The 57406-nt window shown below is 70.3% G+C and carries 50 protein-coding genes and 2 pseudogenes (2 of these 52 only partly in view); 30 read left to right on the top strand and 22 right to left on the bottom strand.

Going from position 1 to position 57406, the window contains the following annotated elements; translation table 11 throughout:
* The 8 genes from nuoH to recQ all read left to right on the top strand — a co-directional run.
* Window positions 1–943 carry the 3' portion of an NADH-quinone oxidoreductase subunit NuoH gene (gene nuoH, locus ACFV8T_RS07100; RefSeq protein WP_385325339.1) on the top strand. 461 nt of this gene lie to the left of the window's left edge, so 943 of the gene's 1404 nt are visible here — the last part of the coding sequence; the start codon falls outside the window, past its left edge; its stop codon occupies window positions 941–943.
* The gene (nuoI, locus tag ACFV8T_RS07095; protein ID WP_385325338.1) at window positions 936–1583 is read left to right on the top strand and encodes an NADH-quinone oxidoreductase subunit NuoI; all 648 of its coding nucleotides are present in this window, start codon (window positions 936–938) and stop codon (window positions 1581–1583) included. The genes nuoH and nuoI overlap by 8 nt, the downstream gene beginning before the upstream one ends.
* On the top strand, window positions 1580–2407 hold the full coding sequence (locus ACFV8T_RS07090; RefSeq protein WP_266415641.1) for an NADH-quinone oxidoreductase subunit J: 828 nt from the start codon (window positions 1580–1582) through the stop codon (window positions 2405–2407). Before nuoI ends, ACFV8T_RS07090 begins: the two co-directional genes overlap by 4 nt.
* A complete protein-coding gene (gene nuoK / locus ACFV8T_RS07085; protein WP_093543641.1) occupies window positions 2404–2703 on the top strand; it encodes an NADH-quinone oxidoreductase subunit NuoK in 300 nt (99 codons plus the stop codon). Before ACFV8T_RS07090 ends, nuoK (ACFV8T_RS07085) begins: the two co-directional genes overlap by 4 nt.
* Before the next feature lie 14 nt (window positions 2704–2717).
* Entirely contained in the window at window positions 2718–4613 is a 1896-nt protein-coding gene (gene nuoL / locus ACFV8T_RS07080; RefSeq protein WP_385325337.1) for an NADH-quinone oxidoreductase subunit L, read from the top strand.
* A 5-nt stretch (window positions 4614–4618) separates the two neighbouring features.
* The gene (locus ACFV8T_RS07075) at window positions 4619–6214 is read left to right on the top strand and encodes an NADH-quinone oxidoreductase subunit M (RefSeq protein WP_385325336.1); all 1596 of its coding nucleotides are present in this window, start codon (window positions 4619–4621) and stop codon (window positions 6212–6214) included.
* Window positions 6211–7875 carry an NADH-quinone oxidoreductase subunit NuoN gene (gene nuoN / locus ACFV8T_RS07070; protein ID WP_385325334.1) on the top strand — a complete coding sequence of 555 codons (1665 nt, stop codon included), beginning with the start codon at window positions 6211–6213 and terminating at the stop codon, window positions 7873–7875. Before ACFV8T_RS07075 ends, nuoN begins: the two co-directional genes overlap by 4 nt.
* A 138-nt stretch (window positions 7876–8013) precedes the next feature.
* Window positions 8014–10008 (top strand): DNA helicase RecQ, encoded by a 1995-nt coding sequence (gene recQ / locus ACFV8T_RS07065; RefSeq protein WP_385325332.1) that lies wholly within the window; start codon window positions 8014–8016, stop codon window positions 10006–10008.
* Window positions 10009–10035: 27 nt separating this feature from the next.
* Here the strand turns inward: recQ and ACFV8T_RS07060 are convergent, their stop codons facing one another.
* From ACFV8T_RS07060 to ACFV8T_RS07040, 5 genes are all read right to left on the bottom strand, one after another.
* Window positions 10036–10644, bottom strand: coding sequence for a Uma2 family endonuclease (locus tag ACFV8T_RS07060; protein ID WP_385325563.1), 609 nt, complete (start codon window positions 10642–10644; stop codon window positions 10036–10038).
* 140 nt (window positions 10645–10784) lie between these two features.
* Entirely contained in the window at window positions 10785–11468 is a 684-nt protein-coding gene (locus tag ACFV8T_RS07055) for a GPP34 family phosphoprotein (protein WP_385325330.1), read from the bottom strand.
* Window positions 11465–12694 (bottom strand): fumarylacetoacetase, encoded by a 1230-nt coding sequence (gene fahA / locus ACFV8T_RS07050; RefSeq protein WP_385325328.1) that lies wholly within the window; start codon window positions 12692–12694, stop codon window positions 11465–11467. Before fahA ends, ACFV8T_RS07055 begins: the two co-directional genes overlap by 4 nt.
* Window positions 12695–12834: 140 nt before the next feature.
* Window positions 12835–14829, bottom strand: a complete 1995-nt coding sequence (locus tag ACFV8T_RS07045; RefSeq protein ID WP_385325326.1) for a CocE/NonD family hydrolase — start codon at window positions 14827–14829, stop codon at window positions 12835–12837.
* A 9-nt stretch (window positions 14830–14838) separates the two neighbouring features.
* Complete coding sequence (locus tag ACFV8T_RS07040; protein ID WP_385325324.1) at window positions 14839–16338, bottom strand: peptide MFS transporter; 1500 nt, start codon at window positions 16336–16338, stop codon at window positions 14839–14841.
* A 156-nt stretch (window positions 16339–16494) separates the two neighbouring features.
* Between ACFV8T_RS07040 and ACFV8T_RS07035 the strand changes: the two genes are divergently transcribed.
* The 6 genes from ACFV8T_RS07035 to ACFV8T_RS07010 all read left to right on the top strand — a co-directional run bounded on the left by ACFV8T_RS07035 (window position 16495) and on the right by ACFV8T_RS07010 (window position 22479).
* Window positions 16495–17505: a polyprenyl synthetase family protein gene (locus ACFV8T_RS07035; protein ID WP_385325323.1), complete on the top strand. Its 1011-nt coding sequence runs from the start codon at window positions 16495–16497 to the stop codon at window positions 17503–17505.
* Between the two features lie 266 nt (window positions 17506–17771).
* A complete protein-coding gene (locus ACFV8T_RS07030; protein ID WP_385325322.1) occupies window positions 17772–19022 on the top strand; it encodes an outer membrane lipoprotein carrier protein LolA in 1251 nt (416 codons plus the stop codon).
* 296 nt (window positions 19023–19318) lie between these two features.
* A complete protein-coding gene (locus ACFV8T_RS07025) occupies window positions 19319–20302 on the top strand; it encodes an ATP-binding cassette domain-containing protein (RefSeq protein ID WP_385325320.1) in 984 nt (327 codons plus the stop codon).
* Window positions 20289–21176, top strand: a complete 888-nt coding sequence (locus ACFV8T_RS07020; RefSeq protein WP_385325318.1) for an ABC transporter permease — start codon at window positions 20289–20291, stop codon at window positions 21174–21176. Before ACFV8T_RS07025 ends, ACFV8T_RS07020 begins: the two co-directional genes overlap by 14 nt.
* A gap of 200 nt (window positions 21177–21376) precedes the next feature.
* The gene (locus tag ACFV8T_RS07015; RefSeq protein ID WP_385325317.1) at window positions 21377–21970 is read left to right on the top strand and encodes a TetR/AcrR family transcriptional regulator; all 594 of its coding nucleotides are present in this window, start codon (window positions 21377–21379) and stop codon (window positions 21968–21970) included.
* 62 nt (window positions 21971–22032) lie between these two features.
* The gene (locus ACFV8T_RS07010; protein ID WP_385325315.1) at window positions 22033–22479 is read left to right on the top strand and encodes a hypothetical protein; all 447 of its coding nucleotides are present in this window, start codon (window positions 22033–22035) and stop codon (window positions 22477–22479) included.
* Between the two features lie 25 nt (window positions 22480–22504).
* Here ACFV8T_RS07010 and ACFV8T_RS07005 read toward each other — a convergent pair whose 3' ends face one another.
* Window positions 22505–23311, bottom strand: a complete 807-nt coding sequence (locus ACFV8T_RS07005; protein ID WP_385325314.1) for an HAD family hydrolase — start codon at window positions 23309–23311, stop codon at window positions 22505–22507.
* A 393-nt stretch (window positions 23312–23704) separates the two neighbouring features.
* Between ACFV8T_RS07005 and ACFV8T_RS07000 the strand changes: the two genes are divergently transcribed.
* Window positions 23705–24616, top strand: coding sequence for a nitroreductase/quinone reductase family protein (locus ACFV8T_RS07000; protein ID WP_385325312.1), 912 nt, complete (start codon window positions 23705–23707; stop codon window positions 24614–24616).
* A gap of 82 nt (window positions 24617–24698) precedes the next feature.
* A complete protein-coding gene (locus tag ACFV8T_RS06995; RefSeq protein WP_385325561.1) occupies window positions 24699–25088 on the top strand; it encodes a VOC family protein in 390 nt (129 codons plus the stop codon).
* 42 nt (window positions 25089–25130) lie between these two features.
* Here ACFV8T_RS06995 and ACFV8T_RS06990 read toward each other — a convergent pair whose 3' ends face one another.
* The 6 genes and pseudogenes from ACFV8T_RS06990 to ACFV8T_RS06965 form a co-directional block, all read right to left on the bottom strand.
* Window positions 25131–25985: an urease accessory protein UreD gene (locus ACFV8T_RS06990; protein WP_385325310.1), complete on the bottom strand. Its 855-nt coding sequence runs from the start codon at window positions 25983–25985 to the stop codon at window positions 25131–25133.
* Window positions 25982–26677, bottom strand: a complete 696-nt coding sequence (gene ureG, locus ACFV8T_RS06985; protein WP_326767167.1) for an urease accessory protein UreG — start codon at window positions 26675–26677, stop codon at window positions 25982–25984. The genes ACFV8T_RS06990 and ureG overlap by 4 nt, the downstream gene beginning before the upstream one ends.
* Before the next feature lie 25 nt (window positions 26678–26702).
* Window positions 26703–27377, bottom strand: a complete 675-nt coding sequence (locus ACFV8T_RS06980) for an urease accessory protein UreF (RefSeq protein WP_385325308.1) — start codon at window positions 27375–27377, stop codon at window positions 26703–26705.
* 112 nt (window positions 27378–27489) lie between these two features.
* The gene (locus ACFV8T_RS06975; protein ID WP_385325559.1) at window positions 27490–29454 is read right to left on the bottom strand and encodes an urease subunit alpha; all 1965 of its coding nucleotides are present in this window, start codon (window positions 29452–29454) and stop codon (window positions 27490–27492) included.
* 71 nt (window positions 29455–29525) lie between these two features.
* Window positions 29526–29831: pseudogene (locus ACFV8T_RS06970) on the bottom strand (urease subunit beta); the annotation flags it as partial.
* Window positions 29832–30035: 204 nt separating this feature from the next.
* Window positions 30036–30329: pseudogene (locus ACFV8T_RS06965) on the bottom strand (urease subunit gamma); the annotation flags it as partial.
* 442 nt (window positions 30330–30771) lie between these two features.
* Between ACFV8T_RS06965 and ACFV8T_RS06960 the strand changes: the two are divergent.
* Complete coding sequence (locus tag ACFV8T_RS06960) at window positions 30772–31749, top strand: SGNH/GDSL hydrolase family protein (protein WP_385325306.1); 978 nt, start codon at window positions 30772–30774, stop codon at window positions 31747–31749.
* Window positions 31750–31876: 127 nt separating this feature from the next.
* On the opposite strand, the gene ACFV8T_RS06955 is transcribed toward ACFV8T_RS06960, so the two are convergent.
* The 4 genes from ACFV8T_RS06955 to ACFV8T_RS06940 all read right to left on the bottom strand — a co-directional run bounded on the left by ACFV8T_RS06955 (window position 31877) and on the right by ACFV8T_RS06940 (window position 36421).
* Entirely contained in the window at window positions 31877–32668 is a 792-nt protein-coding gene (locus ACFV8T_RS06955; protein ID WP_385325305.1) for a DUF2785 domain-containing protein, read from the bottom strand.
* A gap of 158 nt (window positions 32669–32826) precedes the next feature.
* A complete protein-coding gene (locus tag ACFV8T_RS06950) occupies window positions 32827–34392 on the bottom strand; it encodes an FAD-dependent monooxygenase (protein ID WP_385325303.1) in 1566 nt (521 codons plus the stop codon).
* Between the two features lie 72 nt (window positions 34393–34464).
* Entirely contained in the window at window positions 34465–35442 is a 978-nt protein-coding gene (rarD, locus tag ACFV8T_RS06945) for an EamA family transporter RarD (RefSeq protein WP_385325301.1), read from the bottom strand.
* Between the two features lie 118 nt (window positions 35443–35560).
* Window positions 35561–36421, bottom strand: a complete 861-nt coding sequence (locus ACFV8T_RS06940) for an SDR family oxidoreductase (RefSeq protein WP_385325299.1) — start codon at window positions 36419–36421, stop codon at window positions 35561–35563.
* 170 nt (window positions 36422–36591) lie between these two features.
* Between ACFV8T_RS06940 and ACFV8T_RS06935 the strand changes: the two genes are divergently transcribed.
* Window positions 36592–36936, top strand: a complete 345-nt coding sequence (locus ACFV8T_RS06935) for a winged helix-turn-helix transcriptional regulator (protein WP_385325558.1) — start codon at window positions 36592–36594, stop codon at window positions 36934–36936.
* Window positions 36937–37035: 99 nt separating this feature from the next.
* Here the strand turns inward: ACFV8T_RS06935 and ACFV8T_RS06930 are convergent, their stop codons facing one another.
* The 6 genes from ACFV8T_RS06930 to ACFV8T_RS06905 all read right to left on the bottom strand — a co-directional run bounded on the left by ACFV8T_RS06930 (window position 37036) and on the right by ACFV8T_RS06905 (window position 46048).
* Complete coding sequence (locus tag ACFV8T_RS06930) at window positions 37036–38991, bottom strand: APC family permease (protein ID WP_385325297.1); 1956 nt, start codon at window positions 38989–38991, stop codon at window positions 37036–37038.
* A gap of 112 nt (window positions 38992–39103) precedes the next feature.
* A complete protein-coding gene (locus ACFV8T_RS06925) occupies window positions 39104–40162 on the bottom strand; it encodes a 2-oxoacid:ferredoxin oxidoreductase subunit beta (RefSeq protein WP_385325295.1) in 1059 nt (352 codons plus the stop codon).
* Entirely contained in the window at window positions 40155–42110 is a 1956-nt protein-coding gene (locus tag ACFV8T_RS06920) for a 2-oxoacid:acceptor oxidoreductase subunit alpha (RefSeq protein WP_385325293.1), read from the bottom strand. Before ACFV8T_RS06920 ends, ACFV8T_RS06925 begins: the two co-directional genes overlap by 8 nt.
* A gap of 326 nt (window positions 42111–42436) precedes the next feature.
* Complete coding sequence (locus ACFV8T_RS06915) at window positions 42437–43111, bottom strand: response regulator transcription factor (protein WP_323180027.1); 675 nt, start codon at window positions 43109–43111, stop codon at window positions 42437–42439.
* A gap of 133 nt (window positions 43112–43244) precedes the next feature.
* A complete protein-coding gene (locus tag ACFV8T_RS06910; RefSeq protein ID WP_385325291.1) occupies window positions 43245–44600 on the bottom strand; it encodes a sensor histidine kinase in 1356 nt (451 codons plus the stop codon).
* A gap of 230 nt (window positions 44601–44830) precedes the next feature.
* The gene (locus tag ACFV8T_RS06905) at window positions 44831–46048 is read right to left on the bottom strand and encodes a sensor histidine kinase (RefSeq protein ID WP_385325290.1); all 1218 of its coding nucleotides are present in this window, start codon (window positions 46046–46048) and stop codon (window positions 44831–44833) included.
* A 169-nt stretch (window positions 46049–46217) separates the two neighbouring features.
* Here ACFV8T_RS06905 and ACFV8T_RS06900 point away from each other — a divergent pair, with 169 nt between their 5' ends.
* The 12 genes from ACFV8T_RS06900 to htpX form a co-directional block, all read left to right on the top strand.
* Window positions 46218–46619 carry an NADH-quinone oxidoreductase subunit A gene (locus tag ACFV8T_RS06900; RefSeq protein WP_385325288.1) on the top strand — a complete coding sequence of 134 codons (402 nt, stop codon included), beginning with the start codon at window positions 46218–46220 and terminating at the stop codon, window positions 46617–46619.
* Window positions 46610–47263: an NADH-quinone oxidoreductase subunit B gene (locus ACFV8T_RS06895; RefSeq protein WP_385325286.1), complete on the top strand. Its 654-nt coding sequence runs from the start codon at window positions 46610–46612 to the stop codon at window positions 47261–47263. Before ACFV8T_RS06900 ends, ACFV8T_RS06895 begins: the two co-directional genes overlap by 10 nt.
* On the top strand, window positions 47260–48588 hold the full coding sequence (locus ACFV8T_RS06890) for an NADH-quinone oxidoreductase subunit C (RefSeq protein ID WP_385325284.1): 1329 nt from the start codon (window positions 47260–47262) through the stop codon (window positions 48586–48588). The genes ACFV8T_RS06895 and ACFV8T_RS06890 overlap by 4 nt, the downstream gene beginning before the upstream one ends.
* Window positions 48585–49553 carry a complex I subunit 1 family protein gene (locus tag ACFV8T_RS06885; RefSeq protein ID WP_266415574.1) on the top strand — a complete coding sequence of 323 codons (969 nt, stop codon included), beginning with the start codon at window positions 48585–48587 and terminating at the stop codon, window positions 49551–49553. The genes ACFV8T_RS06890 and ACFV8T_RS06885 overlap by 4 nt, the downstream gene beginning before the upstream one ends.
* Window positions 49553–50161 (top strand): NuoI/complex I 23 kDa subunit family protein, encoded by a 609-nt coding sequence (locus tag ACFV8T_RS06880; RefSeq protein ID WP_385325282.1) that lies wholly within the window; start codon window positions 49553–49555, stop codon window positions 50159–50161. The genes ACFV8T_RS06885 and ACFV8T_RS06880 overlap by 1 nt, the downstream gene beginning before the upstream one ends.
* Window positions 50158–50739, top strand: a complete 582-nt coding sequence (locus tag ACFV8T_RS06875; RefSeq protein ID WP_385325281.1) for an NADH-quinone oxidoreductase subunit J — start codon at window positions 50158–50160, stop codon at window positions 50737–50739. The genes ACFV8T_RS06880 and ACFV8T_RS06875 overlap by 4 nt, the downstream gene beginning before the upstream one ends.
* Window positions 50739–51146, top strand: coding sequence for an NADH-quinone oxidoreductase subunit NuoK (gene nuoK / locus ACFV8T_RS06870; protein ID WP_385325279.1), 408 nt, complete (start codon window positions 50739–50741; stop codon window positions 51144–51146). Before ACFV8T_RS06875 ends, nuoK (ACFV8T_RS06870) begins: the two co-directional genes overlap by 1 nt.
* Window positions 51143–53143 carry an NADH-quinone oxidoreductase subunit L gene (locus ACFV8T_RS06865; protein ID WP_385325278.1) on the top strand — a complete coding sequence of 667 codons (2001 nt, stop codon included), beginning with the start codon at window positions 51143–51145 and terminating at the stop codon, window positions 53141–53143. Before nuoK (ACFV8T_RS06870) ends, ACFV8T_RS06865 begins: the two co-directional genes overlap by 4 nt.
* Window positions 53144–53170: 27 nt before the next feature.
* Window positions 53171–54718: a NuoM family protein gene (locus ACFV8T_RS06860; protein WP_385325557.1), complete on the top strand. Its 1548-nt coding sequence runs from the start codon at window positions 53171–53173 to the stop codon at window positions 54716–54718.
* Window positions 54715–56325, top strand: a complete 1611-nt coding sequence (locus tag ACFV8T_RS06855) for an NADH-quinone oxidoreductase subunit N (protein WP_385325276.1) — start codon at window positions 54715–54717, stop codon at window positions 56323–56325. Before ACFV8T_RS06860 ends, ACFV8T_RS06855 begins: the two co-directional genes overlap by 4 nt.
* 94 nt (window positions 56326–56419) lie before the next feature.
* Entirely contained in the window at window positions 56420–56875 is a 456-nt protein-coding gene (locus tag ACFV8T_RS06850; protein WP_385325275.1) for an MscL family protein, read from the top strand.
* Between the two features lie 216 nt (window positions 56876–57091).
* Window positions 57092–57406, top strand: partial view of a zinc metalloprotease HtpX gene (gene htpX / locus ACFV8T_RS06845; RefSeq protein ID WP_385325273.1) — the beginning only. Its footprint extends 549 nt past the window's final position; only the first 315 of its 864 coding nucleotides appear in the window; the start codon lies at window positions 57092–57094; its stop codon lies beyond the right edge, outside the window.

Genomic DNA, 57406 nt, shown 5'->3' with positions numbered 1-57406 from the left:
GGTCGGGATCTACGGCATCGTGCTGGCCGGCTGGTCGTCCGGATCGACGTACCCGCTCCTCGGCGGTCTGCGCTCCTGCGCGCAGATGATCAGCTACGAGATCGCGATGGGCGCCGCGTTCGCCTCGGTCTTCCTCTACTCCGGGTCGATGTCGACCTCGAAGATCGTGGAGGCGCAGCACGACCGCTGGTTCATCATCCTGCTGCCGGTCTCCTTCATCATCTACATCGTCACGATGGTCGGCGAGACCAACCGTGCCCCGTTCGACATGCCGGAGTCCGAGGGCGACCTGGTCGGCGGCTTCAACACCGAGTACTCGTCGATCAAGTTCGCGATGTTCATGCTCGCCGAGTACGTCAACATGGTCACCGTCTCCGCGGTCTCCACGACCCTGTTCCTGGGCGGCTGGCGGGCCCCGTGGCCGATCAGCACCTTCTGGGAGGGCGCGAACCACGGCTGGTGGCCGATGCTCTGGTTCGTCATCAAGGTCCAGCTGCTGCTGTTCTTCTTCATCTGGCTGCGCGGCACGCTGCCCCGGGTCCGTTACGACCAGCTGATGAAGCTCGGCTGGAAGGTCCTGATCCCGGTCTCCGTGGTCTGGCTGATGCTGGTCGCGACGGTGCGGGCGCTGCGCAACGAGGGCTACGACTTCACGAAGATCGTGCTGTACGTGGCCGGGGCCGTGATCGCGATCCTGCTGATCTCCTTCGTCGCCGACATCTTCCGCGACAAGAAGGGCCGGGCCGCCGAGGCGGAGGCCGGACCGGAGCCGGCGTTCGACCCGATGGCGGGCGGGTTCCCGGTGCCGCCGCTGCCCGGACAGACCCTGCCGCCGGTGCCGCGCCGCAGGCCGCGGGGCGAGCGGGAGCTCGTTGTCAGTGGTGAGTCGGATACTCAGAGTGACGAACATCCGAGTGACGGAAAGGAGGCGGACGGTGTCTGAGTCATCAGAGCCCTCGGGGTCCTCGGGGTCCTCCGGGGAGAAGTTCCAGAACCCCGTCGCCGGCTTCGGCGTGACCTTCAAGGCCATGTTCAAGAAGCGGCTGACCGAGCAGTATCCGGAAACGCCGAAGATGACGGCGCCGCGCTTCCACGGCCGGCATCAGCTCAACCGTCACCCGGACGGTCTGGAGAAGTGCGTCGGCTGCGAGCTGTGCGCCTGGGCCTGCCCGGCGGACGCGATCTACGTCGAGGGCGCGGACAACACCGACGAGGAGCGCTACTCCCCGGGTGAGCGCTACGGCCGCGTCTACCAGATCAATTACGCGCGCTGCATTCTCTGCGGACTGTGCATCGAGGCCTGCCCGACCCGGGCGCTGACGATGACCAATGAGTTCGAGCTCGCCAACACCACCCGCGAGAGCCTCATCTACACCAAGGACGAGTTGCTCGCGGGTCTGGAGGAGGGCATGGTCGACACCCCGCACGCGATCTTCCCCGGGATGGACGAACAGGACTACTACCGGGGCCTCGTCACCGAGGCTGCGCCTGGTACGGAGCCCCAGGTCGCCGTCTCCAAGGGCGAGAAGCCGGCCGACGCGCACAGCGAGAACAACGGCTCGGCGCAGGGGGTGGGCGCATGACCGCCCTGGCCGCTGCGGCCTCCCAGACCTCGACCGGTGAGGCCGTCCAGTTCTGGGTGCTCGGCATCGTCGCCGTGATCGGCGCGCTGTCCACCGTACTGATGAAGAAGGCCGTGCACAGCGCGCTGAGCCTCGCCGGGACCATGATCGTCCTTGCGGTGTTCTACCTCGCCAACGGCGCCTACTTCCTGGGCATCGTCCAGGTCGTCGTCTACACCGGCGCGATCATGATGCTGTTCCTCTTCGTGGTCATGCTCGTCGGTGTCACCGCGGCCGACTCGCTGAAGGAGACCCTGAAGGGGCAGCGCTGGCTGGCCGCCGGCTGCGGGCTCGGCTTCGGCGTCCTGCTCATCGCGGGTATCGGCAACGCCTCGCTGAACAGCTTCAACGGACTCGGCACCGCCAACACCGAGCACGGCGGAAACGTCGAGGGGCTGGCCAGCCTCATCTTCACCAAGTACGTCTTCGCCTTCGAGATCACCGGCGCCCTGCTGATCACGGCGACGGTCGGCGCGATGGTGCTCACCCACCGGGAGCGCACCGAACGGGCCAAGAACCAGCGGGAGATGTCCGAGGAGCGCGTACGCGGAAAGCAGCTGCCGCCGCTGCCCGCCCCCGGTGTCTACGCCCGGCACAACGCCGTGGACATCCCGGGTCTGCTCCCGGACGGCACGCCCTCCGAGCTCACCGTCATGCAGACGCTGCGCAACCGAGGCCAGATCCGCGATGTGTCGAACGAGTCGCTGGACCGGCTCAAGGCGCTGGAGCAGCGCTCCGAGGAACGGCTCGGCCGTGACAACGAAGAAGAGGAGGTCGCCAAGTGAATCCGGTCAACTACCTCTATCTCGCAGCCCTGCTGTTCACCATCGGTGCGGCCGGGGTGCTGATCCGGCGGAACGCGATCGTGGTGTTCATGTGCGTGGAGCTGATGCTCAACGCCTGCAACCTCGCGTTCGTCACCTTCTCCCGGATGCACGGCAATCTCGACGGCCAGATCATCGCCTTCTTCACGATGGTCGTCGCCGCGGCGGAGGTCGTGGTCGGGCTCGCGATCATCGTGTCGGTGTTCCGTTCCCGCCACTCGGCCTCGGTCGACGACGCCAGCCTGATGAAGCTGTAAGGGGACGTTGAATCGTGGAGAACCTGATCGCGCTGCTCGTCGCGGCGCCTCTGCTCGGAGCGGCGGTCCTGCTCTGCGGCGGCCGACGGCTGGACCGCGCCGGACACTGGGTCGGCACCCTGCTCGCCGCCGTGTCGTTCGTCATCGGTGTCGTGCTCTTCCTCGACATGCTGGGGAAGGGCGCGGAGGACCGGGCGCTGCACCAGAAGCTGTTCAGCTGGATCCCGGTCGAGGGCTTCCAGGCCGATGTGGCCTTCCAGCTCGACCAGTTGTCGATGACGTTCGTGCTGCTGATCACCGGTGTGGGCACCCTGATCCACATCTACTCGATCGGCTACATGGCGCACGACGAGCGCCGGCGCCGCTTCTTCGGCTATCTGAACCTCTTCCTCGCGGCGATGCTGATCCTGGTCATCGCCGACAACTACCTGCTGCTGTACGTCGGGTGGGAGGGCGTCGGTCTGGCGTCGTACCTGCTCATCGGCTTCTGGCAGCACAAGCCCAGCGCGGCCACGGCCGCCAAGAAGGCATTCCTGGTCAACCGCGTCGGTGACATGGGTCTGTCGATCGCGATCATGCTGATGTTCACCACCTTCGGCACCTTCGCCTTCGGCCCCGTCCTCGAAGCGACGGGGCAGACGAGCGAGGGCAAGCTGACGGCGATCGGGCTGATGCTGCTGCTCGCGGCCTGCGGCAAGTCGGCCCAGGTGCCGCTGCAGTCCTGGCTCGGTGACGCGATGGAGGGCCCGACCCCGGTCTCGGCCCTCATCCACGCCGCGACCATGGTGACCGCGGGTGTGTACCTCATCGTCAGGTCCGGCGCGATCTTCAACGCCGCGCCGGACGCGCAGCTGGTCGTCGTGGTCGTCGGAGCGGTCACGCTGCTCTTCGGTGCGATCGTCGGTTGTGCGAAGGACGACATCAAGAAGGCCCTCGCCGGGTCGACGATGTCGCAGATCGGCTACATGATCCTGGCCGCCGGGCTCGGCCCGATCGGCTACGTCTTCGCGATCATGCACCTGGTGACGCACGGCTTCTTCAAGGCCGGGCTCTTCCTCGGCGCCGGTTCGGTCATGCACGGCATGAACGACGAGGTCGACATGAGGAAGTTCGGCGGCCTGCGGAAGTACATGCCGGTCACCTTCATCACCTTCGGTCTCGGCTATCTGGCGATCATCGGCTTCCCCGGCCTGTCCGGCTTCTTCTCCAAGGACAAGATCATCGAGGCGGCCTTCGCCAAGGGCGGCACCGAGGGCTGGATCCTCGGCTCGGTGGCCCTGCTGGGCGCCGCGATCACCGCGTTCTACATGACGCGCGTGATGCTGCTGACGTTCTTCGGCGAGAAGCGCTGGCAGCCCGACGCGGAGGGCCACGAGCCGCATCCGCACGAGTCCCCGAAGTCGATGACCATCCCCATGATCATCCTGGCGTTCGGTTCGGTCTTCGCCGGAGGCTTCTTCTCCATCGGCGACCGCTTCCTGAACTGGCTGGAGCCGGTCACCGGCCACAGCCACGGACACGCGCCGGTCAGCGCCACGACGGTCACCGCCGCCACCATGGTGGTGCTCGTCATCGGCGTCGCCATCGCCTGGGCGATGTACGGCCGCAAGCCCGTGCCGGTCGTCGCCCCGCGCGGCTCGCTGCTCACCCGGGCCGCCCGCCGCGATCTCCTCCAGGACGACTTCAACCACGTGGTCCTGGTCCGCGGCGGCGAGCACCTCACCCGCTCCCTGGTGTACGTCGACCACACCCTGGTCGACGGCGTCGTCAACGGCACGGCGGCCTCGATGGGCGGGCTCTCCGGCCGGCTGCGCAAGCTGCAGAACGGCTACGCCCGCTCCTACGCGGTCTCGATGTTCGGCGGTACGGCGGTTCTCATCGCCGCGACCCTGCTGATGAGGGCGGTCTGATCACCATGTCCTTTCCCCTCCTGACAGCGACGGCGGCGCTCCCGGCGATCGGCGCGGTCGCCACCGCCGCCGTCCCGGCCGCCCGGCGCACCGCCGCCAAATGGCTGGCGCTGGTCTTCTCGCTGGCCACACTCGTGCTGGCGGGCATCGCGCTCGCCCGCTTCGAGCCCGGCGGCGACCGCTACCAGCTCACCGAATCGCACGCCTGGATCAAGGACTTCGGCGTCCGGTACGAACTGGGTGTGGACGGCATCGGGGTGGCGCTCATGGCGCTCACCGCCCTGCTGATCCCCTTCGTCATCCTGGCCGGCTGGCACGACGCCGACCCTCTGGCTGTATCCGATAGTGGCTCCGCCACGTGGAAGTCCTCGCGCTGGCGCCCGACCCAGGGCTTCTTCGCCCTGATCCTGATGGTCGAAGCGATGGTGATCCTCTCCTTCGAGGCCACCGACGTCTTCCTCTTCTACATCCTCTTCGAAGCCATGCTCATCCCGATGTACTTCCTCATCGGCGGCTTCGGGGACCGGGCGCACAGCGGCAGCGACGAGAACGCGGCGGCGCAACGCTCGTACGCCGCGGTCAAGTTCCTGCTCTACAACCTCGTCGGCGGCCTCATCATGCTGGCCGCCGTGATCGGGCTCTACGTGGTCGCGGGGACGTTCTCGCTCTCCGAGATCGCCGAGGCCCGCGCCAACGGCTCGCTCTCCATGGCGACCAGCACGGAGCGCTGGCTCTTCCTCGGGTTCTTCTTCGCCTTCGCGGTGAAGGCCCCGCTGTGGCCGCTGCACACCTGGCTGCCCAACGCCATGGGCGAGGCGACCTCCCCGGTCGCCGTCCTGATCACCGCGGTCGTCGACAAGGTCGGCACGTTCGCGATGCTCCGCTTCTGCCTCCAGCTCTTCCCGGAGGCCAGCAAGTGGGCGACGCCGGTGATCATCGTCCTGGCGCTGATCAGCATCGTGTACGGGGCGCTGCTCGCCGTCGGCCAGCGCGACATCAAGCGGCTGATCGCCTACGCGTCGATCTCGCACTTCGGCTTCATCATCCTGGGCATCTTCGCGATGACCAGCCAGGGCCAGTCCGGCGCCACGCTCTACATGGTCAACCACGGCATCTCGACCGCCGCGCTGATGCTGGTGGCGGGCTTCCTGATCACCCGCCGCGGTTCGCGGCTCATCGCCGACTACGGCGGAGTGCAGAAGGTGGCGCCCATCCTGGCCGGCACCTTCCTGATCGGCGGTCTGGCCACCCTGTCGCTGCCCGGACTCGCCCCGTTCGTCAGTGAGTTCCTGGTCCTGGTCGGCGCGTTCAGCGCGTATCCGGCGGCGGGCATCATCGCCACGACCGGCATCGTGCTCGCCGCGCTCTACGTCCTCGTCCTCTACCAGCGGACGATGACGGGCCCGGTGAAGGCCGAGGTCCAGGGCATGGCGGACCTCAAGGTCCGGGAGCTGGTGGTGGTCCTTCCGCTGATCGCGCTGCTGCTCTTCCTGGGTGTCTATCCGAAGCCGCTGACCGAGATCGTCAACCCGGCGGTGCAGCACACCATGTCGGACGTCCAGAAGAAGGACCCCCAGCCTGAGGTGGAGGCCGCCAAGTGAGCGCAACAGCTGTCCACAGCCTGTGGACAACGGCGGGCGGGGTGACATCGGCCGCCCCGGTCGAGAAGTTCAAGGCACCGGTCATCGAGTACACCCAGCTGGCCCCGGTCCTCATTGTGATCGGTGTCGCCGTCGTGGGCGTACTCGTCGAGGCCTTCGTGCCGCGCCGGGCCCGTTATTACACGCAGGTCTTCCTCACGGTCGTCGCGCTGGCCGCCGCGTTCGCCGCGGTCGTCGGACTGGCGGCCGGCGGATACGGCACGACGAAGGCGCACATCGCCGCGATGGGCGCCATCGCGATCGACGGGCCGACGCTGTTCCTGCAGGGCACCATCCTGCTGACCTCGCTGGTGGCCGTCTTCACCTTCGCCGAGCGGCGGCTCGACCCCGCCTCGCACGGCAACCACGTCGACTCCTTCGCCGCCCAGGCCGCCTCGGTCCCCGGCAGCGACAGCGAGAAGGCGGCGGTCAAGGCCGGATTCACCACCACCGAGGTCTTTCCGCTGGTCCTCTTCTCGGTGGCCGGCATGCTGGTCTTCCCCGCGGCCAACGATCTGCTGACGCTCTTCGTGGCCCTGGAGGTCTTCTCCCTCCCGCTCTACCTCCTGTGCGCCGTCGCCCGCCGCAAGCGGCTGATGTCGCAGGAGGCCGCGGTGAAGTACTTCCTGCTCGGCGCCTTCTCCTCGGCGTTCCTGCTCTTCGGGATCGCCCTGCTCTACGGGTACGCGGGCTCCGTCTCGTACGCGGCCATCGCCAACGTGGTCGACGGCTCCGTCACCCGGATCGACCCGGCACTCGCCGACACCATGGGCAACGACGTGCTGCTCCTGATCGGCGGCGCGATGATCCTCACCGGGCTGCTCTTCAAGGTCGGCGCCGTCCCGTTCCACATGTGGACCCCGGACGTCTACCAGGGCGCCCCGACCCCGGTCACCGGCTTCATGGCCGCGGCCACCAAGGTCGCCGCGTTCGGCGCGCTGCTGCGCCTGCTGTACGTGGTGCTGCCGGGCCTCGCCTGGGACTGGCGCCCGGTCATGTGGGCCGTCGCGATCGTCACGATGCTGGGCGGTGCGATCGTCGCCATCACCCAGACCGACATCAAGCGGCTGCTGGCCTACTCCTCCATCGCCCACGCCGGATTCATCCTCGCCGGTGTGATCGCGACGACCCCGGACGGTATCTCGTCGGTCCTCTTCTACCTGGGCGCGTACTCCTTCGTGACGGTCGGCGCGTTCGCCGTCGTCACCCTGGTGCGCGACGCGGGCGGCGAGGCCACGCACCTGTCGAAGTGGGCCGGGCTCGGCCGGCGCTCGCCGCTGGTCGCCGCGGTCTTCGCGGTGTTCCTGCTGGCCTTCGCCGGTATCCCGCTCACCTCCGGCTTCTCCGGAAAGTTCGCCGTGTTCAAGGCCGCGGCGGACGGCGGCGCGGGCGGACTGGTCGTGGTCGGTGTGATCTCCTCGGCCATCGCCGCGTTCTTCTACATCCGGGTCATCGTGCTGATGTTCTTCAGCGAGCCGAAGGCGGACGGCCCCACGGTCGCCGTCCCGTCCCCGCTGACGATGACGACGATCGCGGTCGGAGTCGCGGTCACGCTGGTGCTGGGCCTGGCCCCGCAGTACTTCCTGGACCTGGCGAGCCAGGCGGGAGTGTTCGTGAGGTAGCGCACACGCCGCACAGCCGGGACCGCGCCGGACGGGCTTGAGAAGTCAAGCCCGTCCGGCGTTGTCGTAGGCGGCGCCTATCGTGGCAGGGGACGACGGCAATACGCAGGACGCGGGACGGACCCGGGGGACAGAGCGATGGGCACGACGGGCGGGACCATGGATGTGACCGAGAGCGACGCGCGGCGGACGCTGCACAAGGTGTTCGGGTACGAGGCGTTCCGCGGCGAGCAGGAAGCGATCGTCGACCACGTGGTGACGGGCGGGGACGCCGTCGTGCTCATGCCGACCGGTGGCGGCAAGTCCCTCTGCTACCAGATCCCGGCCCTGGTCAGAGCGGGTACGGGCATCGTCGTCTCACCCCTGATCGCCCTGATGCAGGACCAGGTGGACGCGCTGCGGGCGCTCGGGGTGCGGGCCGGCTTCATCAACTCCACGCAGGACTTCGACGAGCGCCGCTCGATGGAGGCCCAGTTCGCCGCCGGTGAGCTTGACCTGCTCTACCTGGCCCCGGAGCGGCTCCGCCTGGACTCCACGCTCGCGCTGCTCTCGCGCGGCGAGATCTCCGTCTTCGCGATCGACGAGGCGCACTGCGTGGCCCAGTGGGGTCACGACTTCCGCCCGGACTATCTGACCCTCTCCGTCCTCGGCGAGCGCTGGCCCGACGTACCGCGCATCGCCCTGACGGCGACCGCGACCGACGCCACGCACCAGGAGATCACCCAGCGCCTGGGCATGCCCGACGCCAAGCACTTCGTCGCCAGTTTCGACCGGCCCAACATCCAGTACCGGATCGTGCCGAAGGCCGACCCGAAGAAGCAGCTGCTCTCCTTCCTGAAGGACGAGCACGCCGGGGACGCGGGCATCGTCTACTGCCTCTCGCGCAATTCGACGGAGAAGACCGCCGAGTACCTCTGCCGCAACGGCATCGAGGCCGTCCCGTACCACGCGGGCCTCGACGCGGGCACGCGCGCCGTCCACCAGTCCCGGTTCCTGCGCGAGGAGGGCCTGGTCGTCGTCGCGACCATCGCCTTCGGCATGGGCATCGACAAGCCGGACGTACGCTTCGTCGCCCACCTCGACCTGCCGAAATCGGTCGAGGGCTACTACCAGGAGACCGGCCGCGCCGGCCGCGACGGGCAGCCGTCCACAGCCTGGATGGCGTACGGACTCCAGGACGTCGTCCAGCAGCGCAAGCTCATCCAGGGCGGCGAGGGCGACGAGGCGTTCCGCCGCCGCGCGGCCTCCCACCTCGACTCGATGCTGGCCCTGTGCGAGACGGTCCGGTGCCGCCGCGCCCAGCTGCTGACGTACTTCGGCCAGGAACCCACCGCCGCGGACTGCGGCAACTGCGACACCTGCCTCACCCCGCCCGAGAGCTGGGACGGCACGGTGGTCGCGCAGAAACTGCTGTCGACCGTGGTGCGGCTGAAGCGGGAGCGCGGGCAGAAGTTCGGCGCGGGCCAGATCATCGACATCCTGCTCGGACGCAAGACGGCCAAGGTCATCCAGTTCGACCACGACCAGCTCTCGGTCTTCGGCATCGGCGAGGAGCTGGCCGAGGCCGAATGGCGCGGCGTCGTACGGCAGCTGCTCGCCCAGGGGCTGATCGCGGTCGAGGGCGAGTACGGCACGCTGGTGCTCACGGAGGAGAGCGGTTCGGTGCTCGGCCGGCAGCGCGAGGTGCTGTTGCGCAAGGAGGCGCCGAAGCCCGCGTCGCGCGCCACGAAGGCCGAACGCAAGTCGAAGTCGCAGGCGGCCGCCGCCGAGCTGGCTCCCGAGGCCGTCCCGGTCTTCGAGGCGCTGCGGGCCTGGCGGGGCGCCCAGGCGAAGGAGCAGGGCGTCCCGGCGTACGTCATCTTCCACGACGCGACGCTGCGCGAGATCGCCACGGTGCGGCCGGAATCGGTGTCCGCGCTGGGCGGGATCAGCGGCCTGGGCGAGAAGAAGCTGGCGACGTACGGGGAAGGGGTGCTGGAGGTGCTGGCGACGTTCGGGGAGACCCGGGCACCGGCCCCCGCGGAACCGTCCCCGGCCCGCGAAGCCGCCCCCGCACCGGCCCCGGCGACCCTGGCGGCCCCCGAAGCCGACCCCGAGTTCGGCTGGGACGAGGAGCCGCCCGAGTACGAGTGAGCGGTACGGGCCGGGCGGCGGACGGACCTACTGCGGGTCCGCCGCCCGGCGGCGCGCGGTGATCGCGGTGAGGTCCAGATCGACCGGGAAGGGGACGGAGACCTTCATTCGGTCGTGGAAGATGCCGGTGGAGGTGTAGGCCCCGGTCGCCGGCTCCAGCTCGAAGACGTAGACCACCGCCCGGCCGTCGTGGTTCTCCACCCGCCAGTAGTGCGGGATCTTCGCCCGCGCGTACTTCATGGGCTTGGTCTCCCGGTCCCGGGTCAGGGATTCCGGGGAAACAACCTCGATGGCCAGCCGTACGGACTCGGCGGGGAAGCGGATCTGGCTCGGGTCCTGGATGATCTCGCCGTCCACGACGATCACATCGGGTTCGGGCCGGTTGTAGCGGTCGATGTCGATGGTGAACTCGCGCACGACTTCAAGGTCATACGGCACCAGCGACTGCAGCTGCCATTCGAAAAAGCTGACCGCCCGCGAGTGGAAGAGGGTCTGCGGACTCACGAAAACAAGGCTCCCGTCGATCAGCTCCGTGTGCGGAGGCAGATTCGGGAGTGTGTCCAGGTCATCGGCGGTCCAGCCGCCCACGGGCGGAACCGCCCACCGCGGCTCGGGGGCCTCGGGTTCGACGCTCATCAGTGCTCCCATGACGCAGAGTCTCGTGGGACTGTCCAGCGTATCCGTCGGGAACAGGACATGACTCCCCGAACGTGCGAACGCCCCGCGCACCGCTGACCAGCGGGCTCCCGGGTCGGCCCGGGGCCCACCCGTCCCCGTCAGCCGTCCCCGGAGCCCCCGCCGCCGCTGCTGCTTCTTCTGCGGTTCCGGTTCGCCCGGTCCTGGCGGACGTTCCGGTACACCGCGTGTGCGGTCCACTCCTCGTCCACCAGGCCGCGCATCGCCCAACGGTCCCGCAGACCGCCCCGGGCCACCGCGCCCGACAGGCCGACCGCCGAGACCAGGGCGGCCAGGGTCCGGCCGCGCGGGTCCTGGAAGCCGGCGGCCTCGGCGGCCGCGAAGCGGTCGCGGACGGCGAGCGACAGGGCCGGGTCCGCCGCCGGGTGCCGGTGGTACGGCAGCAGACCGAGGAGGCGGTGGGTCTCCCTGCGCAGGACGGAGCGGCGCACCAGGTGCTCCAGGCAGAGCTCCTCGACGTACCGGCCGCTCTGCCGGACCCACCGCTGGGTGTCGACGCCGCCCGCGAGCCCGCCCGCGGCCGGGGCGGACAGGCTCCCCAGGACCTGGGCGAGCAGCGGGTCCGGGGGAGCGAGCGGGCTGACCACCCGTATCCTGCCGCCCTGCCCGGTGACCCGGCCCTGGAGCTCCAGCTCCCGTAGGACCGCGCCGGCCGTCGCGTACTCCAGGAAGCGGTTGGGGCAGTACGGCTTGCCGCGCTGCGGGTCCAGCGCGAGCAGCAGCAGTTCCTCGGGGAGCGTGAGCTCCGGGGCGGGCGGCATCATGACGCGGGAACGATCCGCCCCGTGACCTCGCCGATTCCCACCCGGGTGCCGTCCGGACCCGGGGCCCAGGCGGTCATCGTCACCGTGTCGCCGTCCTCCAGGAAGGTGCGCTTGCCGTCCGGGAGGTCCAGCGGGTCGCGGCCGTTCCAGGTCAGCTCCAGGAGGGAGCCGCGCTGGCCGGGCTCGGCGCCGCTGACCGTGCCGGAGCCGTACAGATCGCCGGTGCGCAGCGACGCGCCGTTCACCGTCATCTGGGCCAGCATCTGGGCCGCCGTCCAGTACATCGTGGCGAACGGCGGCTCGGCGACCACCTCCCCGTTGATCGCGACGGAGATCCGCAGGTCGAGGCCGCCGGCCTCCTCCTCGTCGGCGTCCTCCAGATAGGGGAGCAGCGGGAAGTCGCGCGCCGGGGGCGCGATGCGGGCCGACTCCAGCGCCTCCAGCGGTGTCACCCACGCCGATACGGAGGTGGCGAAGGACTTGCCGAGGAACGGGCCGAGCGGGACGTACTCCCAGGCCTGGATGTCCCGCGCCGACCAGTCGTTGAGCAGGCAGAGCCCGAAGACATGGTCGCGGAAGTCGCCGAGCGGGACCGGGCTGCCCTGCTCGGAGCCCACGCCGACGAGGAAGCCGACCTCGGCCTCGATGTCCAGCTTGACGGAGGGGCCGAAGACCGGGGCCGCGTCGGCCGGCGCCTTGCGCTGGCCGGACGGGCGCACCACGTCCGTGCCCGAGACGACGACGGTGCCGGACCGGCCGTGGTAGCCGATCGGGAGGTGCTTCCAGTTGGGCGTCAGCGCCTCGGCGTTCGGCCGGAAGATCTTTCCGACGTTGGTGGCGTGGTTCTCGCTCGCGTAGAAGTCGACGTAGTCCGCGACCGCGTACGGCAGATGGAGCGTCACAGAATCGACCGGGTGCAGCAGCGGTTCGATGTCCGCTCGGTGCGCCGGGACCGTCACCCACGCGGTCAGCGCCCGCCGGACGTCGCGCCACGCGGTGCGGCCCGCCGACAGCAGCGCGGTCAGGTCCGGCTGTGCGAGGAGCTGCGCGTAGGGCGAGCCGAGCGCGTGCGCCGCGGCTCCGGCGTCCAGTACGTGATTGCCGATGCGGACGCCGACCCGGCGGTCCTCGGGGTGGTCGGGGGTGGAGAACACTCCGTAGGGAAGGTTGTGCGGACCGAAGGGGTCGCCCTCGGCCAGATCGAGCGGGCTGCTCTGCTCGGGCATGTGTTGCTGCCTCGCTTTCCAGGTCGCTTGGGGGACACGTTACGTCGGTGCCACCCTCTCGCGGGAGTGTCCCAACTGCTCCTGATGCCCGGAAAGTTCCGCCGTGCCCCGGGTGTGCGGGGCACGGCGGTGGGTTCGGTTCAGCCCGCCGTGCGCGGGATCCGCTTCTCCCAGGTGCGGTGGAAGACGACCTCGCCGCCCTCCTTGCAGACCACCTCGTTGGAGGTGAGGAAGTCGGTGTCGTCCGCACTGATCTCGGAGCGCGTCTCGACCCGTACGTCCCACGCCATCTCCGGCCGGTGCAGCCGGATCGCCCAGTCGGAGCGGGTGCGTGCGGAGAGCGGGTCGTTCTCCTGGACCGTGTACGTCTCCAGGGCGTCCTCGGTGAACTCCAGGCCGTCCGGGTAGACCCGGGTGCCGCCGTAGCGCGGGTCGACCTCCAACCGCCATTCGCCCTTGGCGACGTCCCGCACCACCAGCCGCTCCGGGCGCTGTTCGTCGAGCGTCACCGGGTACACGACGCCGAGCGGCTCCGACTGCTCCGGCTCCTCGAACCGGATCGCGGGCTCCTCGGCGGACCGGCGCACCGGCAGTTCGACGAGGCTCCCGTCGGCGTCCAGGACGAAGCCCACCGACCCGGCCTGCGGCCAGATCCACGGCCAGTACGAGGAGGAGACCGCGAGCCTGATCCGGTGGCCGGGCGGGAAGGTGTGCCCGATGCCGTTCAGCTCGAAGGTCACGTCCTCGGTACCGCCCACCGGCCAGTCCTCCGCGCGGTCGCGGCCGTTGCGGGCGGAGAGGTTGAGCGCGCCCCGGGTGACCAGCGTGGAGGAGCCGTCCGGCGCGACGTCGCAGAGCCGGGCGACCGCCTGGCCGCGCGGCACGTCCATCCGGATCCGCAGCTTCACCCGGGGGCGGCCGAGGATCTCGATCGGGGCGTCCTCGACCGGGAACTCGAAGCAGACCGACTTGGCGTCCTCGTCGCGCTGGTCGGGCGGCAGGTCGGCGTCGTTGCCGAACGGGAAGAAGCGCCCGGCGTCCAGCCCCGTCTGCTGCGGCGAGTCGACGATCTGCGGGCCGCCCTGGAGGGCGTACGCGACCGGCGCGATGTCCGGGGACGGCCAGCTGTTCTCACCGACCCAGCGGCCCGGCAGCGTCTCGTACACCGTGGCGGGGCGGTGCGACTCGCTGATCCAGGACCGCAGCAGCGGCTCGGCCATGACGCCGGTGTCCTTGTCCTTCAGATGCTGGTCCCACCAGCGCAGCGTCTCCTGGAGGAAGCCGATCGACGGCCCCGGCGGCAGACCGCGGTCCGGGTACTGGTGCGACCAGGGCCCGATCAGCCCGCGGACCCGGTCCGGGTCGAGGTGCTCGACGAGCCGCAGGACGGTGTCGCGGTAGGGGTCGTGCCAGCCGCCCACCGCGAGGACGTTCGCCCGGATCGCGGAGTAGTCCTCGCAGACGCTGCCGTGCTTCCAGTAGTCGTCGCGGGTCTGGTGCGCCAGCCAGGTGTGGATGAACGGATCGACGGTCTCCAGCCGCTTCAGCCACATGTCCTTCCAGCCGTCGCCGACCTGCGCCGGGTCCGGCGGCCGGGAGACGAAGGCCAGCATGGTGGCCGCCCAGGCGTGCATGTCGACGGCGAGGACCGAGCCGCCCATGTAGTGGACGTCGTTGTCGTAGCGGTCGTCGGTCGAGCAGACGGTGACGATCGCCTTCAGCGGCTCGGGGGCCAGTGCGGCGATCTGGAGCGAGTTGAAGCCGCCCCAGGAGATGCCGAACATGCCGACCCGGCCGGAACACCACGGCTGCTGGGCCAGCCAGTGGACGACGGCGACGCCGTCGGCCAGCTCCGTCGCGTCGTACTCGTCACCCGGCAGGCCCTCGCTGTTGCCGTGCCCGCGCACATCCACCCGGACGGAGGCGTAGCCGTGGCCCGCGTACCAGGGATGGCGCTGCCAGTCCCGCGGCGCCGTCCAGTCGCTCAGCCGGTAGGGCAGGTATTCGAGCAGCGCGGGCACCGGCTCGTCGGTGACGGGCCGCCAGATCCGGGCGTACAGCCGGGTGCCGTCCGGCAGCGGGATGCGGACGTCCTCATGGGTGGTGTCGTACGGGAATGTGGTGCGGATGTGCATGGCGGTACCTCAGTGGACAGGGTGCATGGTGCGCTTGAGCCAGGGTGCGGCGGCGATGACGGCCACACCGGCCACCACCGCAATCGCGCCATTTACACCGAAGTAGGCGGGGTTGGAGACCTCGCCGTACAGCTTCACGACTTGGGCCTGGATGCCGTTGGCGAGCGCCAGCGAGAGGAACCAGAGCGCCATCGTCTGGCTGGCGAACGCCTTGGGGGCGAGCTTGGTGGTCGCGGACATGCCGGAGGTCTCCAGCAGGATGTCGCCGAGGCCGAGCAGCAGGTACGAGCCGACGATCCACCAGGCGGCCATCTTGAAGGTGTCGCCGGAGTGCCCGGAGGTCGGCAGCACCATCAGCAGGAAGGACAGCCCGCCGAGGATCACCCCGATCGCGATCTTGTTCGAGGCGTGCGGCTGGCGCGGACCCATCCGGGCCCAGACGGTGGCGACCACCGGGGCGAGCGCGACCTCGAAGGCGCCGAGCGCGGAGGCGTACCAGCTCGCCGGGAAATGGAAGCCGAAGATCTCGGTACGGGCGTTGGCCGACGCGAGCAGCATCATCGTCGAGTACGCCTGGAACAGGATGAAGTTGAAGACGACAGAGGCCAGGAACAGCACCACGTACGGGCGCAGCCTGCCGCGTTCCTCCGAGGTGACCCGGGGGCTGCGGAACATCACCACGAAGTAGACGACCGGTGCGATCACCGAGATCAGGGTGAGCAGGTCGACGAAGCGGTCCATGGTCAGCCGGCCCGCCAGGGCGAGCGCGGTGGCGACGGCGGCGACCACGACGGCGCCGACGACGATCAGCCGAATGGCGCGGCGCATGGGTGCTGGTGCCAGCGCGAATTCGGCGCCGTGCTTTCGCCCGGCCAGGTGACGTCGGCCCAGCACGTACTGGATCAGACCGAGGGTCATGCCGAAGGCGGCGGCCGAGAAGCCCCAGTGCCAGCTCGCGTGGTCCCCGAGCCAGCCGGTGACCAGCGGGCCGAGGAACGCCCCGATGTTGATGCCCATGTAATAGAGGGCGAAGCCGGCGTCGCGGCGTTCGTCGGTGGTGCGGTAGAGCTTGCCGACCATGGTCGCCACATTGGGCTTGAGCAGACCGGTTCCGGCGCTGATCAGGCCGAGGCCGACCCAGGTCATGGTGTCGGTGGGCACCGCCATGGCGTAATGCCCGCAGGCGATGAGGATTCCGCCGTACAGGACGGCGCGGTACGAGCCGAGGATGCGGTCGGCGAGCCAGCCGCCGGCGACGGAGACCAGGTAGACGAGGGTGCCGTAGGCGGCCGAGACGGACGCGGCGGTGCCCGCCTCCATGCCCATGCCGCCGCGGGCGACCGTGTCCGCGAAGTAGAGGACCAGGATCGCCTGCATGCCCAGGAACGAGAAGCGTTCCCAGACCTCCAGGCCGGACAGGGTCATCAGCCCTCGTGGCTGGCCGAAAAAGGCATGGTCGTCTTCGGGCGGCGGCTGACTCGGTTCGGTGTCGGTGGCCGTGTGGGACAAAGGGAGAACTCCTGATCGTATGAGCTGATCCCGAACATACCGGCGGTGGCGGGAAGGCGCCCACGGTGATCCAAAGGGGACCGGATACGCTGACTTGAGTGATGACAGCGACACATCGACATTCCGTGTGATCGTCAGCAGACAGGAGATCCCCTCGTGACCGTCGTCGGGCCGTTCGGGCTGAGCGTGCGGGACCAGGCACTTGAGGCCGATGTCCAGGCCGGGTTGGCTGCTGTCGAGTCCGGGCTGCTCGATGCCACCAAGAGCGGCGTGCCCTTCATCACGGAGGCCGCGCAGCATCTCGTACGCGCCGGGGGCAAGCGTTTCCGGCCGCTGCTGGCGATGCTGGCCTCCCAGTTCGGCGACCCGGACGCGCCGGGCATCGTGCCCGCGGCCGTCGTCGTCGAGCTGACGCACCTCGCGACGCTCTACCACGACGACGTGATGGACGAGGCGGACGTGCGCCGCGGCGTGGACAGCGCCAACAGCCGCTGGGGCAACTCGGTGGCCGTGCTGACCGGCGACTTCCTCTTCGCCCGCGCCTCGCACATACTGGCCGACCTCGGACCGGAGGCCGTACGCATCCAGGCGGAGGCGTTCGAGCGGCTGGTCACCGGCCAGATCCTGGAGACCGCGGGGCCGGGCGACGGCCGTGACCCGGTCGAGCACTACCTGGAAGTGATGCGCGGCAAGACCGGCTCGCTGATCGCGGTGGCCTGCCGGTTCGGCGCGATGATGGCCGGCGCGGACGAGTCGGCGGTCGACATCCTCACCCAGTACGGGGAGCGGCTCGGCGTCGCCTTCCAGCTCGCCGACGACGTACTCGACATCGCCTCCGACTCCCACGAGTCCGGCAAGACCCCGGGCACCGATCTGCGCGAGGGCATCCCGACGCTCCCCGTGCTCCACCTGCGGGCGCGGGCGGCGGCCGACGGGAAGCCGGACGACCTGGAGCTCGTCGCGCTCCTCGACGGCGACCTCAGCGACGACGCCCGGCACGCCGAGGCGCTGCGCAGGCTGCGCGCCCACCCGGCGCTGGAGCAGGCCCGACGGGAGACCGTCCGGTACGCGGAGGAGGCGCGCGCGACGCTGACGCCGCTGCCCGAGGGCTATGCGAAGGCCGCGCTGCGGGAGCTGTGCGACGCGGTGGTGCACCGCGCGGGCTGAGAGCCTTTCGGGTGATCTCCGGACCGGGCGGCCACACGACCGGCTCCGGGTCGCCGTCGTGGCGTCCCCTACTGGATGGGGGAGCAATCGCCTCCCGGTGTCATACCGAAGAGGTACGCGGAGTTGCTCCCGGGGGCTGACGCTTCCGCACCGCCGGTTTGGTCAGATGGAGAACAACCACTCCTGACCAAACCGGGTGAGAATGGCGGCACGGAGTGGACGAGTGCAACCGGACGGAAGCCGCCGACCACGGAGGTAGGGCACACATGGCACCGAACGACAGCGCAGAGACCAACGGCGGGACCAGGGGCACCGCCGCCGGCCGCCGCAAGGCGGCGCGCTACATCGTCCCGGTCGCGGTGGCGGGAGTTGCGGCCGCGACGATCGGGCTGGTCCCGGCGCTCGCGAGTTCCGGCGACCCCGATCTGCCGAAGATCAGCGCACAGAAGCTCATCGAGAAGATCGCCGCTTCGGACACCCAGCAGCTCTCCGGCACGGTGAAGATCAGCACGGACCTCGGCATCCCGTCGCTCGGCGGTCTGGCCGGCTCCTTCGCTCCGGGCGGCGGGGGCGGCAAGGGCGGTTCGAGCGCCGATCCGCAGGAGCGGATGACGGAGCTGGCCTCCGGCACGCACACCCTCCGGGTGGCCGCCGACGGCCCTGACAAGCAGCGGCTGTCGATCCTGGACAACGCGTCCGAGTACAGCCTGATCCGCAACGGCGATCAGGTCTGGGCATTCGACAGCAAGTCCGACGAGGCCTACCACGCCACCGAGGACCGGGCCGGCCAGGACGCCGGGAAGAAGTCCGGGCACCCGGTTCCCGAGGGCGTGCCCACCACCCCGAAGGCACTCGCCGAGCAGGTGCTGAAGGCCGCCGGCCCCACCACGTCGGTGACGGTCGACGGCACCGCGCAGGTCGCCGGGCGCGACGCGTACAAGCTGGTCCTCAAGCCGAAGCAGAGCGGTTCCACGATCGGTTCGGTCACGATCGCGGTCGACGCGGAGAACGGCGTGCCGCTGAAGTTCACGCTGCTTCCGAGCGCCGGTGGCAAGGCCGTCGTCGACGCCGGATTCACCAAGGTCGACTTCTCGAAGCCGGACGCCTCCTCGTTCACGTTCACCCCGCCCAAGGGCACCGAGGTGACCGAGGCCGACGACGCGAAGGCGCAGCACAAGGCCGACAAGGGCCTCGACGGCCTGATCCCGGGTGCCGAGGGGCTGGGCGCCGGGGGCGAGGGCGCCAAGGACACCAAGGTCATAGGCAAGGGCTGGAGCGCCATCGCCGAGATCACGACTCCGGGCGGCACCGGGCTCCCCTCGAAGGCGTCGGGCGATGTCCCGGCCGAGGCCCAGCAGTTCCTGGACGCGCTGGGCGACAAGGTCTCCGGCACGTTCGGCTCGGGCACGGTCTTCAAGACCCGCCTGGTCAATGCCCTGATGACGGACGACGGCAAGGTGTACGTCGGCGCGGTCACCAAGGACGCGCTGGTCCGGGCGGCGAACAACGCCTCCTGACGCCGGGTCGCGCCGCGCTTCCCGCACCGCTCGCCCGCCCCGCCGTACGCTCCGTACGGCGGGGCGGTCCGCCCTGGGGCCTGTCGTCAAACTGGCGTCTGCCGCGCGGCGTCCGGCACGCACGCTCGCGGCGTTGCCGCAATAGCCTGGTAGCTCCGCCACGAGACCATTCCGGCGCCTTGGGATCGCACGCACCGGACGCCGCGCGGCCGCCCTCCGTGGGCGACGACGGCAGTTTGACGACAGGCCCCGGCCCGTCCGGCGGACGGGCCCCGCCCGACCCATGGGGAGTACGCATGACAGAGTCCGGGACCGTCGTCGAACCGAGGGCGGTCACCGAGCCGGGAGCCGTGATCGAGACCCGGGGCCTCACCAAGCGGTACCGCGGCGGCCAGCTCGCCGTCGACGGCCTCGACCTCAGCGTCCCCGGCGGCAGCGTCTTCGGATTCCTCGGCCCCAACGGCTCGGGCAAGACCACCACCATCCGGATGCTGATGGGCCTGATCGACCCGACGTCCGGCACCGCGCGGCTCCTGGGCCACACCATGCCGGGCGCCGCCCGCACCGTGCTCCCGCAGGTCGGCGCGCTGATCGAGGGGCCCGCGCTGTACGGCTTCCTGAGCGGCCGGGACAATCTGCTGCGGTACGACTCCGCCGACCCGACCGCCGATCCGCGTACCCGCCGGTCCCGGGTGGGCCACGCCCTGGACCGGGTCGGGCTGGCCGCGGCGGCCGGGAAGAAGGCCAGGGCGTACTCGCTCGGCATGAAGCAGCGCCTCGGCCTCGCCGCCGCCCTGCTCCAGCCGCGCCGCCTGCTCGTCCTCGACGAGCCGACCAACGGCCTGGACCCGCAGGGCATGCGGGAGATCCGCGCCCTGGTCAGGGAACTGGCGGCGGACGGCACCACCGTCTTCCTGTCCTCGCACCTCCTCGACGAGATCGAGCAGGTCTGCACGCATGCCGCGGTGATGGCCAGGGGCCGGCTGGTCATCCAGGGCCCGGTCGCGGAACTGGCGGCGGGCGCCCGCGGCCGGCTGGCCGTCACCACCCCCGACCCGGGCGACGCCGCCCGGGTCCTCAAGGAACTGGGCGTCACCGGGATCGCGGTCGACGGCGACCGGGTGAGCGCCGAGGCCCCGCCGGGCGACGTCGAACTCGCCGACCTCAGCGCGGCGCTGGTGCACGCCGGCGTACGCCTGAGGTCCTTCGGCGTCGAACGGGCCTCGCTGGAGGACGCCTTTGTCGCACTCACCGGAGAGGGTTTCGATGTCGCAGGCTGAGACCGCAGTCGCCGGGGCGGGGAGGGCACCGAGCCCGCTGTGGACCTTCGGGATCCTCCGCTCCGAACTGACCACCACGCTCCGCCGCTGGCGCACCCTCGCGCTGCTCGGGGTGCTGGCCGCCGTGCCCGTGCTGATCGGCGTCGCGGTGCGGATCGAGACGAACCACGGCTCCTCGCCCGGACCGGGCGGCGGCGGGGGAGGCCCGGCGTTCCTCTCCCAGGTCACCAACAACGGCCTCTTCCTGGTCTTCGCCGCCCTCGCCGTGACGCTCCCGGTCTTCCTGCCGATGGCCGTCGGGGTCGTCGCGGGGGACTCGGTCGCGGGCGAGGCGAACGCGGGAACGCTGCGCTATCTGCTGGTCGCCCCCGCCGGACGGACCAGGCTGCTGCTGACGAAGTACGCCTCGGTGCTGGTGTTCTGCCTGGTCGCGACCCTGGTGGTGGCCCTCTCCGCACTCGCCGTGGGTGCGCTGCTCTTCCCCGTCGGCGAGGTCACGACCATCTCGGGGACGCGGATCGGCTTCGGCGAGGGACTGCTGCGGGCCGGGCTGGTCGCGGTGGTGGTCGCAGCGTCGCTGGTCGGGTTCGCGGCGATCGGCCTGTTCGTCTCGACCCTCACCAGCAGCGGCATCGCGGCCATGGCCGCCACCGTCGGGCTGCTGATCACCGTGCAGATCATGGACGGCATCCCGCAGTTGAGCGGGATGCATCCGTATCTCTTCCCGCACTACTGGATGTCGTACGCGGACCTGCTGCGCGACCCCGTCCACTGGGACGAAGTGGTCAAGAACCTGGGGCTTCAGGGCTTGTACGCGGCGGTGTTCGGCTCGGCGGCCTGGGCCCGTTTCACGGCGAAGGACATCACCGCCTGACGCACGGGGCGCAACACCCCACTCGCGCCGTCGGCCGGGCGAGCCGTCCCCCGATCGGCTCGTCGCGGCACGAACGGCACGAACGGTGCGAACTGCAGGAACGATACGACACGGCACGTTCCGTTTCCGCCTGGGTATTGTTCGACCTCTGGCGACACACTGTCAACAAGGGTCGGCCCGAACACGCTTATGCTCACCGAATGATCACATCGCCGAGTTCGCAGCGTCGCAGCGAGAGATCACGAAGGGCGACCCTGGAGGCCGCTCTCGAACTGTGCACGGAGAAGGGGTACGGCCGCGTCACCGTCGAGGCCATCGCGGCCAGAGCGGGTGTCAGCAAGAAGACGATCTACCGCTGGTGGCCGTCAAAGAGTGCGGTGATCCTGGAGGCCTTCACCGACGCGCTGGTCGGCACGACGCCGTTCGCCGACACCGGCGACATCGCCGCCGATCTGCGGGCCAATCTGATGGGCGCGGTGAAGCTCATCACCACGCCGCCCTACGGCCCCGCGTACGCCGGGATCCTCTCCGAGATGCACCACGACGACGCACTCGCGCGGACCGTCCGGGCGAAGCTGGTCGACCCCCGCTTCGATGAGGCGGTCGCCCGCCTGCGCCGGGCCCAGGAACAGGGGCAGATCCCGCCGGACGCCGACCTTCCGCTGGTCGTGGAGATGCTGTACGGCCCGATGTACTACCGCCACCTCCTGCGCAAGCCGATACAGGGCGAGGAGGAGATCGCGGCACTGGTCGCCCATGTGCTGCGGGCGATCGGGGTGCCGCCGGAGCCGTGAGGGCCGGGCGGGACGCACCGGGGCCGGGCCGACTGTCAGACGGGCGTGCGAGCATGCGGCGCATGGGAAACCTGTACGACTACTTCAGCGCACCGGACGACCCGGCGGCTCTGGCGACCTTCGACCAGGGTGTCGAGGCGGCCGGTCTCCCCCTGCTCCCGGTGAAGGGCATCGACCCGTACGTGCAGTTGGGCCAGGCCGAGAGCCTGCTCACCGGCACGCCGTACGACGACGTCACGTCGCTGCCGCGCTTCAACCGGCTGCTCAGCTCCCCCGAGGACGACTCCCGCTGGCTGGTCACGCTCACGGACGAGCTCCGCGACGCCTTGGCGGCCGCGAGGCCCGGCGGGTTCACGGCGGTGGCCGAGGCCTGGTCGCACATCGAGGAGTTCGGAGGTGAAGCCCCGCCCGGCGAGCTGGCCGACTTCCTGAACGAACTGGCGGACCTGGCCGAGGAGGCGCGGGCCCGCCCCGAGCCGCACCGGCTCTACTGCCTCATGTCGCTCTGACACCCCGCCGGCCGGTACGGACGACTCAGCCGAACACCCGCTCCAGCACCTCCGCGACGCCGTCGCTCTCGTTCGACGACGTCACCTCGTCCGCCGCGGCCCGCAGCTGCGGATGGGCGTTGGCCATGGCCACGCCGTACCCGGCCGTCCGGAACATCGGCAGGTCGTTGGGCATGTCCCCGAAGGCGATCGTGGAGTCGGCGGCCACGCCGAGGTATTCGGCGGCCAGCGCGAGCCCGGTCCCCTTGTCGACGCCGTACGGCTGGAGCTCGACCGTGCCGGGGCCGGAGAGCGTGACGGTGGCGAGATCACCGACGACATCACGGGCCGCCTCGGCCAGCGCGTCGTCCGTGAGCTCCGGGTGCCGGATGAGCACCTTGACGACCGGCGCGGACCACAACTCGTGGCGATGCCGGGTCCGTTGGGCGGGCAGTGCCGGATGGGGCATCGCATACCCCGGCTCGATCAGGGTCCGCCCCTCGGGCCCGTCCTGGTCCACGGCCGCGAAGACCGGCCCCACCTGGGCCTCGATCTTGCCGAGCGCGGTGTCGGCCGCCTCCCGGTCCAGGGTGAGCGCACGCACCAGCCGCCCGGACCCGGCGTCGTACAACTGGGTCCCCTGACCGCACACCGCCGGTCCCCGGTAGCCCAGTTCGGCGAGCAGTCCGCGTATCCCGGGCACGGGCCGCCCGGTGACCACGAGATGCCGGGCCCCGGCGCGGGCGGCCAGGACGAGCGCGGCGCGGGTGCGAGGACTCACGGTGTCGTCGCGGCGCAGCAGGGTGCCGTCCAGGTCGGTGGCGACGAGGGCATATGCGGGTGGGATGGGCATGGCACAAGACTAGGGTCTTCCGTTCGGGCCGGGCCGGATCGGGGAGCGGGGACCGCTGCCGGGGCATGCGAGCCCGGCCTGACCCCAACGACAGTGCCCAGGAGCGTCCGGAGCGCGGACGGGCACGCGTTGACAGACCCCCGCCGGGGTGCGTGTAATGAAGCCGGTGTCGCGTGACGCCGGCCAAAGAGCAGTGGGCCGGCCGGTGCTCGGGCGAACGCCCTTCACCGAGGGGCCCGTCATGAGTTCATACTCCGCGCCCTGCATCTGACGCACCCGCACCTGACGCAGCGGCGACCGCTGGTCGCACTCTCCCCTTCCGCATGTCCCGGCACCGTGCACCGTCATGGGCCGCGCATCGCGATCACCCGTTCCCACGGAGACACAGAACGTATGCCCACACCTTTCCATCGATCCGTCATCGAGGAGTTCCGAGCCAACGGCGGTAAGGCCGGCGGTCCCTTCGAAGGCGGGGACCTGCTCCTGCTGACCACCACCGGCGCGAGGTCGGGGAAGGAGACCACCACCCCCCTCGGCTACGTCCGCCACGGCGACGCGCTGCTGGTCATCGGCTCCAACCTCGGCGCCCCGCACCACCCCGACTGGTACCACAACCTGCTCGCCCACCCCGTGGTCCGGGTGGAGCTCGGCACCCGTACGTTCCAGGCCCTCGCGGTCCCCGCGGAGGGGGCGCGGCGCGAGGAACTGTTCGGTCACGCGGTGAAGGCCGCGCCCGGTTACGCCGACTACCAGGCCCGGACCACCCGGCTCCTCCCGGTCGTGGTGCTGGAACGCGCCGAGCCCGACGGCTGGGAGGCCCCGCGCGAGGTCAGCACCCTCGCCGACAAGGTGATGGAGGTCCACACCTGGCTGCGGGGCCAGTTGCGCCAGGTGAAGGCGGAAGTGGACGCCCACTTCGCCGCACGGGCCGCCCACCGGGGCCCCGGCGCGCCACCGGTTCCGGGCCTCGGGTTGCAGATCAGGCAGCGCTGCCTGGCGTTCTGCCAGGCGCTGGAGTTCCACCACACCAGTGAGGACGCCCACCTGTTCCCCGGCATCGCCCGCTACCACCCGCACCTGACGGACACCTTCGCCCGGCTCGCCGACGAACACCGCACGGTCGCCCGCATCCAGGGCGAGCTGGCGGCCCTGCTGGCGGACATCGGCATCGCCGAACCCGAGCGCTTCCGCGCCGAATTGGACAGGATGTCCACGGAACTGAACGCGCACCTCGACTACGAGGAGGAGCAGATCGTGCCCCTGCTGGCCGGGGTCCCGTGGCCGCCGGCTCCTCCGGCCCCGTGAATCGAATGCATCGAAGCGAAGAGACCGAACCGAAGAGACCGAACCGAACTGCTTCCGAGCGGTGAAAGGCTGTGCCGTGCGAGTGAGAGTCAAGGACTTCGACCACCTGGTGCTCAACGTGCAGGACGTCGAGCGTTCCCTGGAGTTCTACTGCGGTCCCCTCGGCCTGGAGCCGATCAAGGTGGACGAGTGGCGGGCGGGGAAGTTCCCGTTCCCGTCGGTGCGGGTCAGCCCGACGACGATCATCGATCTGCTGGGCCGACCGCGCCATGAGTCGAACGTCGACCACATCTGCCTGGTCGTCGAGCCGCTGGACTGGCAGGAGGTGATCGACGCGGGCGCCTTCACCGTGCTGGAGGGCCCGGTCTCCCGCTCGGGCGCCCGGGGCGAGGCGCAGTCGGTGTACGTCCAGGACCCGGACGGCAACACCGTCGAGCTGCGCTGGTATCCGCAGGACGTGGTGGGGGACTGACCGGCGGGCGGGGCGGGAACGGCGGGACCCGAGCCCTCTGCACTACTCGCCGAGTGCGTGCCTGAGCGCTTCGTCGAGCAGTTCCCGCAGAGCCGAGGAGGACGGGGCGACAGCGGTGGCAAGCAGCGCCGGGCCGCCGGCCAGCGGCGCGAGGACCGCACAGCCGTCCTTGATCCCTTCGCGGAGCAGGACGGGGGCACGACTGACGTCCAGCTCCGGGTGCACGACGAGGAGCTGGCCGACGGCGCGGTGTCCGCCCAGGACCGAGGGGCCGTCCCACCCGGGCGCCGGGTCCCCGTAGGCGGTGTGCTGGTCGAGCAGCAGGCGGCCGGCGTGGTGGACCCGGACGCGGCTGACGAGGTGACCCGGTTCCTCGTCGGCTCTGCCCAGGATCTGCTCCTCGCGCAGCAGCAGTCGCGAGGTCGCGGCAAGGCTGACGGTGCAGGTCTGGTGCAGATTGCTGCCGGCGGCGCTGATCAGCGGCTGTGGCAGCCAGCGCAGGCTGGCGTGCTCCCCAGCGGTCAGCCGTACGTCGTAGGTGGCCGGCGCGGTGGTGGGACCACGGAGGGCGAGCGTGGCGGCGGCCGTGGTGACCTCCAGTTCGGCCCGGTCTTCGGCGGTGATGTCGAGGGCGAGTCGGTCGCCGCCGAGCGGAGCGCTCATCGCACCGATGATCCCCACCGTGGCAGCCCGTCCGCCGGTGCGCATGCGGCGTAGATGGAACGGGCCGTCACTGCGCAGCTGCGGGAGCGTGGTGACGCGTCCGTTGTACGTGGCACGGATGCGCGCGGTGGCATGCACACCGTCCGGGTGTCCGCAGGATGCCTCGGCATCGGCGGCTGGGACGGCGGGATCGAGCGGGATATCGGGCTCAGCGAGTCGGGAGCCGGAGCTCATGCCGCCGCCTTCGCGCGCCACCGGGTGAGGTGCCCGGTGATCCAGTCGGCGATCTCGCGGATGCCGTCGTCGGAGGTGAGGCTGGTGAAGACGACGGGAAGGGCGCCGCGTTGCCGTTCGGCGTCGGCTGCCATGGTGGCGAGGTCGGCACCGACGTGCGGAGCGAGGTCGGTCTTGTTGACGACGAGGAGGTCGGCGGTGGTGATGCCGGGTCCTCCCTTGCGGGGGATGTCGTCGCCACTGGAGACGTCGATGACGAAGATCTGCACGTCGACAAGGCCCTTGGAGAAGGTGGCGGTGAGGTTGTCGCCACCGGACTCGACGAGCACCAGATCGAGGGGGTCGAGGGTCTCGTCGAAGTGCTCGACGGCCTCCAGGTTGGCGGAGATGTCGTCCCGGATCGCGGTGTGCGGGCAGGCTCCGGTCTCCACCGCGGTGATCCGCTCGGGCGGCAGCACGGCCTCGCGCAGCAGGAACTCGGCGTCCTCGCGGGTGTAGATGTCGTTGGTGACGACGGCGAGGGAGAGTCTGTCGCGCAGCGTGCGGCAGAGCGCGGCGACGCTGGCGGTCTTGCCGGAACCTACGGGACCGCCCAGGCCGACGCGGAAGGCGCGGAGGCTGCCGTCCGCGCGCAGCGGCTCGGCGCTGTAGGTGTGGCGGTGGGGCATGGTCACGGGGTGATCGAGGTGCATGGAAGCTCCAGGGGCAGGGGTGGGTTCAAGAGGCGAAGAGCCGCACGGTCCAGGCGGCGTGCTGTTCCGCGGTGATGTCCAGCAGCAAAGAGGACGCCGACGGCAGGGCGTCAAGACCTTCGGTCTCCACGCGGGCCGCCGCGTCGGCGGCGTTCGCAGCGACGGTGTCGACCTCCGTGCTCAGGCGTGCCAGCAGCCACGAGGCGGCGAGGGGATCGAGGCTGAGCAGGCGCACCGCTGCGGTGGCCGGGCCGCCGACGGCTTCGTACGCTGCGGCACAGGCGGCGTCCTTTGGGGTGAGCCCGGCGGCTCGGGCGGCGATGCCCTGGACAATGGGCTGATGGGCACCCTGGGGTCGCTCGGCGGCCAGGCGGTCGAGTTCGGCGGACGGGAAGGTGGCGCGTGCCGCGCGCATCATCTGCCGGCCGAGCCTGCGGGCCACGGCGCGCAGCGCGGGGACGGGGGTGCGGGCGTCGGCGGCGTCGTCCAGCATCAGGGGGTCGCATCCGGCGGCGGCCGCGGCAGCCAGGCCGGCCGTGGTCAGACCGGTGGTGTGCAGGCGCCCGCGGCAGAAGGCTTCGAGGCTGTTGATGTCGTGTACGGCTTTGTGGGCGACCGCGGCTTCGACGCCGCCGGAGTGGGCGTGCCCGCCGGCGGGGAAACGGCCGTCGGCCAGCAGGAGCAGTGCGGCACGGCTCATGGGCGATCCGGCTGCCTTTCGCGGGGTCGGGTGGTGCAGTGGTCCAGGAGGGCACGGGTGCCTGCCCGGACCACTGCTGCGGTGACGGCGTCGCCGTCCGGGCGGGGGCCGGTCAGAAGAGGAAGTACCGCTGAGCCATGGGGACTTCAGTGACAAAGGATCGCGGCACGGTCGCTCCGTTGAGTTCCGTGCGGGCGTCCCCTGTGGTCGCACCGCCGATGGTGACCTCGAAGCTGTTGTGGTCGACGTGGAGACTCTCCGGCACCGTGTCGTTCAGCTTCATGTCGGCCTTGGTGACGTCCCGGATGCTCGTCGAGATGTCCATGAACTTCTTGCCGATGCCGAGCCCACCGGTCGTCATCTCGGTGACGTTCCCGCCGCTGTCCCGGACGGTGACGACGCGCGAGTTCAGCTCGTCGGCCACGCCGGGTGCCACGAAGTTGTACGAGTTGCTCAGGGGGGAACGGCCGGTGGAGCCCCAGACCGGTCGCGGCAGGAAGGGCTGCGGTGTCGTGATCGATGCGTTGGCGTCGCCGACCTGCGCGTAGGCGAGCTGCCCGCCCTTGAGGACCATGTGCATCTTGACGCCGAAGAACTTCGGCTCCCAGAGCACCAGGTCGGCGAGCTTCCCGGTCTCCACGGAACCGACGTGACCGTCGATGCCGTGAGTGATCGCGGGGTTGATCGTGTACTTGGCGACGTAGCGGCGTGCCCGGTAGTTGTCGTTCGGGATGAGCCTCTCCGCGTTGTGGGAGTGGTCGGCGTCGTCAGCGATCGGGCGGACCTTCGCGTGGGCGAGGTCCTCCTTCAGAGGGCCGTATCGGGATTTCATGACGTGTGCGGTCTGCCAGGTGCGCATGACCATCTCGCCGATGCGTCCCATCGCCTGGGCGTCGGAGGACATCATCGAGATGGCGCCCATGTCGTGGAGGAGGTCCTCCGCGGCCATGGTGGACGGCCGGATGCGGGAGTCGGCGAAGGCCATGTCCGCCGGAATGTCTGGATTGAGGTGGTGGCAGACCACCATCATGTCGACGTGCTCCTTGACGGTGTTCACCGTCAGGGGGCGGGTCGGGTTGGTCGAAGCGGGCAGTACGTTCTTCTCTTTGACCAGTTCGATCATGTCCGGGGCGTGGCCACCGCCGGCGCCCTCGACGTGGAAGATGTGGACGGAACGCTTTTTGCCGTCTCTCGTGAAGGCGTCGCGGGTGCTGTCCAGGAAGCCGGATTCGTTCAGTGAGTCGGCATGCAGGGCCAGTTGGACCTGGCGGCTCTCGCACACGTCCAGCGCCGCGTCGATCACGGCGGGCGTGGCTCCCCAGTCCTCGTGCACCTTGAACCCGATGACGCCTGCGTCGACCTGTTCGTTGAGGGCGTCCGTGTTCACCGTGCTGCCCTTGCCGAGCAGGCCGATGTTGACCGGGTACGCGTCCAGGCTTTCGAAGACCCGGGTGATGTGCCACGCGCCCGGGGTCACGGTGGTGGCCGTGCTGCCCTCGGCGGGGCCGGTGCCGCCGCCGATGAGCGTGGTCACGCCCGAGGCGAGGGCCTCGTGGATCTGCTCCGGGCAGATGAAATGGACGTGGGTGTCCACACCTCCCGCGGTGAGGATCCGCCCGTTGCCGGAGATGACCTCGGTGTTCGGACCGACCACGAAGTTCGTCGGCCGCACCGTCTCCGGCAGCTTGTCACTCGGGGACGTACGGTCCGGCATCTCGAACACGTTGTCCGGGATCGGGTCCATCGTCTCGGGGTTGTACGCCTTGCCGATCGCGGCGATCACACCGTCGCGGAGCCCGACATCGGCCTTGACGACCCCCCACCAGTCGAGGATCAGCGCACCGGTGACGACCGTGTCCACGGGCGTGCGTCCTTCGGCGTCCCCGTCTCTGGGGATGTGGGACATTCCCATCGACTCCCGGATCACTTTTCCGCCGCCGAAGATCATCTCGTTACCGCTGTGCTTCGGACCGCCGCTCCAGTCCGCCTCGATCTCGATGGTCAGGGCGGTGTCGGCCAGGCGGACACGGTCCTTGGCGGTGGGCCCGTACAGAGCGGCGTAATCGGCCCGCTTCAGGACGTTGCTCGGCGCCGAGTTCTCCGGCGACCTCGCCGACCTGCTGCTGGACGGGGTGGATTTGTTGTTGCTCACCGGTGCGCCACCTCACGCAGTCCCTTGACCTGTCGATCGCCCTGGATCTCCACCAGTTCGACGCAGCACTCGTCGCCCGGCTCGAAGCGCACGGACGTACCCGCGGCGATGTTCAGCCGCCGCATCCGCGCCGCCTCGCAGTCCTTGAGCTCCTGGGGCGACTCCAGTTCCGGACCGGAAGGGACCTCGACCCTGAGGACCTTCAGCCCCGGGTTGACGTCGGCGAAGTGATAGTGGGAACCGACCTGGACGGGGCGGTCCGACATGTTCTTCACCCTGATCCTCGTCCTGCCCGCACCCGGCAGCGTGGTGGCGTCCTCCTGCAGGTCTGCGTTGAACTCGATCGCCATGTACCAGGACTCCGTGTCCCGGCACTTGTCACAGCACGACGGCGCATCGTTGCCCCTGTCGCCGTCGCAGTCGACCGGGCAGCCCGGCTTGCGGGGCGGCCGGGGGTGCTCGACCTTGCCCGGGTGGACCTCGGGCTCCTCGGTTGCCTCAGGGAAGGGATCGTGGATGGTGACCAGCTTGGTGCCGTCCGGAAAAGTCGCCTCCACCTGAACGTTCTTGATCATCTCCGGTACGCCGTCCATCACTTCGTCCCGGCTCAGTAACTGCCGGCCCGATTCCATGACGTCGCTGACTGTCCGGCCGGCCCGTGCCTGCTCGAAGACGTGCACCGTCAGCAGGGCCATCACCTCGGGGTAGTTGAGGAGCAGCCCGCTACTGCGGCGCCGCTGCGCCACGTCAGCCGCCACATGGATCAGCAGGCGCTCCTGCTCATGCGGAGTCAAATGCACGATGAGCCATTTCTCTTGAACGGGCAGGGCCAGCGGCCGGGCCTGCGGAAGGACACGGAGCACGTCCTCGGGCGGCGCCAGTCGCTCACCGATCATGAGCGGCAGAGTTCATCGAGTAGGACGCGTCACCTGATCGCGTACACGATCAGGTGAAATCGAGCCGGGCGGTGCGGAGTCTCTGGCCTTCCGGCTGTATAAGCCGAGGCTGCCGAAGCGTTCGGACGGTGCCGAACTCCGGCAGCAGCCTGCAAGTACGCACACCTCAAGCGCGGCGCCCCGCTCCTCGTCGTCCCCGACACGGACTGCACGTACACGCTGTCCGTGCGGCCCGCGGCAGGGCCGTACGGGCGCACCGAAGTAACTTTCCGTATCGGATTCAGTTCTTGCCATGACTCGCTGTTTCAGGTTGCAGCGTCATCAAAGCCGTATATCTGGAGGATTCATGGCAAGCGTCCGTACTCGACTGACGGTGCTGGGCTCGGCCGTCGCTCTCGCCGCATGCGCCCAGGTGCCCGTACAGCTCGCCGACGCGGCCCCGGCTGCCGCCGCCGCGCGCCACCAGTGGGTCGCCCTGGGCGACTCGTACACCGCCGGGGTCATTCCTGCCGCCGGAGACATTTTCGAATACCCCCGCGACGGCTGCGAGCGCACCGACCAGTCCTACCCGCAGGTCATCGACCGCGACCTCGGCGGGCTCCTCGACCTGACCAACGTCAGCTGCGGCGCCGCCACGATCGAGGACGTCACCTTCCGTGCCCAGGAGCCGATCGGGCGCCACCTGCCGCCTCTCTCCGAGGACCCGGACTACCCGTTCCCGCCGGTGCCTCCCCAGTCCGAGGCGGTGGACCCCGGCACCGACGTGGTCACGGTCGGCGTGGGCGGCAACACCCTCGGGTTCGCCGACATCCTCTTCCAGTGCCTGCAGCTGGGCGCGGGCAGCGGTGGCGTGGGCACACCGTGCAAGGACGACCTGGCCGCAAGCGTCCCCGGCCGCCTGGCCAAGGTGAGCCGCGACTACAACCGGATGCTCACCGTGCTCCACGAGCGGGCCCCGAAGGCCAAGATCCTCGCCGTCGGCTACCCCACGGTCGTCCCCGAGGACACGTCCAAGTGCCGGTACAACGACTGGGAGCAGTTCGCTTCCATCACGCAGGGCGACCTGGACTGGCTGCGCCAGGACGTACTGGAACCCCTCAACAGGGCCATCGAGAAGTCGGCCGGCGCGCACAGGGCCTCCGACTTCGTCGACCTCTACAACAGCTCCCGGAACCACAGCGTCTGCGACGCGGGCAAGTGGGTGGAGGGCGTCTTCACGCGCTTCCCCGACCAGGTGGCCGCCGTGCACCCCAACGCCAGGGGTCACCGAAACGCTGCCGATCACGTCGCATCGGCGATCCTGAACACCATCTCCGTGGACTGACCCGCACCGCTCCCGTCCGCTGACCCGTCCGAGCCGCCTTCGGTCCAGCACCCGGAGGCGGTTGGTGCCCGTGGTGGCCGAGAGCGTTCGCGACGACGGGGCAGGCAGTTCGAGGAGCCGCCGTCGGTCAGCGCCTGACGATCCGGTCGAGGACGGTGGCTATGCCGGACTTGACCGCGTCGCGGTGGTGGAGGGGTTCCGCGGGCAGTTCGCTGGTGGGGCGCACGCCCCGGTCGGCGAGGATGTAGAGCAGGCGAAGGGTGCGCAGGCAGTTGCTGGTGTGAGCGGGCAGCGGGGTGCTGATGCGGTCGGCCCCGAAGCGGTCGGCGATCGGATCCAGCCAGCCGACGGCGTCGCGTTCGCTCAGGTCGGTGCGGGTGAGGACCCGGGCGATCGCCCGCGCCAGGCGGTCGTCCTCCATCTGGTCGTAGACGTGGTCGGTGGGCGCCGTCAGCCGCGCGGCGGCGAGGTCCAGCATCCGCACCGGCGCCACCTCGGGGTGGCAACCGAAGCCGGCAAGCAGGTCCGCGCCGTGCGCCACCGCGTGAAGCCAGCCGAGCGTCTCGTCGTGGCCGCGCAGATCCTGCTCCGCCGGGTACCAGTGCTCGAACGCGTCCACCCAGCCGGCCTTGAGGTCCCCCGCGGCCACCAGCATGTTGAGCACGAGGGGTGCGAAGGTGCGCGCCTCGACCCGCGGGTCGGTGAACCGGGTGGCCATCTCGTCCCCCAGCTCCAGCCGCCTGGGCGTCCCGATCGCCCCGCGGGCGATCCAGGTCGCGAGGACGGTGTAGGGCGCGCCGTCCCGGACCAGCGGATCGGGATCTGCCAGGGCGCGGGACAGTTCGCGGACGAGGTCGTCCATGGGCCGGTCGGTGGGCACGGCACAGTCGGCGGCCTCGACGCTCTTCCAGTCGGTCATGCCGGGCAGAATAGGTCCTTGCCGTTGCCGCACGCATGTGAATTATGTCCAGGTATCCACCTCGACCCGTCAACTGCCCGACCGGGCCCGGCAGTTCTGGCGTCCGCATCACCCTGCCGCCGAAGCCGGGCAGGGTGATGCGCAGGGGCTCCCCGCCGTCAGGCCGTACCGGCCAGGCGGTCGAGGTAGTCCCCGACCGCCCGGCTCTCCCGGGCCGGGGCGATCAGGGCCACGTGGTTGTCGGGGCGGACCAGGACGAGGAGGCCGGTGCCGGGCTCGGCGCCGTACGCGGTGCGGGCGTGGCCCGCGTCGTCGGTCAGGTCGTGCGGGGCTCCCGCGTCCACTCCGTACGCCCGCACCGCGTCGCCGTACGCCGCCTCCGTCGCCCGAAGGGCCTTTGCCGTGTCCGGGCCGAAGCCCAGCAGGGTGAAGTGCGGGCCCGCGAACGCCTCGAACAGGCGGGTCGGCGCGCCCGTTCCGGCGTCGCGGCAGGGGGCGTCCGGGGCGCGGTCGCCCGCCCGCAGCCGGGGGGTGGAGCCGGCGGCGGAGAGCGAGCTCCAGTGGTAGCCGAGGCCCAGGCCCGCCGTGTCCCCGGAGATCGCCGAGTCCAGGCCGCCGCCCGGCTGCCGGATCGCTTCGAGGGTCGCCCGCAGTCGCTCGGCGGTGATGCCCAGCGTCCAGGAGGCCACGGGCAGCCGCTCCTCCTCGTAGGTGTCCAGCAGCCCGGCGGCCGACCGGCCTTCGGCGACCCGGGCGAGCTTCCAGCCCAGGTTGAACGCGTCCTGGATGCCGGTGTTCATGCCCAGCCCGCCCGCGACGGAGTGCACATGTGCCGCGTCCCCGGCCAGGAGCACGCGGCCCACCCGGTAGCGGTCGGCCATGCGCTCGTTGACCCGGTACGTGGACAGCAGGGTCGCGTGCGACAGGCGGTCGCCCGGGAGTCCGGTGTGCTTGGCGAACAGGCGCTGGAAGCTTTCCAGGGAGGGTGGCACAAGGGCTCCCGCCGCGTCCCGCTCCGGTCCCGCCTGGAACCACCAGCCCGTGCGCGTGCCCGGGATCGGGCACAGCATCACGGCGCCGTCCTCGTCGAACCACTGGTGCCAGATGCCGCGGTCGAGGCCGTCCACCTCCACGTCCCCGCAGACCATCGACTGCTCCTCGGCCGTCTTCCCCTCGAACGGGACGCCGAGCAGTTTGCGCACCGCGCTGTGGCCGCCGTCGCAGCCCACCACGTACCGCGCCTCGATGCTCCGGCCGTCGGCGAGGGCGACGGTCACGGACTCGGGCCCCTGCGACAGGCCGACCGCCTCGGAGCCGAGCTCGACGTGCACGCCGTACTCCGCGAGGCGGTCCCGCAGGATCTCCTCCAGCTGCCACTGGGCGATCAGCGCGCCCCGGTCGTACGGGACGTCCGGCGTCGGCTGCGAGGACTCGAAGGGGTCGGCGTCGGCGACCGGCAGCCCGTTGCGGTACTTGCGCATGGTCAGCGGCGCCGATCCCATGGCCAGGACCCGGTCGACGACGCCCAGGTCCTCCAGCACCTCCAGGGAGCGGGGGTTGGGGCCCTTGGCCCGTGAACTGCGCGGGAATTCGGGGGACTTGTCGATGATCCGTACGCCGATGGAGCGCCGTGCCAGATCGCAGGCGAGGATCAGGCCGGTCGGGCCCGAACCGACGATCAGTACGGGGTCGGGGGTGGCGGCGGTGGGTGCGGTTGCGGGCATGAGAGCTCCTCGGTCACGGTCCATGGACATCCAGAGAAACGTAACCGAGTTAAAAAAGCAACCAAGTAACAACTACAGTCTTACCTGTGGAGCGGGCTCGTCGGCCGGTGGGTTCGGCCGCGACGTCTGCTGCGCGGCCTGCCGTGCCTCGCGCACCTGGGCCCTCGTCCGCCGTGCCGTGCGGAACGCGTCCCAGGTCAGCAGGGTGAGCGCCAGCCACACCAGGGCGAACCCGGCCCACCGCTCCGCCGGCATCTCCTCGTGGAAGTAGAGGATGCCGAGGACGAACTGGAAGACCGGTGCCAGGTACTGCAACAGGCCCAGCGTGGAGAGCGGCACCCGGATCGCCGCCGCGCCGAACAGGATGAGCGGGACGGCCGTGACGAGGCCCGCCGAGGCCAGCAGTGCCGCGTGGCCCGCGCCGTCGGAGGTGAAGGTCGACTCGCCCCGGGCGCCCAGCCACAGCAGATAGCCGAGCGCGGGCACGAACATCACGGCCGTCTCGGCGGTGAGCGACTCCAGGCCGCCCATGTTGACCTTCTTCTTCATCAGGCCGTACGTCGCGAAGGAGAACGCCAGGGTCAGCGAGATCCACGGCGGTCGCCCGTATCCGATGGCCAGGACCAGCACCGCCGCGAAACCGGTGCCGACCGCCACCCACTGCACGGGGCGCAGCCGTTCGCCGAGGAGCAGGACGCCCATGGCGATGGTGACCAGCGGATTGATGAAGTAGCCGAGCGACGCCTCGACGACATGGCCGTTGTTCACGGACCAGATGTACAGGCCCCAGTTGACCGTGATCGTGGCCGCGGCCACCGAGATCAGGCCGAGTTTCCTCGGCTGCCGGATCAGCTCGCCGATCCAGGACCAGCGGCGCAGCACCAGCAGCGCGATGGCGACGAACCCGAGGGACCAGGCCATGCGGTGGGCGAGGATCTCGATGGCGCCGGCCGGCTTCAGCAGTGGCCAGAAGAGCGGGACGAGCCCCCACAGGCCGTATGCGCCGATGCCGGACAGGAGTCCCGCCCGCTGTTCATTGATCCCCTTCACGGGCCCTCCAGGCGTGTCTGCGTCAACTGCATGAAGGTAGCGCCGGGAAGGGTCCCGTGTCATGGCCGTATCGCAATACGGTCATGACACGAGGCCTCTGAGGTGTGGGGGAGCGGTGTTACGCCGCTGCCACCGCGGCGGCCACCGTCTCGGCGAGCGGCGTCGTCGGACGGCCGATCAGCCGGGCCAGGTCGCCGCTCGTGGCGGCGAGCAGGCTGCGCCCGATCGCCTCGTCGACGTCGACGAGGATCGCCGCGAAGCCCTCGGGCAGGCCGGCGCCGACCAGGATCTCCTGGTGCACGGCGGCCGGGACGTTCTTGTACGCGATCTCCTTGCCGGTGGCGGCGGCGACCGCGGCCGCGTACTCCGCGAACGACCAGGCGATGTCGCCGCTCAGCTCGTAGACCGCGCCGATGTGGCCCTCGCCGGTCAGCACGGCGGCGGCCGCGGCGGCGTAGTCGGCGCGGGTGGCGGAGGCGACCCGCCCGTCGCCCGCGTTGGCGACGACTGCGCCGTGCTCCAGGACCGGGGCGAGGTTCGCCGTGTAGTTCTCGGTGTACCAGCCGTTGCGCAGGAAGGTGTGGGGCAGCCCGGAGTCGAGGATCAGCTGCTCGGTGACCTTGTGCTCGTCGGCCAGCTGGAAGTCGGCGTCGGGGCCGCCCAGTACGCCGGTGTACGCGAGCTGGGCGACGCCCGCCGCCTTGGCCGCGTCGATGACCGCGGTGTGCTGCGGCACGCGCCTGCCGACCTCGCTGCCGGAGATGAGCAGGACCCGGTCGCCGGCCCGGAAGGCGTCCTTGAGGGACTCCGGCCGGTCGTAGTCCGCGACGCGCAGCTCGATGCCCCGGGCGGCGAGCGGGGCGGCCTTCTCCGCGTTGCGCACGACGGCGGCGATCTCGCTCGCGGGCACGGTGGCCAGCAGCTCCTCGACGACGAGACGGCCGAGCTCTCCGGTGGCTCCGGTGACGACGATGCTCATGGGGTTTCTCCTCCTGGGTGGCACTTGTGGCGCTTGTGGTGCTTGTCCGTGTTCGGGCTCGTACGACTCACTGTAGGGGGTGCACTAACCAATCGAAAGTACCCACTTTGAAGTAAGGTACTGGTGTGAACGTGAGTGAACCGGGCGCGCGGCCCGACGTGAACCGGCCGATGTGCCCCTCCCGGCTGGTGCTCGAACATGTCACCAGCCGCTGGGGCGTCCTCGTCCTCGCCGCCCTGCTGGAGCGCTCGTACCGCTTCAGCGAGCTGCGCCGCGAGGTGGGCGGCGTCAGCGAGAAGATGCTGGCCCAGACCCTTCAGACGCTGGAGCGTGACGGCTTCGTGCACCGGGACGCGAAGCCGGTGATCCCGCCGAGGGTCGACTACACGCTCACCGACCTGGGCCGGGAGGCAGCCGAGCAGGTGTGGGCGCTGGCCCGCTGGACCGAACACCGCCTGGACGCGGTGCGGGCGGCGCGCGAGACGTACGACGAACGGAAGGCGCACGCCCCGTAGAGCAAGTCCGGCTGAGGCGCACGCCCCGCAGGCCCGCACGGTCGCTCCCGCTGAGGCGCACGCCCCGTACGCCCCGTACGCCCCGTACGGCCCGCACGGTCAGTCCGGCTGAGGCTCCTGACCCTCCTCCAGAGTGCGCAGGGCGCGCGATACGTCGAACGGCAGGATCGTCACCGCCACGTGCGGCAACTGCCCCAGCGCCTTTGCCATCTGCTCGCCCGTGCCCCGGTGCAGCAGCTTCCCGAGCACATTGGCGTACATCCGTCGCGGCACCAGCACCGTCAGCGAGGTCCGTCCGTCCTCCGTGGTGCGGGTGGCGAGCTCCTTCATCGCGTGGCGCAGCCGCCGGTCCGGGCACGCCACCAGTTCCAGGGAGACGGACGTGGCGGCCGTCGCCTCCCATTGGGCGGCCAGCTGTCTGCCGTGCGCCTCGTCGATCGCGAAGTGCACGGCCCGGATCTCGTCCGGGTGCAGTTCGTGCGCGTACCGCAGTGCCTTGATCGTCGCCAGGTCCAGCGTCTCGACGAGGACGAAGACCAGATGGCGCAGGCCCAGGGGCCGGTCGGCCCCCGCCGGCTGGAGGCTCTGGAGCACCGCGGCCTCGCGCCGGTACTCGCGGTTGATCCGCATCAGCGCCCACACACCGAGCGGGAAGACCACCACGACCAGCCAGGCGCCCTCGGTGAACTTGGTGACCGCGAAGATCAGCACGACGGCGGCCGAGATGACCGCGGCGAGCCCGTTGACCGTGATCCTGAGCCGGCGGAACCGCTCCCGGCGCCGCAGGTGGTACGCGGTGAGACCGGCTCCGGCCATGGTGAAGGCGGTGAACACGCCGATCGCGTACAGCGCCACCAGCTTGTCCACGCTGGCCCCGGTGGCCAGCAGCAGTGCCAGCGAGACGACGGTCAGCGCGATGATGCCGTTGGAGAACGCGAGCCGGTGCCCGCGCCGGGTCAGCAGCCGCGGCAGGAACCGGTCCTCGGCCACGAAGCTGGCGAGGAACGGGAAGCCGGTGAACGGTGTGTTGGCGCCGGTGTAGAGGACCAGCGCGGTCGCCAGCTGTACGAAGACCAGCCCGGCCGTCCCGATGGGCCCGCCGCCGAAGGCGAGATGGGCCTCCTGCGCGATGACCGTCGGAGTGCCGTCGGTGTAGGGGACGGCATGGGTGAAGTGCGCCAGCGTGGAGACGCCGAGGACCAGGACGCCGAGCACGCAGCTCATGGTGATCAGGGTGCGGCGGGCGTTGCGGCCCTGCGGTTCGCGGAACGCGGAGATGCCGTTGGAGATCGCTTCGAGCCCGGTGAGGGACGAGCCGCCGTTGGCGAACGAGCGCAGCACGATGAAGAGCGAGGCGCCGTAGAGCCAGCCGTTGCCCGGGGTGCCGAGCGGTACGACCCCGGCGGCGTGCAGATCGGCGCGCGGCAGCTCGCCCGTGAGCCCGCGCACCGCGGCGACGACGAGGACGAGACCGACGGCGGCCATGAAGAGATAGGCGGGCAGCGCGAAGGCCCGGCCCGCCTCGCGGATCCCGCGCAGATTCCCGTACGCGAGCAGCGCGATGACGCCGACGGAGACCGGGAGCTGGAGGTGGTCGAGGCCGGTGAATTCGCCGCCGGCCAGATGCGCGAGCGAGATCAGGGCGTTGGTGCCCGCCGAGACCTGGACGGCGACGGTGACGATGTAGTCGACGAGCAGTGCCACGGCGGCGATCTGCGCGACGTTCGGCCCGAAGTTCTCCCGTGCGACGACATAGGACCCGCCGGCCCGGGTGTAGATCATGACGACATCGCTGTAACAGAGCGTCAGGAGCAGCAGCACCAGCAGGATCGCGCCGGTCACCGGCATCAGAAGGGTGAAGGCGGCGGCTCCGACCACGGGTACGAGAACCCGGAGCATCTCCTCGGAGCCGTACGCGGACGAACTGATGCAGTCGGAGGCGAGCACCCCGAGCGCCGTCCGGTTGTTCAGCTTCTCCTCGCTGATGCGCTCGGTGGTGAGCGGCTTGCCGAGCAGACGCCGCTTGATGCGGTACACGGGACGGTCGAGGCTCATGGCCACATCGTGCGCGGTGGCCGGCCGCACCCCCGGTACGCAATCGCCGGACGGGCCGAAATTCAGCCCGTCCGGCGACGGCAGGATCCAAACGAGATCCGGACGGGAGGAACTAGCCGACGACGGTCCAGTTGTCGTTGCCGGCGAGGAGGGCGGCGAGGTCGCCCTTGCCGTGCTGTTCGACGGCGGTGTCGAGCTGGTCGGCCATGAGGGTGTCGTAGACGGGACGGTCGATGTCGCGCAGGACGCCGATGGGGGTCTGGTGGAGGGTGTCGGGGTCGGCGAGGCGGGAGAGGGCGAAGGCGGTGGTCGGGGAGGCCGCGTGGGCGTCGTGGACCAGGATCTGTTGTTCGTTCTCCGGGGTGACGGTGACGACCTGGAGGTCGCCGGTGCCGGGGTCGCGGACGACGCCCTTGGTGTTGTCGGTGCCGAAGCGGATGGGCTGTCCGTGTTCGAGGCGGATGACGGCGTCCTGGGCGCGTTCCTTGTCCTTGAGGGCCTCGAACGCGCCGTCGTTGAAGATGTTGCAGTTCTGGTAGATCTCCACCAGCGCCGTGCCCGGGTGGTCGGCCGCCGCGCGCAGCACGCTCGTGAGGTGCTTGCGGTCGGAGTCGATGGTGCGGGCGACGAAGGATGCTTCCGCGCCGATGGCCAGGGAGACCGGGTTGAAGGGGGCGTCCAGGGAGCCCATCGGGGTGGACTTGGTGATCTTGCCGACTTCGGAGGTGGGGGAGTACTGGCCCTTGGTGAGGCCGTAGATCCGGTTGTTGAACAGGAGGATCTTGAGGTTCACATTGCGGCGCAGGGCGTGGATGAGGTGGTTGCCGCCGATGGACAGGGCGTCGCCGTCGCCGGTGACGACCCAGACGGACAGGTCGCGGCGGGAGGAGGCGAGCCCGGTGGCGATGGCCGGGGCGCGGCCGTGGATGGAGTGCATCCCGTAGGTGTTCATGTAGTACGGGAAGCGGGAGGAGCAGCCGATGCCGGAGACGAAGACGATGTTCTCCTTCGCGAGACCGAGCTCGGGCATGAAGCCCTGGACGGCCGCGAGGACGGCGTAGTCGCCGCAGCCGGGGCACCAGCGGACTTCCTGGTCCGACTTGAAGTCCTTCATGGACTGCTCGGCCTCGGCCTTGGGCACCAGGTGCAGGAGCTGGTTGGTGTCAGGCATCGATGGCCTCCTTGAGTGCCGTCGCGAGCTGTTCGGCCTTGAACGGCATGCCGTTGACCTGGTTGTGGCTGTGGGCGTCGACGAGGTACTTGGCCCGGACGAGGGTGGCGAGCTGGCCGAGGTTCATCTCGGGGACGATGACCTTGTCGTAGCGCTTGAGGATGTCGCCGAGGTTCTTCGGGAAGGGGTTGAGGTTGCGCAGATGGGCCTGGGCGATGGGGGTGCCGGCCGCGCGGAGCCGGCGTACGGCGGCGGTGATGGGGCCGTAGGTGGAGCCCCAGCCCAGCACCAGGGTCCTGGCGTCGGCGGGGTCGTCGACCTGGAGGTCGGGGACCTCGATGTTGTCGATCTTGGCCTGGCGGGTGCGGACCATGAGGTCGTGGTTGGCCGGGTCGTAGGAGATGTTGCCGCTGCCGTCCTGCTTCTCGATGCCGCCGATGCGGTGTTCGAGGCCGGGGGTGCCGGGCACCGCCCACGGCCGGGCCAGGGTGTGCGGGTCGCGCTTGTAGGGCCAGAACACCTCGGTGCCGTCGGCCAGTTCATGGTTGGGGCCGGTCGCGAACCGGACCCGCAGGTCCGGCAGCTCGTCGGTCCCGGGGATCTTCCACGGTTCGGAGCCGTTGGCCAGGTATCCGTCGGAGAGCAGGAAGACGGGGGTGCGGTAGGTCAGGGCGATGCGGGCGGCGTCGAGCGCGGCGTCGAAGCAGTCGGCCGGGGTCCTGGGGGCCACGACCGGGACGGGGGCCTCGCCGTTGCGCCCGTACATCGCCTGGAGCAGGTCGGCCTGCTCGGTCTTGGTGGGCAGGCCGGTGGACGGGCCGCCGCGCTGGATGTCGATCACGACCAGCGGCAGTTCCAGGGAGACCGCGAGCCCGATCGTCTCCGACTTCAGCGCCACCCCGGGCCCGGAGGTGGTGGTCACGGCGAGGGATCCGCCGAACGCGGCCCCCAGCGCGGCCCCGATCCCCGCGATCTCGTCCTCCGCCTGGAAGGTCCGCACCCCGAAGTTCTTGTGCTTGCTCAGCTCGTGCAGGATGTCCGAGGCCGGAGTGATCGGGTACGAGCCCAGATACAGCGGCAGATCCGCCTGCCGGGACGCGGCGATCAGCCCGTACGACAGCGCGAGATTCCCCGAGATATTGCGGTACGTACCCGCAGGGAACGCCTGAGAGGCCGGCGCCACCTCGTAGGAGACCGCGAAGTCCTCCGTGGTCTCCCCGAAATTCCATCCGGCCCTGAACGCCGCCACGTTCGCCTCTGCGATCTGCGGCTTCTTCGCGAACTTCGCCCGCAGGAACGCCTCGGTCCCCTCGGTCGGGCGGTGGTACATCCACGACAGCAGACCCAGCGCGAACATGTTCTTCGACCGCTCGGCCTCCTTGCGGGAGAGCCCGAACTCCTTCAGCGCCTCGATCGTGAGCGTCGTCAGCGGCACCGGATGCACGTTGTAGCCGTCCAGCGACCCGTCCTCCAGCGGACTGGTCGGGTAGCCGACCTTCGCCATCGGCCGCTTGGTGAACTCATCGGTGTTCACAATGATTTCCGCCCCGCGCGGCACATCGTCGATGTTCGCCTTCAACGCGGCCGGATTCATCGCGACCAGGACGTTCGGCGCGTCCCCCGGCGTGAGGATGTCATGGTCCGCGAAATGCAGCTGGAACGAAGAAACCCCCGGCAGGGTCCCTGCGGGGGCGCGGATCTCGGCGGGAAAGTTCGGCAGCGTCGAAAGATCGTTCCCGAACGAAGCGGTCTCCGAAGTGAAGCGGTCACCGGTGAGCTGCATACCGTCTCCGGAGTCACCCGCGAAGCGGATGATCACCCGATCGAGACGGCGGATCTCCTTCTCGCCGGCGCCCGCATGATCGGAGCGGGGGGCACGCTGTCCCCCGACGAGCGCCTCGCTGGCCTCATCGGCCTGTTCGGCTGGGCTACTGACCTGGCTGGTCACTGAACTGGACCTCCCTCGGGGCGGCGGCTCGGGTCCCGCCGGCCCGCCGGCGGTCCCCATGCCCACCCTACGTCGGTAAGGGTCGCCTTCCCTGGACCGATCAGATGGTGGACGTCATTTTGGGACGCGATTTGATACCGATTTGTCATGTTTCGCAAGCCCCCAAGTCGTTCGATGAAGACGCTGTGCACTCATCCTTTGGTGCTAGGTCCTGTCCGGGACCCCGGTGACGTTCATCGGTACCGGTACCCCGCCCCGGTCACCGCGGCGGCCGTGGCCGACCCCCGCGGTGACCTCCACCAGGTACCTGACAGAGTGTCAGTTCATCAGGAGTTCAGGTAGGTCAGAACGGCCAGCACCCGGCGGTGATCCCCGTCACTGGGGGACAGCCCCAGCTTCAGGAAGATATTGCTGACGTGCTTCTCCACGGCACCGTCGCTCACCACCAGCTGCCTGGCCACCGCGGAGTTCGTCCGCCCCTCCGCCATCAGACCGAGCACCTCGCGCTCGCGCGGCGTCAGCCCGGCCAGGACGTCCTGTTTACGACTCCGGCCCAGCAGCTGCGCCACCACCTCCGGGTCCAGCGCCGTCCCGCCCTGCGCCACCCGGACCACCGCGTCCACGAACTCCCTGACCTCGGCGACCCGGTCCTTCAGCAGATATCCCACGCCCCGGCTGGACCCGGCCAGCAACTCGGTCGCGTACTGCTCCTCGACGTACTGCGAAAGGACCAGCACCCCGATCCCCGGATAGTCCTTCCGCAGCCGCACGGCCGCCCGCACACCCTCGTCGGTGTGGGTCGGCGGCATCCGCACATCGGCGACCACCACATCGGGCAGCGCGTCCTGCCCCGCCAGATCGCTCACCGTCTTGATCAGCGCCTCGGCGTCCCCCACTCCGGCGACGACGTCATGCCCCAGATCGGTCAGCAGCCGGGTGAGTCCTTCCCGGAGCAGCACCGAATCCTCGGCGATGACTACTCGCACCCTGTCCTCCACCATGAAGCCGTATCCCCCACTGTTCGCTGGTCCCGCATCTACGGTCTCCAGCATCCCAGCATCGGCGCCCTGCTGTCCTCGGCCACCGGGTGGACTTCAGTCGTGCTCAGTCGTGCTCAGTTGTGCTCGGCCGTGCTCAGCCGCGCCACGGCAGCTCGGCCGTGACCCGGGTGGGGCCGCCCTGCGGGGAATCCACGACCAGGACGCCGTCCACCGCCTCCAGCCGCTCGGTCAGCCCGGCGAGCCCGCTGCCCGACGAGACATCGGCGCCGCCGCGCCCGTTGTCGGTGACCTGGAGCATCAGCCGGTCCGCCGCCCGCCACACATCGACCGACGCGCGGGTCGCCCGTGCGTGCTTGCTCACGTTCTGCAGCAGCTCGGAGACCGTGAAGTACGCGATGCCCTCGATCGCCTGGGCCGGCCGGGAGGCCAGGTCCACCTCGACGTTGACCGGGACGGTGCAGCGGGAGGCGATGGCGGAGAGTGCGGCGTCGAGTCCGCGGTCGGTGAGGACGGCGGGGTGGATGCCGCGGGCGAGGTCGCGCAGTTCCTGGAGGGCGACCTTGACCTCGCCGTGGGCCTCGTCGACCATGCGGGCCGCGGCTTCGGGGTCGTCGGTCAGCTTCTCCTTCGCCAGGCCCAGATCCATGGCGAGGGCGACGAGGCGGGCCTGGGCGCCGTCGTGGAGGTCGCGCTCGATGCGGCGCAGGTCGGCGGCGGCCGTGTCGACGACCACCCCCCGGTCCGACTCCAGCTCCGAGACGCGGGTCGCCAGCCGGGACGGCCCGAGCAGCCCGGCCACCATGACCCGGTCCACGCCCACCAGGCCACGGATGATCCACGGCGTGACGAGGACGAACACCAGGCCGACCGCGCTGGTCAGGGCCAGTTCGACGGAGGAGTCGAGGCGGACGTCATGGGCCCGGTCGCTGTACAGCTGAATGCCGCCCTGACCCGTGTACGCCGGGAAGACCCAGCGCCACAGCGGGTAGGTGAACGCGGTCCACCCGATCGTCCAGAACGTCACCGCGACGGAGAAGGCGAAGATCGCCCACGGCATGTGCAGCAGTGTGTAGAGCAGATGCCGCCAGGACGCTCCGCTCTTGAGCATCGCGCCCATCCAGGACATCAGGCCGCCGGTCCTGCCGCGCACCGGCGCCGGGGCCGCCACGTCCACCTTCAGCAGCCCGCGCGCCCGTGCCCGTTCCATCGCGCCGAAGCCGCGGCACATGGCCAGCGCACCGGCCAGGATCGGAACGCCGAGGAAGGTGATCAGCATGCCGACGCCCAGCGTCGTCAGGGTGATCGAGAGGCAGAACAGGACCACGCTGATCGGCAGGCTCAGCAGCAGGTACGTGAGCTCGCGCCAGGTCCTGCCCTCGACGGGCGCGCGCAGCGCGGCGGGGAAGAAGTGCTTCACCGGGGGATGGTCCCCGAAGCCGGCTCCGGACCGCTGGTGGTCCCGAGTGTCCGGTCCGTATGCCGTGGCCATGAGTGCTGTCCGTTTCTTCTCATCTTCATCAGCGGTCTGTTGCCGTTATGACAAGGGTGCTGCTTCGCGGGCCTGCCCACCATGAGGGGGGTATCCCTCTTCGGCCGGGGGTTTCCCCCACCATGGAGGGGGCGTACGTACGGCCATGCACGGGCTGTATTGGCGGTGCCCGGCCGGGGAGGCCGGTGGCGCTCGGACGGGCTGTACTGGCGACGCTCGACCGGGTGAGGCTAGCGGCGCTCGGCCGCCCCCGTATTGCTCGGCTCCGTGTCCTTCCGCTGCTCACGGTCCCGCCAGGGCAGTTCCGCAGTGACCGTCGTGGGTCCGCCGACCGGTGAGTCGAGGACGAACAGCCCGTCGACGGCGCCCAGCCGCTCGGCCAGCCCCGCCATTCCCGTACCGCCGTCCATCCGGGCCCCGCCCCGTCCGTCGTCGGTGACCTGGAGCATCAGCCGCTCCCCGGAGCGCCACACCTCGACGGACGCCGAACGCGCCGCGCTGTGCTTGCTCACGTTCTGGAGCAGCTCGGAGACCGTGAAGTACGCGATCCCCTCGATCGCCTCCGCGGGACGCCCCGGCAGATCCACGCTCACTGCGACGGGGACGGTGCAGCGGGAAGCGATGGCGGAGAGTGCGGCGTCGAGTCCGCGGTCGGTGAGGACGGCGGGGTGGATGCCGCGGGCGAGGTCGCGCAGTTCCTGGAGGGCGACCTTGACCTCGCCGTGGGCCTCGTCGACCATGCGGGCCGCGGCTTCGGGGTCGTCGGTCAGCTTCTCCTTCGCCAGGCCGAGGCCCATGGCGAGGGCGACGAGGCGGGCCTGGGCGCCGTCGTGGAGGTCGCGTTCGATGCGGCGCAGGTCGGCGGCGGCCGTGTCGACGACCACCCCCCGGTCCGACTCCAGCTCGGCGATCCGGCGCTCCAGCTCGTCGGAGGGCGAGAGCAGCCCGCGCACCATCGACCGGTCCACGTTGCTGAGGAGCCGCGCGACATGGGGGAGCACCGGCCACAGCACGAGGAGGCTCACGAGCGTCACCGCGAAGGTGAGTATGCCCCAGGGCAGCCGGATGAAGGAGTACAGCACGGTCCGCCAGCCCACCGGGTCCTTGATGCTCGACCACAGCCAGGAGAAGAACCCCTTGTCCCGGCGGGACAGGTCCATCGGGCTCGGCTCGTCGATCCGCACCCCGAGCATCGCCCGCGCCCGGCCCCGCTCGGCCTTGCCGATCAGCCGCGCCCCGTGCAGCCCGAGGGCGAGCAGGGGCAGACCGATCACCGTGACCGCAAGCCCCACGCCGACGGCGATCATGACAACCGTGTAAACAAACCCGGCAATGGCCATGGGGAGATTGGCCAGCAGATGGCCGATCTCCTTCCAGGTCCAACGGTCGAGGATGAGGCGGGCGGGCGGTGGCCGGTCGTTGTCCGGCACCTGGGGGCTCATGGTCATACGCCCAGCCTGCCGGGCCGGACCGGCGCACGCCATGGGGCTCATGGGTGAGGTGAAGTAGGGATAACCCCACCCCTTGTCCGACGCGGCTGCTTACCGTCTCTTTAACAGGGCCTAGACTCCCGTGCGTACAGATCACCGGACGGATTCCAGGGAGCGAGGGGCGGACGTGGCGGACCTGCCGGAATCGACCGTTCTCGCGGCGGACTACTTCCACGGTTATTCAGTGGTCGGACTGCTCGCCGTGATCGGTGTGCTGTTCGTCGCCGTCGCCTTCGGGGCCGGCCGACTGCTGCGCCCCGTGGTCCCGACGCCGGAAAAGCTCCTGACGTACGAGTGCGGCGTGGATCCGGTGGGTGAAGGATGGGCACATACGCAGGTGCGTTATTACGTCTATGCCTTCCTGTACGTGATCTTCGCCGTCGACTCGATCTTCCTGTTCCCGTGGGCGACCGTATTCGCCGCACCCGGATACGGGGCGACGACGCTGGTCGAAATGTTCATCTTCCTCGGTTTCCTGGCCGTAGGACTGCTCTACGCATGGAAGAAGGGCGTCCTCGAATGGACGTGACCAGCCCGCGGGCCGACGAGGGATCCGAACCGCAGCCCGTGCCGACCTTCTTGCCGGAGCCCAAGCGGCTCGGCGTCCTGTCGCGCCTGGCGCCCGAGCCGATGAAGGTGGTCCTGAACTGGGGCCGCCGCTACAGCCTCTGGGTCTTCAACTTCGGGCTCGCCTGCTGCGCCATCGAATTCATCGCCGCCTCCATGGCCCGGCACGACTTCATCCGGCTCGGCGTGATCCCGTTCGCGCCCGGCCCGCGCCAGGCCGACCTCATGATCGTTTCCGGCACGGTGACGGACAAGATGGCTCCGGCGGTGAAGCGGCTGTACGAGCAGATGCCCGAGCCCAAGTACGTCATCTCCTTCGGCGCCTGTTCCAACTGTGGCGGCCCGTACTGGGACTCGTACTCGGTGACCAAGGGCGTCGACCAGATCATCCCGGTCGACGTCTACGTCCCCGGCTGCCCGCCCCGGCCGGAGGCGCTGCTCCAGGGCATCCTCAAGCTCCAGGAGAAGATCGCCCGGGAGTCGCTGGGGGAGCGGTACGCGACGGGCGGCGGCAGCCGTCCCTCCACCGCCGCCCTGCGCAGCGGCCTGGTCGCGCCCCCGCAGAACCCGGCGTCGGCCCCGGCCCCGGGGAAGGACCGCGCATGACCACCACCCCTGCCGACGCCTACGGCCGCCTGCCCGACGCCGCCGCCGAGCTCTTCGGCGAGGACGCGACGGCGGAGTACGCGTACGACCTGCTGACCGTCGACGTACCGGCCGCCGCCTGGACCGCCGCCCTCGAAACGGCCCGCGACCGGCTGGGCTGCACGTATTTCGACTGGCTGAGCGCGGTCGACGAACCGGGCACCGGCTTCCGGGTCTGCGCCCATGTCGCGGCCCTGGCCGAGGGCAAGGTCCGTCGGCTCATGATCCGTACGACCGTTCCGCACGAGGCGGCGGTCCTTCCCACCGCGATCGACGTCTACGCGGGCGCCGCCTGGCACGAGCGCGAGACGCACGAGATGTTCGGCATCGGCTTCGAGGGCCACCCGCACCTGGTGCCGCTGCTGCTGCCCGAGGGCTTCGAGGGCCACCCGCTGCGCAAGGACTTCGTGCTGGCGGCGCGCGTCGCGAAGGCCTGGCCCGGGGCGAAGGAGCCGGGCGAGTCGGAGCACGGCGGCCCGAAGCGGCGCACGATGCTGCCGCCCGGCGTCCCCGACCCGAACGAATGGGGCCCCCTGAAGGGCCAGCTCCCGCCCGCCCCGTCCCGCCCGGCCCGCACCCCGCGAGCGGCGGGCGACCGCCCGGTGCGCCGCACCCGCAGCGCCAGCGAGGGCTCGGCCGCCCAGCGGACGGCAGCAGCGACCGCAGCGGCCCCGGAAGCGGGCGCGGGTACGGAGGCGACACCCCGGACCACGACCCCGCGCCGTACCCGGAGCGCGTCCCAGGGCTCGGCGAGCCAGCAGCCGTCGAGCCGACAGGCGGAGGCGGCGGCGCCGGGTGCGGGAACGGAGCCGAGTACGGGCACCAGGACGGGTACGGGGACCGATACGGGTGCGGGTACCGGAGCAGCGGAGCCGAGCTCCGGAACCAGCGATGCCCCGTGGCACCACGCCCGCCCGGCGTTCGACGCGAACGCGGGTGCGGGTGCGGACTCCGGTGCTTCCCAGCCGGACGAGACCATTCCGGACCCGGCCACTCCCGGTCTTGGCGGGGCCACTCCGGACCCGGGTACTTCTCAGCCCCTCCGGCGTTTGAGGAGCGGGGGTCCGGGGGCGGAGCCCCCGGTTCGGGAAGGGGCGGGTAGGGGAGAGGCCCAGCGCAGCGGCACCCCCGACGCGGACACCGACACCGACACCGACGCCACCCCCGATACCGATACCGAGACCACCCCCGCGAACCGCCCCGACCCCTCGGCGCACCCGGAATCTCCGGAATCCCCGGAATCCCCGAAAACCCCAGAGACCCCCGCCGGAGGCGATACCGCGTGAACGACGTACTGGACGTCGCCCTCCGCCTCGTCATCGTCTTCGCCGTGTTCATGGTCCTCCCGCTCGTCGTCGGGCAGACCGAGCACAAGGTGATGGCCCATATGCAGGGCCGCCTCGGCCCCATGTACGCCGGCGGCTTCCACGGCTGGGCCCAGCTCGTCGCGGACGGCGTGAAGTTCGCGCAGAAGGAAGACATCGTCCCGGCCGAGGCCGACCGCCGGATCTTCCAGCTCGCGCCGGCTGTCGCGCTGCTCCCGTACCTCCTCGTACTCGTCGCCATCCCGATCGGCCCCGGCGAGGGCGCGGTCGGCCAGGTCGTCGATGCGGGCATCTTCTTCGTGCTCGCCGTCATGGGCGTAGGAGTCCTCGGCTCGCTGATGGCCGGCTGGGCGTCGGCGAACAAGTTCTCCCTCCTCGGCGGCCTCCGTACCGCCGCCCAGCTGCTCGCGTACGAGCTGCCGATGCTGCTCGCCGCCGCCTCCGTCGCGATGGCGGCCGGCACCGTCTCCCTCCCGGGCATCCTCGATGCCTTCGAGTGGTGGTGGCTGCCCTGGCAGATCGTCGGCGCGCTGGTCTTCTTCGTGGCCGGACTCGCGGAGCTGCAACGCCCGCCGTTCGACATGCCGGTCGCCGACTCGGAGATCATCTTCGGCGCGTACACCGAGTACACCGGCCTGCGCTTCGCCCTGTTCCTGCTCGCCGAGTACGCGGGCATCGTCGTCCTGTGCGGACTGACCACCGTTCTCTTCCTCGGCGGCTGGCACGGCCCGTTCGGCGCCGACGGACTCGGCTGGGTCTGGACGCTCCTCAAGACCGCGGTCCTCGCCTTCGTCGTCATCTGGCTGCGGGTGTCCTACCCCCGGCTCCGCGAGGACCAGCTGCAGAAGCTCGCCTGGACCACGCTCATCCCGCTCGCTCTCGCGCAGATCGCGCTCACCGGCATCGTGAAGGTGGCGATCAGCTGATGCCCCCGATCCCCGGCTCCGGCCTGGCCAAGGGCCTGGCCGTCACCCTGCGGACGATGACGAGGAAGACGGTCACCGCGCAGTACCCGGACGTCCAGCCCGAGCTCCCGCCACGCTCCCGCGGCGTCATCGCGCTGTTCGAGGAGAACTGCACGGTCTGCATGCTCTGCGCCCGTGAGTGCCCCGACTGGTGCATCTACATCGACTCCCACAAGGAGACGGTGCCGGCCGCGACCCCGGGCGGCCGCGAGCGCAGCCGCAATGTCCTCGACCGCTTCGCGATCGACTTCTCGCTCTGCATGTACTGCGGTATCTGCATCGAGGTGTGCCCCTTCGACGCGCTGTTCTGGTCGCCGGAGTTCGAGTACGCCGAGACGGACATCCTCGAACTCACCCATGAGCGCGACAAGCTCCGCGCATGGATGTGGACGGTGCCGGAACCGCCGGCGCTCGACCCGGGCGCCGAGGAGCCGAAGGAGATCGCCGCCGCCCGCAAGACGGCGGAGAAACTCGAAGCCCAGCGTGCCCAGGAAGCCCAACAGGCACAGCAGGCGCAGCAGACTCAGGAAACCCAGCAGAACCAGAGCGAAGCAGAGGGGGAGGAGTGACACTCGCAGGCACCGCGGCCCACACCGCCCTCGCCGCCCAGCCGGTCCACTCCGGCTTCCTCTCCCCGACCGGCATCGAGATCGCCTTCGTCCTCGTCGGCATCGCCGCCCTCGGCGCGGCCGTCGTCACCGTCACGACCAAGCAGCTGGTGCATGCCGCCCTCTGGCTGGTCGTGGCGCTCGGGGGTCTCGCCGTCGAGTACCTCCTGCTCACCGCCGAGTTCATCGCCTGGGTGCAGGTACTGATCTACGTCGGTTCCGTGGTCGTCCTCCTCCTCTTCGGGCTGATGCTCACCAGGGCCCCCATCGGCCGCTCCCCAGACGCCGACTCGGGCAACCGCTGGGCGGCGCTCGCCGTGGCGGTCGCCTCCGCCGGCGCGCTCGTCTGGGTCGTGGTCGACGCCTTCCGGACCACCTGGATCGACCTGGACGGACCGGCCCGGGGCTCGACCGACGTGACCGGCTCCTTCCTCTTCCGGCACTGGGTGCTGCCGTTCGAAGCACTCTCCGTCCTGCTGCTCGCCGCCCTCGTCGGCGCGATCGTCCTGTCCCGCAAGCGCGGTAAGGAGCAGAGCTGATGCACCTCGCCTATCCCGCCGTGCTCGCCGCCCTCCTCTTCTGCACCGGGCTGTACGGAGTGCTCGCCCGTCGCAACGCGATCCTGGTCCTGATGTCCGTCGAGCTGATGCTCAACGCCGTCAACCTCAACCTGGTCGCCTTCGACGTCTGGCTCCGCGACGCCCTGCACTCCGGCCAGGCCCTCACCCTCTTCACCATCGCCATCGCGGCGGCGGAGATCGGCATCGGCCTGGCGATCGTCCTCGCCGTGTACCGCAACCGCGGCAGCTCGGACGTCGACCGCCTCCGCGACACCGCCGAGACCGACGCCGCCGAAGCCCTCCCGGACGACGAGTCCGGCACCGGCACCGAAGACCAGGCCACTGCTGCGGCAGGGAAGGCAAAGAAGGCAGAGGCCACCGCGTGACCACCACGACCCTCGCCGTCCTCGTCCCCCTCCTTCCGTTCCTGGGCGCCGCGGCCGGCCTCCTGTCGGGACGCACCGCCCCCGGCTTCGTACGGCCCCTCGCCGTACTGCCCACCCTCGCCGCCGCCGTCATCGCCGTCGTCGTCGCCGCACGCCAGGGCGGCGGCCGGGCCATCGACGCCGCGACCCAGCTCACCCCCACCGGCTCGGTCCCGATCGACCTCGCCCTGCACCTCGACGGCTTCGCGGTCCTCGTCGCCGTCCTGGTCGGGCTCGTCGCGACCTGTGTGCAGATCTACTCGACCGCCTATCTGCGCGACGACCCCCGCTACCCCTCGTACGCCGCCCTCGTCTCCCTCTTCACCTCCGCGATGCTGCTCGTCGTCTACTCGGGCGACCTGATGGTGCTCCTGGTCGGCTGGGAGATCATGGGCATCTGCTCGTACTTCCTCGTCGGCCACTACTGGGAGACGCCCGAGGCGCGCGCCGCCTCCCTCAAGGCCTTCCTGGTCACCAAGCTCGGCGACGTCCCCTTCCTGATCGGCCTGTTCGCGCTCGCCGCCGACACCGGCACCTTCCGCATCACCGGCATCCTGGGCGCCGTCGCCAACGGCGGCCTGGACCACCCCACCCTCATCGCCCTGCTGCTCCTCGCGGGCGTCGCCGGCAAATCGGCGCAGTTCCCCCTGCACACCTGGCTGCCCGACGCGATGGCCGGCCCCACCCCCGTCTCCGCGCTCATCCACGCAGCGACGATGGTCGCCGCCGGTATCTACTTCGTGGCCCGGCTCCTCCCCGTCTTCGCCCAGTCCGGCGCGGCGCTCGTCGTGCTCGCCGTCATGGCGGCGATCACGATGATCGGCTCAGGACTCGCCGCCCTCGCCCAGGACGACATCAAGCGGGTCCTCGCCTACTCGACGATCGGCCAGCTCGGCTACATGGCCGGTGCCCTGGCCGTCGGCGACCGGGGGGCCGCCGTCTTCCACCTCCTCTCCCACGGTGCGTTCAAGGCCGTCCTCTTCCTCGCGGCCGGCGTCGTCATCCACGCCGCCGGGACCAACTCGCTGGCCGCCATGTCCCGCATGGGCGGCCTGGCGAAGCGCATCCCGGACGCCTACTGGACGATGACCGTCGCCCTGCTCGCGCTCGCCGCCATCCCCCCGTTCGCCGGCTTCTTCTCCAAGGAAGCCGTCCTCGTCGCCGCCGAGCACACCGCGCTCGGGGAACGGCACGTCGCCCCGGCCGCCGCCGGCTGGACCGTACTCGTCGCCGGACTGCTCGCCGCCGTCCTCACCGCCGCGTACGCCACCCGCCTCTGGCTCCTCGCCTTCCGGGGCCGCGGCGCCGAGGCCCCCGACCACGGCAGGCAGCCCGTCGCGATGACCGCCGTCCTCTGGGTCCTCGCCGTCCCCACCATCGCCTTCGGACTGACCGTCGGCACGATCACCGACTGGTTCGACGGCCACAGCCTCACCCCGACCGTCACCACCGCCGTCCTCTCCACGGGCGTCGGCCTCGTCGGCGGCCTCGTCACCTACGGCGCCTGGCGCCACACCTCGGCGCTCGCCGCCCGTACCCCCGTCGGCACCGTCGTCGCGCACCCCGAAGCCGAACCCGCCCTCATCGAGGCCCAGGCCATGACGGCACACACCGCCGCCTACGGAGCCGACGGGGACGCCCCCGACCCAGCCGACCCCGGCCGCCTGCTGCTCGGCCCGCTCCACCACCACGCCGCCGCCGGCTTCCACCTCGACGCCCTGTACACGGCGCTGTTCGTCCGCCCCGTCCAGGCCGCGGCGAGCCTCGTCCGCTTCCTGGACCGCGAGGTCGTCGAAACCTACGTACGCGGCTCCGGCACCGGCGCACGCTGGCTCGGCACCGCCGTCCGCCGGGCCCAGACCGGCAACGTGCAGACCTACCTCGGCGCGCTGCTCGCGGGTTCCCTGGTCCTGGTGATCGCCGCCGTCGTCTTCGCCAACACCAACGCCGGGTCGTGAGCCGTGATCGATATCAGTGAATCCGTGATGCAGTTCCTTCTCGCGTTCATCGTCGGCGTCCCGCTCGTCGGCGCCGTGGCCGCCCTGCTGCCGGCCCCGCCGGGACTGAAGGGAACCAGCCCCGACCAGGCCGTGCTCCGCCACGGTGTGACCGTCACCGGCGCGATCCTCGTCGCCGCGATCGTCCTCGCCGCGGGCTTCGACCACGACCACCCGTCGAAGATGCAGGCCACCACCGACATCAGCTGGATCCCGGCGCTCGACGTCCGCATCCATCTCGGCATCGACGGCATCTCGCTCCCCCTTCTCGTACTGACCGCGCTGCTGACCTTCCTCTGCGCGCTCTACAGCTACTTCAAGCTGCCCGCGGGCCCCTCCCCGAAGGCCTTCGTCGCTCTCCTGCTCGTCCTGGAGTCCGGCACCCTCGCGACCTTCGCCGTCCTCGACCTGCTGCTGTTCTTCCTGGCGTTCGAGATGGTGCTCATCCCGATGTACTTCCTCATCGCCCGCTGGGGCGGTGCGCAGAGGCAGGCCGCCGCCTGGAAGTTCATCCTCTACACACTGCTCGGCTCGGTCGTCATGCTGCTGGGCCTGCTCCTCATCGGACTGAAGAGCGGCACCTTCGACATGGTGGCACTCGCCACTGACAACGGCCGTGGGCTCACCTCGTCCGTGCAGGTCATCGCCGTTCTGGCGATCGGCATCGGGCTCGCCGTGAAGACCCCGATGTGGCCGCTGCACAGCTGGCTGCCGGACGCCCACACCGCCGCCCCGACCGTCGGCTCGGTCCTCCTCGCGGGCGTCCTGCTGAAGATGGGCACGTACGGATTCGTCCGGATCCTGCTCCCCATCGCCCCCGACGGGATGCACACCTTCGCGCCCTACCTCGCCGCCTTCGCGGTCGTCGGCATCATCTACGGATCGCTGGCCTGCCTGGCGCTGGTCCGCCCCGGTTCCAAAGGCGACCTCAAGCGCCTGATCGCGTACTCCTCCGTCGGACACATGGGCTTCGTGCTCCTCGGCATCGCGAGCATGACGCCCACCGGAGTCAACGGCGCGCTCTTCGCCAACATCGCCCACGGCCTCATCACCGGCCTGCTGTTCTTCCTCGTGGGCGCGGTCAAGGACAGGTACGGCACCGCCGACCTCGACACCCTCTCCGGGGCCACCGGAGCCGCGCTCTACGGCCGGGCCCCCCGCCTCGGCGGCCTCCTCGCCTTCGCCGCCGTCGCCTCTCTCGGCCTGCCGGGCCTCGCCGGATTCTGGGGCGAGATGCTCGCCCTGTTCGGCTCCTTCGACCCCGCCGACGGCCTCAGCCGGCCCGCCTTCCTCACCTTCATGCCGATCGCCGCGTTCGGCACCCTGCTCACCGCCGCGTACATGCTCATGGTCGTACGCCGGGTCTGCATGGGTGAGAGGCGCGAAGAGCCGCAGCTCGCCGATGTCCAGACATACGAATTCGCCGCCTGGACCCCGCTCGCCGCGCTCACCGTCCTCGCCGGTCTGTGGCCCGCCGCCCTCCTCGGCCTCACCGACCCGGCCGTGCAGAAGCTCCTCGCAGGAGGCAAGTCGTGACCACAGCCGTCGTCACCCCGGACCTCGTCACCATCGCGGCCGAGAGCACCACCAGCCTCATCCAGTCCGTCGACTGGCTCGCGATCGCACCCCCGGTCGTCGTCGCGGCCATGGCGCTGATCGTCCTGGTCACCGACCTCTTCCTGCCCGAGCGCCGCAAACCGCTCCTCGGCGCGCTGACCATCACCGGGCTCGTCGCCGCCCTGGCCCTCCTCGTCCCGCTGCGCGACGGCGACCGCTCCACCTTCTGCCTCAATGCGGCGGCCACCGGATCCGGCTCCGCCGACGCCTGCAGCTACACCGCCGACCACTTCGCCCTGGTCATCCAGGCCCTCGTGCTCGGCGGCGCGCTGCTCACCGCCCTGCTCTCGCTCGGCGACACCCGCAAGCTCCCCGCCGGCGAGTTCTGGTTCCTGCTGCTGTCCTCCGCGTCCGGCGCCGCACTGCTGCCCGCCGCCCGCGACCTCGCCACCCTCGTCGTCGCCCTCGAAGTCGCCTCGCTGCCCGCCTTCGCGCTCGTCGGCATCAAGCGCGGCGACCGGCGGTCCTCCGAGGCCGCCCTGAAGTTCTTCCTCTCCTCCGTCGTCGCGACCGCCGTCATGCTCCTCGGCGTCAGCTTCGTGTACGCGACCACCGGCACCCTGCACCTCACCGAGATCGCTGCCCGGCTCGACGACGTACCCGGTCAGCTCGACACCCTCGCCAAGGCGGGCGTCGCCCTCACCCTGGTCGGCTTCGCGTTCAAGACGGCCGCCGCGCCCTTCCACTTCTGGGTTCCCGACACGTACATCGGCGCCCCCCTGCCGATCGCCGCCTACCTCTCGGTCGTCGGCAAGGCGGTCGGCTTCTCCGGCCTCATCCTCGTCACCGTGGTCGCGTTCCCGGCGTACGCCGATGTCTGGGGACCGGCCCTCGCCGTCATCGCCGCGCTCACCATGACGATCGGCAACGTCGCCGCCCTGCGCCAGAACGCCGGCCGGGCACGCAGCGCCGTGCGCCTGCTCGCCTGGTCGTCCGTCGCCCAGGCGGGCTACCTGCTGGTGCCGATCGCCGCCGCCGCGTACTCCAGCGACGAGCACATCGGCTCCACCGTCGCGTACGCCCTCATGTACGCCGTCGTGAACCTCGGGGCCTTCGCGGTCGCCGCCCTGGTCGCCCGTACCAGCCCCGGCAACCGGATCACCGACTACCGCGGCCTGTACGCCACCCGACCCCTCGCCGCCCTGGCGATGGCCTTCTTCCTGCTCTGCCTGGCGGGCCTGCCGCCCGGCATCATCGGCCTCTTCGCCAAGGTCACGGTCTTCTCCGCGGCCGTCGACGCCGGACTCGGCTGGCTCGCCGTCGTCATGGCCGTCAACGTCGTGATCGCGCTCTACTACTACCTCCAGTGGACCGCGACGCTCTTCCGCGCCCCGGAGGAGGCTCCGGAAGGAGCCCCGGCGGCGGCCCGCGAAGAGACCTCGGCGAACGGCTCCGCACCAGCCCCCACCAGGCACGCAGCCCCGGCCTCCCTCACCGCCGCGATCACGCTCACCGCCGTGGCCGGTGTGGTGCTCTCAGGCGCTCCGCAGACGGTCCTCAGGTTCGCCGCCGTCAATCTCTTCTGACATACCGAAGATCGGTTTGCCCGGGACGGCCCGTACAGGGCAAGGTCTTGCCCGCACACCCCCCACACATACGCATTCCAGAGGAGCAAGAGCAGTGCTGAACGGGTTCAAGGACTTCATCCTGCGTGGAAACGTCATCTCCATGGCCATCGGGCTGGCCGTCGGAGCAGCGTTCACCGCGGTCGTCACCGGCTTCAGCACGGCCTTCATCACCCCACTGATCGGCCTCGCCACCGGTTCCGTCGGAGACTTCAGTTCGGCGGAGTTCTCGGTCGAGGGCGCCATCTTCCCGTACGGGAAGTTCCTGGCCGCCGCCATCGCGTTCCTGATCACCGCCGCGGTCCTCTACTTCGGCGTCGTGGTTCCCATGGCGAAGGTCCAGAACCGTTTCGCCAAGGCGGAGAAGGTCGACATCAAGGCCGCCCTGCGCGACTGCCCCCGCTGCTTCACCGAGATCCCGGCCATCGCCTCCCGCTGCGCCCACTGCACCAGTGAGATCAAGCCGGACCCCGAGGCCCTCGCGGTCGCCGGCCTCCCCGCCCAGCGCTGAGCCACCGGGCACCGGACCGGCACGCGCACAGCCACTGACCCGTACGGCCCAGAGCCTGATCCGGCCCGCAAGTGCCGGACAGGCCCTGCCCTGCGGCGGCGCGCACAAGGGAACTAGCTCCTCTCGCCTCGCGTTGACCTGTACGGGAGGCTCCACTGGGGGAGTGGAGACCACCAAGCAGAGGGTTCCCCTGCCGCACCATTTGGAGGGCGTACCGTGCACCGCCGGCACAACGGGCTGAGAACCGCCGTACTCCTCGGGGGACTGTCCGCACTCATCATCGTCATCGGAAGCTTCTTCGGACGTACGGGCCTGATCGTCGCGCTCCTCGTAGCCGTCGGCACCAACGCCTACGCGTACTGGAACAGCGACAAGCTGGCGCTCAGGGCCATGCGGGCCCGCCCCGTCAGCGAGTTCGAGGCGCCACAGCTCTACCGCATGGTCCGCGAGCTCTCCACCGCCGCCCGCCAGCCCATGCCCCGGCTCTACATCTCCCCGACGCAGGCCCCCAACGCCTTCGCCACCGGGCGC

The sequence above is a fragment of the Streptomyces sp. NPDC059832 genome, assembly GCF_042731715.1.
Classification (GTDB): Bacteria; Actinomycetota; Actinomycetes; order Streptomycetales; family Streptomycetaceae; genus Streptomyces.
This window is presented reverse-complemented; position numbering and strand designations above follow the sequence as displayed.

Bases quoted from the DNA above. Each gene is read 5' to 3' on its own strand.
- ACFV8T_RS07090 (WP_266415641.1), top strand. From the start codon at position 1,580: ATGACCGCCCTGGCCGCTGCGGCCTCCCAGACCTCGACCGGTGAGGCC.
- ACFV8T_RS07075 (WP_385325336.1), top strand. From the start codon at position 4,619: ATGTCCTTTCCCCTCCTGACAGCGACGGCGGCGCTCCCGGCGATCGGC.
- recQ (WP_385325332.1), top strand. From the start codon at position 8,014: ATGGGCACGACGGGCGGGACCATGGATGTGACCGAGAGCGACGCGCGG.
- ACFV8T_RS07060 (WP_385325563.1), bottom strand. From the start codon at position 10,644: ATGAGCGTCGAACCCGAGGCCCCCGAGCCGCGGTGGGCGGTTCCGCCC.
- ACFV8T_RS07055 (WP_385325330.1), bottom strand. From the start codon at position 11,468: ATGATGCCGCCCGCCCCGGAGCTCACGCTCCCCGAGGAACTGCTGCTG.
- fahA (WP_385325328.1), bottom strand. From the start codon at position 12,694: ATGCCCGAGCAGAGCAGCCCGCTCGATCTGGCCGAGGGCGACCCCTTC.
- ACFV8T_RS07045 (WP_385325326.1), bottom strand. From the start codon at position 14,829: ATGCACATCCGCACCACATTCCCGTACGACACCACCCATGAGGACGTC.
- ACFV8T_RS07030 (WP_385325322.1), top strand. From the start codon at position 17,772: ATGGCACCGAACGACAGCGCAGAGACCAACGGCGGGACCAGGGGCACC.
- ACFV8T_RS07025 (WP_385325320.1), top strand. From the start codon at position 19,319: ATGACAGAGTCCGGGACCGTCGTCGAACCGAGGGCGGTCACCGAGCCG.
- ACFV8T_RS07020 (WP_385325318.1), top strand. From the start codon at position 20,289: ATGTCGCAGGCTGAGACCGCAGTCGCCGGGGCGGGGAGGGCACCGAGC.
- ACFV8T_RS07015 (WP_385325317.1), top strand. From the start codon at position 21,377: ATGATCACATCGCCGAGTTCGCAGCGTCGCAGCGAGAGATCACGAAGG.
- ACFV8T_RS07010 (WP_385325315.1), top strand. From the start codon at position 22,033: ATGGGAAACCTGTACGACTACTTCAGCGCACCGGACGACCCGGCGGCT.
- ACFV8T_RS07005 (WP_385325314.1), bottom strand. From the start codon at position 23,311: ATGCCCATCCCACCCGCATATGCCCTCGTCGCCACCGACCTGGACGGC.
- ACFV8T_RS07000 (WP_385325312.1), top strand. From the start codon at position 23,705: ATGCCCACACCTTTCCATCGATCCGTCATCGAGGAGTTCCGAGCCAAC.
- ACFV8T_RS06990 (WP_385325310.1), bottom strand. From the start codon at position 25,985: ATGAGCTCCGGCTCCCGACTCGCTGAGCCCGATATCCCGCTCGATCCC.
- ureG (WP_326767167.1), bottom strand. From the start codon at position 26,677: ATGCACCTCGATCACCCCGTGACCATGCCCCACCGCCACACCTACAGC.
- ACFV8T_RS06980 (WP_385325308.1), bottom strand. From the start codon at position 27,377: ATGAGCCGTGCCGCACTGCTCCTGCTGGCCGACGGCCGTTTCCCCGCC.
- ACFV8T_RS06960 (WP_385325306.1), top strand. From the start codon at position 30,772: ATGGCAAGCGTCCGTACTCGACTGACGGTGCTGGGCTCGGCCGTCGCT.
- ACFV8T_RS06955 (WP_385325305.1), bottom strand. From the start codon at position 32,668: ATGACCGACTGGAAGAGCGTCGAGGCCGCCGACTGTGCCGTGCCCACC.
- ACFV8T_RS06950 (WP_385325303.1), bottom strand. From the start codon at position 34,392: ATGCCCGCAACCGCACCCACCGCCGCCACCCCCGACCCCGTACTGATC.
- ACFV8T_RS06940 (WP_385325299.1), bottom strand. From the start codon at position 36,421: ATGAGCATCGTCGTCACCGGAGCCACCGGAGAGCTCGGCCGTCTCGTC.
- ACFV8T_RS06935 (WP_385325558.1), top strand. From the start codon at position 36,592: ATGTGCCCCTCCCGGCTGGTGCTCGAACATGTCACCAGCCGCTGGGGC.
- ACFV8T_RS06930 (WP_385325297.1), bottom strand. From the start codon at position 38,991: ATGAGCCTCGACCGTCCCGTGTACCGCATCAAGCGGCGTCTGCTCGGC.
- ACFV8T_RS06925 (WP_385325295.1), bottom strand. From the start codon at position 40,162: ATGCCTGACACCAACCAGCTCCTGCACCTGGTGCCCAAGGCCGAGGCC.
- ACFV8T_RS06915 (WP_323180027.1), bottom strand. From the start codon at position 43,111: ATGGTGGAGGACAGGGTGCGAGTAGTCATCGCCGAGGATTCGGTGCTG.
- ACFV8T_RS06910 (WP_385325291.1), bottom strand. From the start codon at position 44,600: ATGGCCACGGCATACGGACCGGACACTCGGGACCACCAGCGGTCCGGA.
- ACFV8T_RS06905 (WP_385325290.1), bottom strand. From the start codon at position 46,048: ATGACCATGAGCCCCCAGGTGCCGGACAACGACCGGCCACCGCCCGCC.
- ACFV8T_RS06895 (WP_385325286.1), top strand. From the start codon at position 46,610: ATGGACGTGACCAGCCCGCGGGCCGACGAGGGATCCGAACCGCAGCCC.
- ACFV8T_RS06890 (WP_385325284.1), top strand. From the start codon at position 47,260: ATGACCACCACCCCTGCCGACGCCTACGGCCGCCTGCCCGACGCCGCC.
- ACFV8T_RS06880 (WP_385325282.1), top strand. From the start codon at position 49,553: ATGCCCCCGATCCCCGGCTCCGGCCTGGCCAAGGGCCTGGCCGTCACC.
- nuoK (WP_385325279.1), top strand. From the start codon at position 50,739: ATGCACCTCGCCTATCCCGCCGTGCTCGCCGCCCTCCTCTTCTGCACC.
- ACFV8T_RS06860 (WP_385325557.1), top strand. From the start codon at position 53,171: ATGCAGTTCCTTCTCGCGTTCATCGTCGGCGTCCCGCTCGTCGGCGCC.